43 protein-coding genes and 2 pseudogenes (2 of these 45 running past the window's edge) are annotated in these 57,046 nt (G+C 70.0%); 17 read left to right on the top strand and 28 right to left on the bottom strand.

Going from position 1 to position 57,046, the window contains the following annotated elements; translation table 11 throughout:
- Together KYK13_RS16360 and KYK13_RS16355 are read right to left on the bottom strand one after the other, a co-directional pair.
- A protein-coding gene (locus KYK13_RS16360) for a hypothetical protein (RefSeq protein ID WP_223645404.1) crosses the window boundary here: on the bottom strand, positions 1-1,031 show its 5' portion. 118 nt of this gene lie to the left of the window's left edge; the window shows 1,031 of its 1,149 coding nt (coding positions 1-1,031); the start codon lies at positions 1,029-1,031; its stop codon lies beyond the left edge, outside the window.
- A 265-nt stretch (positions 1,032-1,296) separates the two neighbouring features.
- Complete coding sequence (locus KYK13_RS16355; protein WP_223645403.1) at positions 1,297-3,744, bottom strand: transglycosylase SLT domain-containing protein; 2,448 nt, start codon at positions 3,742-3,744, stop codon at positions 1,297-1,299.
- Between the two features lie 110 nt (positions 3,745-3,854).
- Here KYK13_RS16355 and KYK13_RS16350 point away from each other — a divergent pair, with 110 nt between their 5' ends.
- Together KYK13_RS16350 and KYK13_RS16345 are read left to right on the top strand one after the other, a co-directional pair.
- Entirely contained in the window at positions 3,855-6,098 is a 2,244-nt protein-coding gene (locus KYK13_RS16350; RefSeq protein ID WP_223645402.1) for an ATP-binding protein, read from the top strand.
- 67 nt (positions 6,099-6,165) lie between these two features.
- Positions 6,166-6,855 (top strand): zf-TFIIB domain-containing protein, encoded by a 690-nt coding sequence (locus KYK13_RS16345; RefSeq protein WP_223645401.1) that lies wholly within the window; start codon positions 6,166-6,168, stop codon positions 6,853-6,855.
- 3 nt (positions 6,856-6,858) lie between these two features.
- Here KYK13_RS16345 and KYK13_RS16340 read toward each other — a convergent pair whose 3' ends face one another.
- The gene (locus KYK13_RS16340; RefSeq protein ID WP_223645400.1) at positions 6,859-7,206 is read right to left on the bottom strand and encodes a hypothetical protein; all 348 of its coding nucleotides are present in this window, start codon (positions 7,204-7,206) and stop codon (positions 6,859-6,861) included.
- Positions 7,207-7,816: 610 nt separating this feature from the next.
- Positions 7,817-8,209 (bottom strand): hypothetical protein, encoded by a 393-nt coding sequence (locus tag KYK13_RS16335; protein WP_223645399.1) that lies wholly within the window; start codon positions 8,207-8,209, stop codon positions 7,817-7,819.
- A 245-nt stretch (positions 8,210-8,454) separates the two neighbouring features.
- Here KYK13_RS16335 and gspC point away from each other — a divergent pair, with 245 nt between their 5' ends.
- The gene (gene gspC, locus KYK13_RS16330; protein ID WP_223645397.1) at positions 8,455-9,315 is read left to right on the top strand and encodes a type II secretion system protein GspC; all 861 of its coding nucleotides are present in this window, start codon (positions 8,455-8,457) and stop codon (positions 9,313-9,315) included.
- 2 nt (positions 9,316-9,317) lie between these two features.
- On the opposite strand, the gene KYK13_RS16325 is transcribed toward gspC, so the two are convergent.
- Entirely contained in the window at positions 9,318-11,279 is a 1,962-nt protein-coding gene (locus tag KYK13_RS16325) for an ABC-F family ATP-binding cassette domain-containing protein (protein ID WP_223645395.1), read from the bottom strand.
- Positions 11,280-11,403: 124 nt separating this feature from the next.
- Here KYK13_RS16325 and KYK13_RS16320 point away from each other — a divergent pair, with 124 nt between their 5' ends.
- Positions 11,404-13,158, top strand: a complete 1,755-nt coding sequence (locus KYK13_RS16320; protein ID WP_223645393.1) for a serine/threonine-protein kinase — start codon at positions 11,404-11,406, stop codon at positions 13,156-13,158.
- An 89-nt stretch (positions 13,159-13,247) separates the two neighbouring features.
- Here KYK13_RS16320 and KYK13_RS16315 read toward each other — a convergent pair whose 3' ends face one another.
- Positions 13,248-14,357 carry a hypothetical protein gene (locus KYK13_RS16315; RefSeq protein WP_223646984.1) on the bottom strand — a complete coding sequence of 370 codons (1,110 nt, stop codon included), beginning with the start codon at positions 14,355-14,357 and terminating at the stop codon, positions 13,248-13,250.
- A gap of 66 nt (positions 14,358-14,423) precedes the next feature.
- A pseudogene (locus KYK13_RS39330) lies at positions 14,424-14,579 on the bottom strand (DUF4236 domain-containing protein); the annotation flags it as partial.
- A 271-nt stretch (positions 14,580-14,850) separates the two neighbouring features.
- Between KYK13_RS39330 and KYK13_RS16305 the strand changes: the two are divergent.
- Positions 14,851-15,090 carry a hypothetical protein gene (locus KYK13_RS16305; protein WP_223645391.1) on the top strand — a complete coding sequence of 80 codons (240 nt, stop codon included), beginning with the start codon at positions 14,851-14,853 and terminating at the stop codon, positions 15,088-15,090.
- 59 nt (positions 15,091-15,149) lie between these two features.
- On the opposite strand, the gene KYK13_RS16300 is transcribed toward KYK13_RS16305, so the two are convergent.
- From KYK13_RS16300 to KYK13_RS16290, 3 genes are all read right to left on the bottom strand, one after another.
- Entirely contained in the window at positions 15,150-22,535 is a 7,386-nt protein-coding gene (locus tag KYK13_RS16300; RefSeq protein ID WP_223645389.1) for an amino acid adenylation domain-containing protein, read from the bottom strand.
- Positions 22,536-22,611: 76 nt separating this feature from the next.
- On the bottom strand, positions 22,612-24,438 hold the full coding sequence (locus KYK13_RS16295; RefSeq protein WP_223645387.1) for a hypothetical protein: 1,827 nt from the start codon (positions 24,436-24,438) through the stop codon (positions 22,612-22,614).
- A 7-nt stretch (positions 24,439-24,445) separates the two neighbouring features.
- Positions 24,446-26,257 (bottom strand): DHHA1 domain-containing protein, encoded by a 1,812-nt coding sequence (locus KYK13_RS16290; protein ID WP_223645385.1) that lies wholly within the window; start codon positions 26,255-26,257, stop codon positions 24,446-24,448.
- Between the two features lie 95 nt (positions 26,258-26,352).
- On the opposite strand from KYK13_RS16290, the gene KYK13_RS16285 reads away from it, so the two are divergent.
- Positions 26,353-27,240 carry a DUF4440 domain-containing protein gene (locus KYK13_RS16285; RefSeq protein ID WP_223645383.1) on the top strand — a complete coding sequence of 296 codons (888 nt, stop codon included), beginning with the start codon at positions 26,353-26,355 and terminating at the stop codon, positions 27,238-27,240.
- 956 nt (positions 27,241-28,196) lie between these two features.
- Here KYK13_RS16285 and KYK13_RS16280 read toward each other — a convergent pair.
- Genes KYK13_RS16280 through KYK13_RS16255 form a run of 6 tightly spaced genes read right to left on the bottom strand, consistent with a single transcriptional unit; the run spans position 28,197 to position 33,906 of the window.
- Entirely contained in the window at positions 28,197-28,805 is a 609-nt protein-coding gene (locus tag KYK13_RS16280; RefSeq protein WP_223645381.1) for an iron-containing redox enzyme family protein, read from the bottom strand.
- 1 nt (position 28,806) lies between these two features.
- Positions 28,807-30,036 (bottom strand): CapA family protein, encoded by a 1,230-nt coding sequence (locus KYK13_RS16275; protein ID WP_223645379.1) that lies wholly within the window; start codon positions 30,034-30,036, stop codon positions 28,807-28,809.
- Entirely contained in the window at positions 30,033-31,016 is a 984-nt protein-coding gene (locus KYK13_RS16270; protein WP_223645377.1) for a fatty acid desaturase, read from the bottom strand. Before KYK13_RS16270 ends, KYK13_RS16275 begins: the two co-directional genes overlap by 4 nt.
- Positions 31,017-31,022: 6 nt before the next feature.
- The gene (locus tag KYK13_RS16265; protein ID WP_223645375.1) at positions 31,023-31,634 is read right to left on the bottom strand and encodes an isoprenylcysteine carboxylmethyltransferase family protein; all 612 of its coding nucleotides are present in this window, start codon (positions 31,632-31,634) and stop codon (positions 31,023-31,025) included.
- The gene (locus KYK13_RS16260; protein WP_223645373.1) at positions 31,631-32,905 is read right to left on the bottom strand and encodes a hypothetical protein; all 1,275 of its coding nucleotides are present in this window, start codon (positions 32,903-32,905) and stop codon (positions 31,631-31,633) included. Before KYK13_RS16260 ends, KYK13_RS16265 begins: the two co-directional genes overlap by 4 nt.
- Positions 32,878-33,906 carry a hypothetical protein gene (locus KYK13_RS16255; RefSeq protein ID WP_223645371.1) on the bottom strand — a complete coding sequence of 343 codons (1,029 nt, stop codon included), beginning with the start codon at positions 33,904-33,906 and terminating at the stop codon, positions 32,878-32,880. The genes KYK13_RS16260 and KYK13_RS16255 overlap by 28 nt, the downstream gene beginning before the upstream one ends.
- 408 nt (positions 33,907-34,314) lie before the next feature.
- On the opposite strand from KYK13_RS16255, the gene KYK13_RS16250 reads away from it, so the two are divergent.
- On the top strand, positions 34,315-34,989 hold the full coding sequence (locus tag KYK13_RS16250; RefSeq protein WP_223645369.1) for a hypothetical protein: 675 nt from the start codon (positions 34,315-34,317) through the stop codon (positions 34,987-34,989).
- Here KYK13_RS16250 and KYK13_RS16245 read toward each other — a convergent pair.
- From KYK13_RS16245 to KYK13_RS16225, 5 genes are all read right to left on the bottom strand, one after another.
- On the bottom strand, positions 34,968-35,138 hold the full coding sequence (locus tag KYK13_RS16245; protein ID WP_223645367.1) for a hypothetical protein: 171 nt from the start codon (positions 35,136-35,138) through the stop codon (positions 34,968-34,970). The two genes, KYK13_RS16250 and KYK13_RS16245, sit on opposite strands and share 22 nt — an antisense overlap.
- A 464-nt stretch (positions 35,139-35,602) precedes the next feature.
- Positions 35,603-36,952 (bottom strand): kelch repeat-containing protein, encoded by a 1,350-nt coding sequence (locus KYK13_RS16240; RefSeq protein WP_223645365.1) that lies wholly within the window; start codon positions 36,950-36,952, stop codon positions 35,603-35,605.
- Positions 36,949-37,794, bottom strand: coding sequence for a hypothetical protein (locus KYK13_RS16235; RefSeq protein WP_223645363.1), 846 nt, complete (start codon positions 37,792-37,794; stop codon positions 36,949-36,951). Before KYK13_RS16235 ends, KYK13_RS16240 begins: the two co-directional genes overlap by 4 nt.
- A gap of 102 nt (positions 37,795-37,896) precedes the next feature.
- Positions 37,897-38,796 carry an RNA polymerase subunit sigma-70 gene (locus KYK13_RS16230; RefSeq protein ID WP_223645361.1) on the bottom strand — a complete coding sequence of 300 codons (900 nt, stop codon included), beginning with the start codon at positions 38,794-38,796 and terminating at the stop codon, positions 37,897-37,899.
- Positions 38,793-41,897 carry a serine/threonine-protein kinase gene (locus tag KYK13_RS16225; RefSeq protein ID WP_223645359.1) on the bottom strand — a complete coding sequence of 1,035 codons (3,105 nt, stop codon included), beginning with the start codon at positions 41,895-41,897 and terminating at the stop codon, positions 38,793-38,795. Before KYK13_RS16225 ends, KYK13_RS16230 begins: the two co-directional genes overlap by 4 nt.
- A gap of 328 nt (positions 41,898-42,225) precedes the next feature.
- Here KYK13_RS16225 and KYK13_RS16220 point away from each other — a divergent pair, with 328 nt between their 5' ends.
- Positions 42,226-42,396, top strand: coding sequence for a hypothetical protein (locus KYK13_RS16220; protein WP_223645358.1), 171 nt, complete (start codon positions 42,226-42,228; stop codon positions 42,394-42,396).
- 391 nt (positions 42,397-42,787) lie between these two features.
- Here KYK13_RS16220 and KYK13_RS16215 read toward each other — a convergent pair whose 3' ends face one another.
- Positions 42,788-43,489: a LysM peptidoglycan-binding domain-containing protein gene (locus KYK13_RS16215; protein ID WP_223645357.1), complete on the bottom strand. Its 702-nt coding sequence runs from the start codon at positions 43,487-43,489 to the stop codon at positions 42,788-42,790.
- 525 nt (positions 43,490-44,014) lie between these two features.
- On the opposite strand from KYK13_RS16215, the gene KYK13_RS16210 reads away from it, so the two are divergent.
- Genes KYK13_RS16210 through KYK13_RS16195 form a run of 4 tightly spaced genes read left to right on the top strand, consistent with a single transcriptional unit; the run spans position 44,015 to position 47,395 of the window.
- Positions 44,015-44,566 carry a MauE/DoxX family redox-associated membrane protein gene (locus tag KYK13_RS16210; protein WP_370645374.1) on the top strand — a complete coding sequence of 184 codons (552 nt, stop codon included), beginning with the start codon at positions 44,015-44,017 and terminating at the stop codon, positions 44,564-44,566.
- A gap of 8 nt (positions 44,567-44,574) precedes the next feature.
- The gene (locus KYK13_RS16205) at positions 44,575-45,096 is read left to right on the top strand and encodes a hypothetical protein (protein WP_223645355.1); all 522 of its coding nucleotides are present in this window, start codon (positions 44,575-44,577) and stop codon (positions 45,094-45,096) included.
- A complete protein-coding gene (locus KYK13_RS16200) occupies positions 45,093-46,958 on the top strand; it encodes an ABC transporter ATP-binding protein (RefSeq protein ID WP_223645354.1) in 1,866 nt (621 codons plus the stop codon). Before KYK13_RS16205 ends, KYK13_RS16200 begins: the two co-directional genes overlap by 4 nt.
- A complete protein-coding gene (locus KYK13_RS16195; protein ID WP_223645353.1) occupies positions 46,955-47,395 on the top strand; it encodes a S26 family signal peptidase in 441 nt (146 codons plus the stop codon). The genes KYK13_RS16200 and KYK13_RS16195 overlap by 4 nt, the downstream gene beginning before the upstream one ends.
- A 135-nt stretch (positions 47,396-47,530) precedes the next feature.
- Here KYK13_RS16195 and KYK13_RS16190 read toward each other — a convergent pair whose 3' ends face one another.
- Positions 47,531-47,788 carry a hypothetical protein gene (locus KYK13_RS16190; RefSeq protein WP_223645352.1) on the bottom strand — a complete coding sequence of 86 codons (258 nt, stop codon included), beginning with the start codon at positions 47,786-47,788 and terminating at the stop codon, positions 47,531-47,533.
- 127 nt (positions 47,789-47,915) lie between these two features.
- On the bottom strand, positions 47,916-48,839 hold the full coding sequence (locus tag KYK13_RS16185; protein ID WP_223645351.1) for a hypothetical protein: 924 nt from the start codon (positions 48,837-48,839) through the stop codon (positions 47,916-47,918).
- Between the two features lie 505 nt (positions 48,840-49,344).
- On the opposite strand from KYK13_RS16185, the gene KYK13_RS16180 reads away from it, so the two are divergent.
- Positions 49,345-49,968, top strand: coding sequence for a glutathione S-transferase family protein (locus KYK13_RS16180; RefSeq protein WP_223645350.1), 624 nt, complete (start codon positions 49,345-49,347; stop codon positions 49,966-49,968).
- 293 nt (positions 49,969-50,261) lie between these two features.
- On the top strand, positions 50,262-51,224 hold the full coding sequence (locus KYK13_RS16175; protein ID WP_223645349.1) for a M91 family zinc metallopeptidase: 963 nt from the start codon (positions 50,262-50,264) through the stop codon (positions 51,222-51,224).
- A 37-nt stretch (positions 51,225-51,261) separates the two neighbouring features.
- Here KYK13_RS16175 and KYK13_RS16170 read toward each other — a convergent pair.
- From KYK13_RS16170 to KYK13_RS16155, 4 genes and pseudogenes are all read right to left on the bottom strand, one after another.
- A pseudogene (locus KYK13_RS16170) lies at positions 51,262-51,384 on the bottom strand (TIGR02452 family protein); the annotation flags it as partial.
- 139 nt (positions 51,385-51,523) lie between these two features.
- Positions 51,524-52,036 carry a hypothetical protein gene (locus tag KYK13_RS16165; RefSeq protein ID WP_223645348.1) on the bottom strand — a complete coding sequence of 171 codons (513 nt, stop codon included), beginning with the start codon at positions 52,034-52,036 and terminating at the stop codon, positions 51,524-51,526.
- Between the two features lie 175 nt (positions 52,037-52,211).
- Positions 52,212-53,030, bottom strand: a complete 819-nt coding sequence (locus KYK13_RS16160) for a carbonic anhydrase (protein WP_223645347.1) — start codon at positions 53,028-53,030, stop codon at positions 52,212-52,214.
- Between the two features lie 153 nt (positions 53,031-53,183).
- Entirely contained in the window at positions 53,184-54,008 is an 825-nt protein-coding gene (locus KYK13_RS16155; RefSeq protein WP_223645346.1) for a HEAT repeat domain-containing protein, read from the bottom strand.
- Between the two features lie 544 nt (positions 54,009-54,552).
- Here KYK13_RS16155 and KYK13_RS16150 point away from each other — a divergent pair.
- The 3 genes from KYK13_RS16150 to KYK13_RS16140 form a co-directional block, all read left to right on the top strand.
- Positions 54,553-55,278, top strand: coding sequence for a tol-pal system YbgF family protein (locus tag KYK13_RS16150; protein WP_223645345.1), 726 nt, complete (start codon positions 54,553-54,555; stop codon positions 55,276-55,278).
- 121 nt (positions 55,279-55,399) lie between these two features.
- Positions 55,400-55,855 (top strand): hypothetical protein, encoded by a 456-nt coding sequence (locus KYK13_RS16145; RefSeq protein WP_223645344.1) that lies wholly within the window; start codon positions 55,400-55,402, stop codon positions 55,853-55,855.
- A gap of 34 nt (positions 55,856-55,889) precedes the next feature.
- On the top strand, positions 55,890-57,046 hold the 5' portion of the coding sequence (locus tag KYK13_RS16140) for a carotenoid oxygenase family protein (protein WP_223645343.1). Its footprint extends 271 nt past the window's final position; the window shows 1,157 of its 1,428 coding nt (coding positions 1-1,157); the start codon lies at positions 55,890-55,892; its stop codon lies beyond the right edge, outside the window.

Here is a 57,046-nt window from a genome sequence, read left to right as displayed (position 1 = left end):
ATCTCCGAGGGCTCGCCCTGGCAGAGCATCTCCACCACGTGCTCCAGCGTCCACTTGCCCATGCGGCTCACCTCCAGCCGCTTGCCGTTGAACTTCGCCGTGTCCGACAGCTGCTCGCTCGCGGTGAGCTTCGCCTCCACCGAGTCGCCCAGGTAGCCGCGCGCCAGGTTCAGCACCCGGTCCACTACCGCGTTCCAGGCCTGCAGGTGCGTGCGGTCCTGCGCCTCGTCGATGATGTCCAGGCCCACCTGCAGCCGCTCCATGCGCTCCAGGAACTGCTGCACCAGCTTGCCCCGGATGACGCGGCCGTGCTGCGGGGCGATCATCTCCACCGCGGGCGTCAGCTTCCGGATGGCCGCCACCGCGCGCACCAGCGCCGAGTTCACCGGCATGTAGATCTGATGGAACGCCCGGATGCCCGTCCAGTCGGACTCCTCCGCCCAGAGCCCCTGCGCCTTGCTGTCCGTGAGGCCTCCGAAGAGGTCCCCCGTGAAGAGCACCCGCGTCTGCGGGTCGTAGAGCATCACCGCGCCCCGGAAGTGGCAGAACGGCGACGGCACCGGCAACAGCTTGTGCCCCGTGGGCACGCTCAACCCCGCCGAGAACTTCTCCGTCGGGATGAAGCGGTTTCGCGGCAGGTTGAAGTGGACGATGAGCCGCCAGGTGTCCTCGGAGCACAGGATGCTCGCGCGCGGCGAGTAGCGCGCCGAGATGATGTTCGCGGACGAACCCACGTCCGGATCCTGGTGGTTGATGAAGAGCGCCGACAGGCGATCCATCCCCCCAATCAGCGACACCACCTTCGTGTGGATGGTGGAGAAGTCACTGCTCGACCCGGGGTCGATGAGGAGGTTGAACTCGGCGGGCTTCTTCGTCCGCGCGTCCGTGCCCCGAAAGCGGCGCAGGTACGGGTTGGCGAAGAAGATGCCGCCGGGCTCTCGCTTCCCGACCCAGAAGGTCTCGGGGGCGATTTCGACGGCGGTGCGGTTGAGGTCTATGGGTTGTGGGCTGGGGGCGCTGGGCTGGCTCATGGCGTGTTTCCTTCACGCAAACGAGGGAGTGGATTGACGGCCCCTCCAGCCTACCAACCCGACGCAAGCCCCCGAGCCGCTTCCCGCGCCCAAGGCCAGGACGGCATGAGCGCCGCTTCTCGCTCTGCCCCCATCTGGCAATCAGGACCAATTCAGTACTCGCCAGACGCCTTGCCCGGACGGTCGTCGAAGCGCTGCACCCACCGTCCATCAAACCCGCCGTTCCGCGGCAGGGACCACCCGCACCTGAAGCCTGGACTACATACTAACGCGATGCACTGGGCATCACCGGCACCTTGGGCGCGCGCCCGTAGAGGAGCTGGTAGGTGTTGTACGAGCGCAGCACGCGCTTGATGTAGCCGCGCGTCTCCGCGATGGGGATCTCCTCCACCCACGCGTCCAGCGGCAGGGCCGGGTTGGCCGCGCGCCAGCGGTTCACCGCGCCGGAGCCCGCGTTGTAGCTGCCCACCGCGTAGGGCGTGTGGCCCTTGAACTGCTTGATGAGGCCGCCCAGGTAGTGCGCGCCGAAGCGGATGTTCAGCTCCGGCTGGAGCAGCGAGTCCACGGTGAACTTCTTCACCTTGAGGTCGTGCGCCACGCCCTTCGCCGTGGACGGCATCAGCTGCGTGAGGCCCATGGCGCCGGCCCAGGACAGGGCCTTGGGATCCAACGCGCTCTCCTCGCGCATCAGCGCCTGGAGCAGGTCCGGCTCCACGCCCGCGGGCGCGGTGTGCTTTTCAATCAGGTCGCGGAACGCGTTGGGATAGGCCACCTCCCACACCGGCCGCGTCTGCGCGGTGATGCGCCCGCTCAGGTCCTTGCGCAGCGCGAGCCGCGCGATGGCGTGCGCCGACCGCGCGTCACCGGACTGCGAGAGCACCATCACCAGGAGCCGCATGGACTCCGGCGGCTGGTTCGCGCGGTTCACCAGCATCAGCTCCGACGACACGGAGTCCGCGAAGCCCAGCCTGAGCAGCTCCACGCCCGCGCGGAAGTGCGGATCATCCCCCATGGGGCCCGCGAACATCGGCCAGGGGCTGGCCGCCTCCGGCACTTCGAAGATGGAGGACGACACCGCCTCCAGCCGCTTCGGATCCAGCTCGCCCAGCTTCGTGCGCGCCATCAGGCCGTAGTACGTGGCCGGGTGCTCCACGGCGAGCTTCTCCATCAGCTCCACCGCACCCTGGATGTTGCCGCGCTCCTCCAGCGTGCGGGCCCGCCAGTAGCGCGCTCGCTCCACGTCGTAGGACTCGTCCGCGTTGGCGAACTGCTCCTCGATGCGGTCCAGGAAGGAGAAGCCCCCGTCCTCCGCCTTCGACGTGCGCGCCACCCAGAAGGCCTTGAAGAGCGCCTCGCCCAGGAAGTCGCCCTTGGGGTACAGCCGCGCCACTTCATCCAGGCGCGCCATGGCCTCCTTGGGGCGGTTCGTCTTCACGTACAGGTCCGCCGCGTAGAAGAGCGCGTCGTCCGCGAACGAGTGGTCCGGGAACTCCTTCGCCAGCCGCTCGTAGGTGTCCGTGCCGCGCTGCTGATCCACGATGGAGCGCGACGAGCCCAGCACGTACAGCGCGCGCGCCAGGAGGTCGCGGTCCTTGCACTGCTCCACCACCGGCGTGAGCACCTGGATGGCGACCGTGTGCTGGCGCTCCTTGCGCTGCCCCTTGCCGTAGGCGAAGTGCGCGCGGCACGCGAGCGCGTCCGGCATCTTCAGCGTCTTGAGCATGGGCTCCAGGATGGCCATGCCCTGCTTGTTGCGGTGCGCTTCAATCAGCGCCTCCGCGCGGCCCACCCTGGCCTCCACCGGCGGCGTCTGCCCCTTGAGGCGCTTCTCCACCTGCTTGACGATGGGCGACAGCGGCTGGGACGCCCACAGCTTCCACAGCGCGGCCCGCTCCGCGGCCTTGTCCTTCTTCTCCGCCGCCAGGTCCGCCGTGGCGATGAGCGCCTCCGCGCCCACGTTGCGGCCCCAGCCCGTCATGGCGCGCGCGGTGAGCGGCTCCAGCGCCGCCATGGCGCCGTCGTAGTCCTTCTTCTTGCGCAGCACGCGCGCCAGCCCCAGCCGCGCGTCCACGTACATGCGCGAGCCTTCCGGCACCTGCTTGAAGCTCGCCGCCGCGTCGTCCAGCCGGCCCTGGGACTCCAGCGCCACGCCCGCGTGCGTGAGGCAGCGGTCCTTCAGCGCCGGGTAGTCATTGGCCAGCGCCGCCATCTCCGTCGCCGCTGACTTGTCGTCCCCGGCCCGCACCGCGGACAGCGCGCGCAGGTAGCGCACCGGCGGACTGTTGCCTTCCCCCTCCAGCAGCGCGCGCGCCTTGGTGTACTGGCCCTTGTCGAAGGCGTCCTTCGCTTCCCGCTTCTTGCCGTCCGCGAAGTACGGTGACAGGTCCTCCAGCCCGTAGCGGCGCCCGCGGTGGACCACCGGCGTGGGCGGCACGATGCCGGGGAAGGCCGGGTTGAGCACCTGCACGTAGCCCATGGGCAACGGCACCTTGTCCGCGTCCGGCGGCGGCGTCAGCTGCGCCTCCGACGGAGCGCTGTCCGTGCGCACGGTGGGGGCCAGATCCGTGTCGTCCGTGACGGCGGGGGCCTTGGCGGCTGGAGCCGTGGCGGCCTGCGCCGCCGGGGCGGAGCGGGTGTCAGCGGGGGCGGGAGCCTGCGCGGACAACAGCGCCGCGGAAGCAAGGAGGGCGAGATGCTGGAGGGACACGTTCATTCGCGGGGGCCTCGAGGACCCTGGGTGATGCGCTCGGGCACGCCCGAGGACAACTGGGGATGGTTGGAAAATTTCCAGCCCCGGACAGAGGTTAGACTGTCCGCCTGCACATGGATATCCGCACACAAAGCGCACTGCTCGCTTCCATCATCGGTCTGGCGCTGGGCGTGTCCATGTTGTTGCGGCCCGGACGACCTCGGGTCCTCACGCTGTACTCCGTCTTCACCCTGACGGTCGCCGGCTACTACCTCAGCCTCTTCTTCCACAGCATCTTCCCCGCCCAGGACTACCGCTGGGTGTCCCGCATCGCCCTCGGGGCGACGGTGCTCGCCGTCTCCCTGGTGCCCGGGGCGGCGGTCGCCTTCTTCCTTGAGTTCCTGGGGGTCAGCAAAGGGGCCCACCAGGTCGGCCGGCGGCTCGCCCTCCTGTCTGGCGTGCTGGGGCTCACCGTCGCCGTTACACCGTTGGCGGACAAAGCATGGGCGCGGGTGGCGCTGGGCGCCTGGGTGCTGGGCGCGCTGTCCACTTCGGTGTCCCTGCTGGTGCACCGGGTGCGCACGACGGAGTCGCGCATCGAGCAGTTCCGGCTGGCGTACCTGGCGATTGGGGCGGGCGCGGCGGTGCTGTTCAACGGGTTGGACTTCCTGTCGCGCTTCGACATCCCGTTCCCCACGCTGGGGCCGGTCTTCGCGACGCTCTACCTGTTCTTCCTCGCGCAGACGCTGTTGCGCCTGCGGTTGATGGACCTGCACGAGCTGTTGGGCAAGATCGCCTCGCAGACGGTACTGGCGGTCATCCTGGCCTCGGTCTTCACCGTGCTCACCGCGTGGGTGGACGAGAACACGTCGCTGTTCGTCTTCAACACGGTGGTGGCCGCGTTCGTCATCCTCATCCTGTTGGATCCGCTGCGCACCAAGGTGGAGGAGATGGTGGTGCGCATCTTCTTCCGCGAGCGCTTCGCGCTGCTGGGCACGCTGGGCGCCCTGCGCGTGCGGATGGCGTCCGTCATCGAGATTTCAGAGCTGGCGCGCGTGGTGCTGGACGCGCTGCACGAGACGGGGCGCGTGACGCACGCGTCGGTGTACCTGATGGCGGAGGACCGGCCCGGGTACCGGCTCCTGGACTCGCGAGGCCCCCCGCCGGTGCCGCTCTTGGACACGGCGGCGGCGCGCGGCGTGCTCTTCGCGGTGGCCAGCGGGCAGAAGGCGGTGCTGCTGGAGAACATCGAGCGGCGCATCTCCGTGATGCGGGTGCAGGCGGTGGAGGGCAAGCGCTTCCGGGACGAACTGAAGCGGCTCAACGACACGCGCGCCGCGCTGCTCCAGATGAAGGCCGGCATCAGCGTGCCGCTGATGGGCAACGACCGCGTCATCGGCTTCTTGAACCTGTGGGACGAACGGGTGCCGGAGGCCTACGCGTCGGATGAAATCGCGCTCATCCTGGAGGTCTCCGAGCGGATGGCGACGGTGCTGGAGAACTCCAAGCTGTACGAGAAGATCCGCGAGCGCGACCGCCTGGCGGCGCTGGGCGAGATGGCGGCCGGCCTGGCGCACGAAATCCGCAACCCGCTGGGTGCCATCAAGGGCGCGGCGCAGTGCCTGGATCCCAAGCGGCTGCCGGGGGAGGAAGGCGAGTTCCTGGACGTCATCGTGGAGGAGGTCAACCGCCTCAACGGCGTGGTGACGGCGTTCCTGGACTACTCGCGTCCGCTGAAGCAGAACTTCGGGCCCACCGACCTCAACGAGGTGGTGACGCGCACGATGCGGCTCATCCAGAACGACATGCCGGCCACGGCGGAGCTGGCGGTGGAGCTGGATCTGCGCCTGCCGCGCGCGGAGGCAGACGCGGAGCAGCTCAAGCAGGTGCTGATCAACCTGGTGCAGAACGCGGTGCAGGCGATGGGGCCGCAGCCGGGCCGCATCACGGTGCGCACGGAGAAGCCGGAGCGCTTCGGCGACTTCCGCAGCGCGGGCGGCGAGTTCGTGGAGGTGCGCGTCTCCGACACGGGCCCGGGCATCCCGGCGGATCAGCAGCCGCACATCTTCGTGCCCTTCTTCACGACGAAGCAGAAGGGCACGGGCCTGGGGCTCGCCATCAGCCAGCGCATCGTGAAGAACCACGGCGGCAGCATCAGCGTGCAGAGCAAGATGAGCGAAGGCACCACGTTCATCATCCGCCTGCCGGCGCTGCCCTCCGAGCCGACGGAAGGCGCGCTGCCGGACGGCACGCCCGCGCCGCCCACGCGCCCCTCCCAGCCCGCCCTCCCCGTCCCGGAGGAGCTGCGCGACCCCGCGCCCGCCCCGAAGGCGCCGGAGCCCAAGCCGAAGAAGGAGAAGCGCCGCCGCGCGAGCTGAGCTTCGTGGAAAAGGCGCCCGGCCGGCATCCCGTTTCAGGACAAGACCCGGTAGGCTGCCGGGTGCCATGCAGGCGTGCCCCTTCTGCCAGACGACGATGCGCAGCACCTACTCCCGGGGGCTGGTGCGCGACGAGTGCGAGGCCTGCGGGGCCGCGTGGTTCGAGGAGGAGATGCTGGCGAAGGTCGTCGGCGCGCCCACGCTGGCGGAGGTGTTCGAGCAGGCGAAGGGCAGGCCCGGGCGCTGCAAGGGCTGTGAGGCGTCGCTCCAGTACGTCCCGGGCTGTCCCTCCTGCGGGCGTCAGGCGCCCACCTGTCCCACGTGCGGCAACGCGCCGCTGCCCATGGTGGAGCTGCGGGACGTGGCGGTGGACGTCTGCGGGAAGTGCCGGGGCGTGGCCCTGGACGCGGAGGAGCTGGCCCGGCTCCAGAAGGCCGCGGAGCCGGAGCCACGGCCGCCCGCCGCGGACTTCGAGCACGAGTACGACCCCAAGCAGAGCCTGAACCTGTTGCCCAAGGTGCGCGTGGGGGACGTGCCGGCCTGCGTGGCGTGTGGCCGGCGGATGGACGTGCGCTACGGGTTCGTCTGGGAGGAGCGGCTGTACTGCGGAAGCTGCGCGCCGGAGGGCTCCGCGCCATACACGGACGAGCTGACCAAGGCCCGGCCCAGCGAAGCCTATGGCCGCCGCGCCCGGCACCTGAACACCAGCGCCGCGGAGTCCGCGGTCGTGTGGTTCCTGTCGAAGATCTTCAAGTAACAGTCACCAATAGCCCAGCTCCTTCAACTTCCGCTCGATGGCACTGGGTTGCCGCCCCAGGAGCCGAGCAATGGTTTCGGCATTCATCTGCCGGTTCGCAACCTGCTCGACGGCGTTCTCTTCTTCTTCGGTCCAGGACTCATAGGCACGCGGATGCGAACGACGAGCCTCGATCATCTCGGGTTTGAGGTCCGGCTTCCGGATGCCGAAGTACTGGATCAGGTTGACCTCGGCCTTGGGAGCGGCCTGCGGCGGAGACGAGACCGAAGCGTTGGGGGCCGCCGTCACTGAGATCCTGGCCGATTGCTGACGAAGCGCCAGCACCTGCTCCGTGAATTGCTTGTAGAGCAAAGTCGAATCACTCGCGGAGATCCGGATCGCGCTCTCCCAGCTGCCAAGGGCGCAAAACAATCATAAATGCCAGAACCTTCCCCCGACAAGCCGCAGAAAAATCATACTGGACAAACCAGAAACCAACTCGCCACAAATCCCACAAGGCATCGACAGAACAAAAAACTCAACTCATTTCATCTCCCGAACTCGCACGCCAATCCTTCATAAGCGTTCCATCCTCGCTCCAGCGCTGCTCCGCCTTACAGTTCCCCCGCTCATAGACAGAGTCACGAACAAGCACCCCATCAGCGGTCCAAGACCTGGAATGCCCATGTCTTTGTCCGCCCCAATAGGTCTCTTCTTCGGCGAGACCACCTGCCTCATGCCAAATCCGCTTCACGCCCTGCCTAACGCCATCCACATAACATATCTCACCAGAGACACGCCCATCCCTGAAAGTCTCATACAAGACGCCAGAAAACGGCTCACCCCGAAAAGACACTTCCTCCCCATGCACATCGATCAAATCAAAATGAACACGCTCCACAAGTCACCCAAACATCACTCCAAAGTAAGCCTAGAGTGACGATTCACAAAAAACACCGACACAGGAAAAGACCAGTCACAATTATTGCAATACGGAGACACTCCGACACTTCCTTTTTTTAGCACCCCAAAGCGCGGAGGTCTCCACGAGATTCATGGAGGTCAGAATGGCGCACTTCTCGCTCATGTAGAGCTTCGCATGAAGGCGCTCCACACAGAGCAGCCAAGCTCCGTCCGATACGAATGGCTGGAGGTAAGGAGCGGTCTTGCTTACTTCATCAGCCCGAATGATGAGCGAGACGGGAACGCGAGCCTTCAGCCGCCCACAGATTGCGTTCTGCTGATGATTCCAAGGCTTGAAGTATGGCGTTACCAGCACCAGTTCCTTCTCGGCTCCCTCGATCAGGTCCTGGACGGCCGCTGAGATCTTGGTGGGAGATATGAAGGCAGGGGCTTCCGAACGACCGAAGAACATGAAGGCTCCGGGACAGCGAACGGCCACGATTGCAGCTCAAGCCCCCTGCCCTGTCCAGCCCCCGAAGCCATGTGTCCTTCAGCGGCGGGAAGTGACAGCGTGTCATGACGGCGAGTCACAACCGGCTCGTTCAGGACTGACACGTTGGCCTGCTTCAGCAGACGCCCGTCGTTGCCTCCTCTGCGTGAATGGCTGGCCCCTGGCTTGCTCAAGGCCTCCCTGTTCCAGACAGGGAGGCCTTTTCGATGAACCACGTCATGCAGCACAGGTCCGCTCAGGGCCTGTTCGTCGCGCTTGTCTTTACGTGTGCCCTGACGGCCGCGTTGATCGTGAACCAGGTATTCGCGGTGCTCGTGATGCCTGGTATCCGGGACAGCCAGGCCACAGCGCCGGTGCCATCGAACGCCCTGCCTGCGCCGGTCCTCGATGAGCAGCGGCTGGCGCAACTCACAGGGCTCTCGTTCGTCACCGGTGTGAACGTGCCTCCAGCGCCGCCGGACCTTCGGAGGAGCACGCTGGGCATCCGGCTGCTGGGTACCCTGGTGGCGCAGGATCCTCATTGGTCCATCGCCTCCGTCCACGAGCTTCCCGCCGGCAGTGCGCGCAGCCTGATGGTCAGCGATACCATCCTGGGTGCCCGTGTCTTCGCCATCGAGCGGGAGCGCCTCCTGCTGCTCGTGGAGGGACGGCTCGAATACGTCGACGGCTCCGCGAGCGGGACGCCCGCTCTCGTGAACGTCCAGCCAGGGGCATCCGGTCTGGGCCGTGGCATCCGCGAGACGGGGGCGGACACCTACGCCGTTCCCCGCGAGGACGTCACTGAAGCGCTCACGCACCTGCCCGAGCTGTCGATGCAGGCCCGGGTCGTGCCCGCCTTCAAGGACGGCCGCCCCGTGGGCTTCAAGCTGTTCTCCATCCGGGAGGACTCGTTCTACTCACGGCTGGGACTGCGCAATGGCGACGTGCTCCAGCGCATCAACGGCCTGGACCTGGACAGCCCCGACAAGGCGCTGGAGGCCTTCACGAAGCTGCGGGACGCCCGGCGCATCGAGCTGCAAATCGAACGCGCCGGCGCCCCGGTCCGGAAGGTCTTCGACGTCCAGTAAGCCTACGCCTGGGCCGCCGCCAGCTTCTCCTGCGCGGCCTCCCAGCGGGCATAGAGATCCTCCAACTCCTCCTTGCCCGTGCGGTGCGCGTCCATCAGCGGCTTCGCCCTCGCGAAGTCGTTGTAGAGCACCGGGTCCGCCAGCTGCGCCTCGCGCTCCTTCTGCTCGGCCTCCACCTTCGCGATGCGCTCCTCCAGCTTCGCGATCTCCTTCTTGATGGGGCCCTCCACCACGGAGCGCCGCTGACGCGCCTCCGCCTCCATGCGCTTGCGGTCCTTCTCCGACACCGGACCGCTGGCCGCCGCCCCGCCCTTCCCGCTCGACACGCCCGTGTCCGCGCCCTCCGCCGCCAGGCGCTGCTGCTCCTGGTGGTAGAGGTATTCGTCCAGGTTGCCCGGGTGCGACGTGAGCTTGCCGTCCGCCACCTCCCAGACGTGCGTGCACAGGTTGTTGATGAAGCTGCGGTTGTGGCTCACGAACAGGAGCGTGCCGCCGTACAGCTTCAGCGCCTCAATCAGCATCTCCGACGAGTCCAGGTCCAGGTGGTTCGTCGGCTCGTCCATCAGCAGGAAGTTGGACGGCACCAGCAGCAGCTTCGCCAACGCCACGCGCGCGCGCTCGCCGCCGCTCAGCACGCCGATGGGCTTGTCCACGTCGTCGCCGCTGAAGAGGAACGCGCCCAGCACGCCGCGCACGTAGCTCTGCGGCTTGTCCGCCGCCAGGGGGAGCACCTCCTCGAGGATGGTGTTGCGCCGGTCCAGCTTGTCCGCGTGGTGCTGCGCGTAGTAGCCCACCACCACGTTGTGCCCCAGCGTCACCTTGCCGCTGTCCGGCGCCAGCTCCCCCGCCACCATCTTGAGCAGCGTCGTCTTGCCCGCGCCATTCGCGCCCACGACGGCGATGCGCTGGCCCCGCTCCAGCCGCGCGTCCAGCCCGTCGTACACCGTGAGCGAGCCGTAGCGCTTGGTGATGCCCTCCATCAGCACCACGTCCCGGCCCGAGCGCTCCACTTCCGGGAAGCGGAACTTCATCGTCTGGCGCTCTTCCAGGACCTGGACCTTCTCCAGCTTGGCCAGCATCTTCGCGCGGCTCTGCGCCTGCTTCGCCTTGGTGGCCTTCGCGCCGAACCGGTCGATGAAGCTCTGCAGCTCCGCGCGGCGCTGCTCCACCTTCTCCGCCCGCGCCTGCAGGAGCACCATCTCCTCGGCGCGCTGGCGCTTGTAGTCCTCGTAGTTGCCGGTGTACTCGCGCACGCCCTCCATCTCCAGCGACACCACCCGGTTGATCTGCCGGTTGAGGAAGTCGCGGTCGTGGGAGATGAGCACCATCGCCTTGTTGGAGCGGCGCAGGAACCCGTCGAACCACGCGAGCGTGGGCACGTCCAGGTGGTTCGTGGGCTCGTCCAACAAGAGCAGGTCCGGGTCCTGGAGCAAGAGGCCCGCGAGCGCCGCGCGCATGCGCCAGCCGCCGGACAGCGCCTGGGTGGGCTTGAGCAGGTCCTCTTCCTTGAAGCCCAGGCCCTTGAGGATGCGCTCGGCGTGGTGGCGGCCGTAGCGGTTCTCGAAGTCGTCCAGCTCCGCGTGGAGGTCCGCCAGCGTCTGCGCCAGCTCCAGCTGCTCCTCCTCGTCCGTGGTGCCCCCGAGCGCGGCTTCCGTGTCCTTCAGCCGCGCCTCCAGCGAGTCCCGGCCGGGGACGGTGCTCATGACCGCCTCCACCACCGTCCCCTCCGGCAGGCCGGCGATCTCCTGGGGCAGGTAGCCCGCCCGGGCCCGGCGGCTGTACTGGACGGTGCCCCCGTCCGGCTGGCTCACCCCGGCGATGATCTTCATCAGGGACGACTTGCCCGTCCCGTTGGCCCCCACCAGGCCCACCCGGTCCCTGGGACCGAGGGTGAAATTGTCCTCGTCGAAGAGGACCTTCTTTCCGTAGGCGAGGCTGATGTCCTGGGCGATGACGAGGCTCATGGCGGAGGGGGGAGATAACAGCCGGGAAGCCCTAGAGGAACGGTTCTGATGCCTGCCCGGCTGCCCAGGGAGCACATCTCCCCGGTTGGGCGGAACGCGGGGCTTGCCTATACTCCCGCCACCCATGGCCGCCCCCTGTCCCCACTGCGGTAGTACCGAAGGTCAAGATCACCTGTGCGCGGCGCAGAGCCTCCAGCTCCTGGGCCAGGTGCTGGACGGCCGCTACAAGATTGAGAGCGTCCTGGGCCAGGGCGGCATGGGCATGGTGTTCCGCGCCACGCAGACGTCCGTGCAGCGGCCGGTGGCGGTGAAGACGCTCAACCCGTCGCTCGCCGCGGCGCCCCAGTTCTTCGAGCGCTTCCGCCGCGAGGCGGAGATCGCCAGCCGGCTGCGCCACCCGAACGTCATCACCATCTTCGACTTCGGCCGGGCGGCGGACGGCACCTGCTACTACGTGATGGAGCTCCTCAAGGGGGAGAGCCTCAAGGAGCTGGTGAAGCGCGAAGGGCCCCTGACGCTGCGCCGCGCGGTGAACCTGCTGGAGCAGGCCACGCTGGGGCTGGCGCACGCGCATGAAGAGGGGTGCGTCCACCGCGACCTGAAGCCGCACAACATCATGGTCCAGGCGCTCGACGGGAAGGACTTCGTCAAGGTGCTGGACTTCGGTCTGGTGAAGGCGCTGGAGCAGGACGAGGAGGAGCAGCTGACCTCCACGGGCCAGGTGCTCGGCACGCCGCAGTACATGCCGCCCGAGCAGGCCGGCGGCGAGTCCGTGGACCAGCGCTCCGACCTCTACTCGATGGCGGGCGTGCTCTACTTCTGTCTCACGGGCAGCTCGCCCTACGGCGCGAACACGGTGCGCAAGGCGCTGACGGCGTCGCTGACGCAGCCCGTGCCCCCGGTGAACAGCAAGCGCCAGGGCGCGCCGGTGCCGCCGGAGCTGGACGCCTTCTTCGCCAAGGCGCTCGCGCCGGAGAAAGAGGACCGGTACCAGAACGCGCAGGAGTTCATCGACGCGCTGCTGGACGCGGTGGAGGGCCTGTCCCCGGAGGAGCTGGACGCGCACCCCACGGGCGGTGTCCCCGGCGCCGAGCGCGGGACGGGCAGCCGCAGCCGCGCGGGTTCGGGGAGCCGAGCGGGTTCGGGCAGCCGGCTGGGTTCGGGCAGCCGCGCGGGACGGGCACCGGCCACGGGCAAGACGGGCTCACGCGTGGGCATGGCTCCGCCCCGGGGGACGCCGCCAGCGGGAGCGCAGGCCCCTGCTCCGCGTGGGACGACCAACGCGAACAGCCCGGCGCCGGCGGCCGCGAGCAGGTCTCGTCCGCCCGCGCCCCGCGCTGCCGAGCCAGAGCTTCCGCCGCCGCCCAAGGGCATGTCCGGGGGCGTGAAGGCGGCGATCATCGGCGTGCCGTTGCTGCTGATTGGCGCGGGCGTGGCGTTCGTGATGGCGAAGGGTGGAGGCGAGACGGCGCCGACGCAGCCGGCCCCCGTGGCGATGACGCCTCCGAAGGCGCCGGTGGAAGCGCCGCCCACGCGAGTGCAGGAGCAGCCTGCGACGCCTCCTCCGGCGGCGTTGCCGCAGGATGTGACGGTGGAGTTCATCTCCACTCCCGCGGGCGCGGCCATCTTCGACGGCGACGTGCAGATCGGCACGACTCCCACCAAGCTGCTCATGCCGCGCTCCAAGGTCACCGAGCTGCGCTTCAAGCTCGCCGGGCATCAGGACCAGGAGAAGACGCTGGACTACAGCCGGCTCGCGGACACGGCGGAGCAGCGTGTGAACGTGCGGTTGGAGCCGGTGCGGACCGCGCCGCCGCCCCGGCCCACGAAGCCCACGAAGTCCGGTGGCAGCGACCCGGGCATCGGCGTGTTCGAATAGCAGCAGGTTCGACTCCCGCCGCATCCACTGATGCTCGCGCTTTCGGCGTCGCTGCTGTCGGGCTGCCTTGACCTCGCCAAGGAGGCCGGCTACCCCGCGACTTCAAATCGCCCAGTCGCCGCATCCGCCCAGTCGGGAGGGCGGATCGCTTTCAACTCCTCGTTATCACGCAGGTCACATCGCGCCTTCGCGACCTTGAAGACCTCGAGCGGATCCACCGTCGCTGCCGTCCACCGCGCCGACTCTTTCCTCTCCAGAGCTACTTCGTAGACGTACTCGTCTCGGAGTTCGCCAGTCCCCCGCTGCCTGCGCTGTGTGTATGCAGCGATGTGGATGGTTTGAAGGGTCGGGCCGGCACAAAGCGCGGAGCGCCCAAGCTGAAGCGCGAGCCCGCTCACCAGCGTCAGGTAGTCAGCGTTGCGCTCCTGTCGGGTTCGGCGCACTTCCTTGAGCGTGCCGTTCGCAAGCGCCCTCGACTTCACCTCGGGAATGACGTCCTCGAGTTCCGGCAGGTCGAGCAGGACGTAGGCCCGCCGGCTGTCGCCGACACCGACGCGGGCCTGTGTCTCGAAAGGAAAGTCGATCTCCTCGAGACAGGTTGAAACAGCCTCTTCAATGGCTTCCACCTCGCCATCCATGACACGCTTCGCCAACTCGATCCTCGCCCGCTCCTGCTCGGGCCAGTCCAGCAGAGGCTGTTGCTTCGCCGTGAAGGTACTCTGCACGGCCTGCCAATGTTTGGGCCAATGTTCCTCAAAGCGCTCGGAGATGATTCGTTGAATTTCCAGAGAGCGCTTGAGCCCGAAGGCGACCATGGGCAGCAGTCCCAGCGACAGGCCCAGGACCGCAGCGCCCCATCCCATCGCTTCATTCAATTGACTGTCCACGCCCTTGAAGATCAGGAAGGCCAGTCCCCCCAAGAGGAGGAACGGCCCGCCGTCGCTCCGATCGCATAGGACACGTCGTTGGACCTCCACACGGAACTGGCGCCGCTCCTGGAGCTCGTCAGGTGGCTGGGGGATGGGCCACGCGAAAGGCCGCTCACTCAATGCGGCAAGGTCATCAGCGTCCGTGGGAAGCGCAGGCATCTGGCGCCAGCAATGGACAAGCTCATCATGCTCTCGTGCCTCCTCCATCACCGCCTGCTCCGCCTGGGCCTTGAGCAGTTCACGCTCAGCCTTCCGTTGTCGAGAGGCCACCTCACGGTTGGAGGAGGCACGAGCATATCGGGGCCGGGAGCTTCCTGAACTCGACGTCCAGGATAGTCCTGTCCCTGGGATGCCAACGGTCGTACGAATCCCTTTCGAGGAGAAGTTGCCCCGCGCCCCGCGTCCTCCCACGCTCACGGAGGAACGTCCACGGCCCACGTTGAGTCGGACACCAGGCAACAGCTTCACACTTCGGCGCAACCGGAATCCCATACTCGCGCTCCCCCGGTCATCGATGCCTTGCGCCCCCGCCACGGCCACGTGTACCCGCTGCGGAGCAGCGCGTGAGCGTGCGGCTGGCGCCCGTACGCGCCGCGCCGCCGCATCCACATCCAGGATGCGCAGACGGGTGCGAAGTACCTGTACAACCCCGCGACGCGCAGCTTCACCAACGCGCCCGCTGGGTGAACGAGCTGCTGACGACGGACGCCAGGTTTGCCTCGTCCGTCCAGAAGGGACTGTACTACCTGGGCGAGGTGGCCCCGTGAGGTCGAAGGTGCTGATGCAGGCGTACCTGCGAAACGCCCGGATCCAGGGTGTGCGGCCGGCGGAGGAGCGTTTCACCACCATCCTCGGGTGCAGCAACACCTGCACGCTGCGCTTCCACCTCTCCCGGCCCGGGGAACGGTGGCTGGGGGAGGATCTGGAAAGCTACCCGCGTGACGCCCTCCTGGAACTCGACAACCGGGACGACGTGAGCGGGTGGGCTGCTCACCCATCTTGATGTGCCCTGCCCTGCCCAGCCGCTTTCCCAGGAGGCCGGTCCTCCGGGCCCTGTGCGCCTCAGGGACGCGGGCCCGCCGTGGGGGTGCGCTCCGTACCGGCCTCCGTGGGGCTGGAGGACTCCTCCGGGGGCGACTCCAGCACGCGGGCCAGGGCCCGGCCCAGGACCTCGACCTGCGGCGACTGGAGCACGGAGTAGTGGGTGCCCGGCACGTCCACCACCCGCGGGTCCGGGGTGAGCGCGGCCCAGCCCCGGGTGCGGTCGCCGCCCTCGTCCACGTTGGCCTCGGTGCCGCGCAGCAGCCACACCGGCACCCCGAGCGGCTCGAGGACGTGGCCGGAGAGCGCGGCGAGGCAGGCGTTGAAGACGCGCTGGCGCCGCTGGAGCCACGCGAGCCCCACCTCCGCGCCGAACACGCCCGTGCGCTGTCCGGCCTCCAGCAGGTAGCGCAGCAGGCGGTGTGAGTCGCCTGGCGGCACGTCCGGGGGCAGCGTCTCCGGCAGGCCGGTGGTGTGCGCCAGGTTCACCGTGAAGAGCTGCCCCTGCGTCGTGGGGTCGTCCACGCGCTGGCCCCTCGCGTAGGACGTGGGGCTGGGCTCGATGAAGACAAGCCGCTCCACCTGCTCGCCCTGGCGCAGCAGCTGGCGCGCCATCTCGAAGGCGATGAGGGCGCCCATGGACCAGCCGCCCAGCCGGTAGGGGCCGTGGGGCCGCACCGTGCGCATCGCCTCCACGTAGAGCGCGGCCAGGTCCTCCAGTGAGTCCACCGTCGGCTGTCCGCTCTCCAGGCCCGGCGCCTGGAGGCCGTGGAAGGGCTGGTCCTCGCCCAGCTGCCGCGCCAGCTCCGCGTAGCCCCACACCGTGCCGCCAATGGCGTGCACGCAGAAGAACGGCGGGCGCGTGCCCTGGGGTCGCAGGGGCACCAGCAGCTCCGCGGGGGCGGGGCCCGCCCTCAGGCGGGACAGCGGCGCGTCCGGCGTGAGGACCGCCTGCTCCAGCAGGGCTCGCAGCTGGCCGGCCCAGCGCGTGGCGGTGCCCGGGTCGAAGAGGTCGCGGTTGTACTCCAGCACGCCGGTGAGGCCGGTCTCCGGCTCCTCCCACAGGGCCAGCGTCAGGTCGAACTTGGCGGACTGGCGCTCCACGTCCACGAAGCTCAGCGACAGTCCGGGGCCCATGGGCTGGGACACGGGCGCGTTCTCCAGCACGAAGAGCACCTGGAACAGCGGGGAGCGGCCCGGCTCGCGCGCCGGATGCACCGCCTCCACCACGCGGTCGAACGGGGCGTCCTGGTGCGCGTACGCGCCCAGCATCACCTCGCGCACGCGGGCGAGCAGCGCGCGGAAGCCCTCCCCCGCGTCCAAGCGCGTGCGCAGGGCCAGCGTGTTCACGAAGCACCCGAGCATGTCCTCCAGCTCCGGCGCCGGACGGCCCGCGATGGGCGAGCCCACCACCACCTCCTCCTGGCCGCTCAGCCGCGACAGGAGCGCCTGGAGGCCGGCGAGCAGCACCATGAAGGGCGTGACGCCCTCGCGGTGGCCCAGCGCCTTCACCGACTCCGACAGCGGCAGGCCCAGCCGCACCGGCACGCGCCCGCCCCGGAAGGTCTGCACGGCGGGGCGCGGGTGGTCCGTGGGCAGCTCCAGCGCGGCGGGCGCCCCCGCGAGCTGCCGGCGCCAGTACGCCAGCTGCGACGCGAGGACGTCCTCCGTCAGCCACGCCCGCTGCCAGAGCGCGTAGTCCACGTACTGGAGCGGGAGCGCGGGCAGCGAGGGCGGCTGATCCGCGCTGAAGGCGTGGTAGAGGGACGACAGCTCCCGGGTGAGCACCGCGGAGGACCAGCCGTCGGAGATGATGTGGTGCAGCGTCACCACGAGCAGGTGGTGCCGCGCTCCCAGCCGCACGAGCAGGCCCCGCACCAGCGGCCCCCGGGCCAGGTCAAAGGGCACCTCCGCCTGGGCCGCCGCGAGCGCCAACGCCTCGCGCTCCCGCTCCGCCTCCGGCACGCCGCCCAGGTCCACGAAGCCCAGCGCCGGTGGCAGCTCCGGCAGGATGACCTGCAGCGGGCCCTGCGCGTCCTCGCGGAACACGGTGCGCAGGCTCTCATGGCGCTGGTGCAGCGCGTGGAAGCTCCTCACCAGCGCCCGGGTGTGCAACGGCCCGGTGAGGCGCAGCGCCGCGAGGATGGTGTACGCGCTGCTCCCAGGCTCCAGCCGGTCCAGCAGCCACAGCCGCTGCTGCGCGAAGGACAGCGGCAGCCGGCCCGTCCGCGGCATCGGCAGCAGCGGCGGCACGGCGGAGGAAGCGTCCCCTGCTTCGCGCGCGGCGTCCACCCGCGCGGCGAGCGCCTGGAGCGTGGGCGCGTGGAAGAAGGCCTCCAGCGGCAGCTCCACGCGCAGCGATGCGCGCAGCCGCGACACCACCTGCGTCGCGAGCAGCGAGTGGCCCCCCAGCTCGAAGAAGTGGTCGGTGAGCCCCACGCGCTCCACGCCCAGCAGCTGCCGCCAGAGGCCCGCGAGCAGTTGCTGCGTGGGCGTGTGGGGGGCTTCGTAGGGACGGGGGCTCGCGCGCTCCAGGACGGGGACTGGCAGCGCCTTGCGGTCCACCTTGCCGTTGGAGTTGAGCGGCAGCGCGTCCAGCACCACGAAGGCCGTGGGCACCATGTACTCCGGCAGCGTGCGGCGCAGCCCGTCCTTGAGCGCCGCCGCGTCCAGCGTCTGCCCGTCCCGGGCGACGGCGTAGGCGACCAGTCGCTTGTCGCCGGGCACGTCCTCGCGCGCCAGCACCACGGCCTCGCGCACGCCGGGGGCGGCCTGCACGGCGGCCTCCACCTCCCCCAGTTCGATGCGGAAGCCACGCACCTTCACCTGGAAGTCGTCGCGGCCCAGGTACTCCAGCGCGCCGTCGGGGCGGTAGCGCACGCGGTCCCCCGTCTTGTACATGCGCGAGCCCGGCGGACCGAAGGGCTCCGGCAGGAAGCGCTCCGCGGTGAGGTCCGGCCGGTGGAGGTAGCCGCGCGACTGGCCCTCGCCCGCGAGGTACAGCGCCCCGGGCTGGCCCACGGGCACCGGCCGAAGGTCCGCGTCCAGCACGTAGGCGCGGGTGTTGGACAGCGGCCTGCCGATGGGCGGCACCTCTCCCGGGCGCACGCGCGCGAAGGTGGAGTAGGTGGTGTCCTCCGACGGGCCATAGAGGTTGTAGAGCCGCTGCACCGTGGGCGTGTCGAACACCTGCCGCGCGAGCGACGCGGGCAGCGCCTCGCCCGCCAGGTTGATGGTGCGCACCGAGGGCGGCAGCGCCCCCAGCCGCAACAGCTGCGCCATGGCGGAGGGCACGGTGTTGACGAGCGTCACCTCCGACGCCTGGGGCAGCTCCGCCAGGTGCAGCGCGTTGCGCGCGAGGATGACGCGGCCTCCCCGGGTGAGCGGAGCGAAGACCTCGAAGACGGAGAGGTCGAAGTTGAGCGACGTGCACGCGAGCACGCCCTGGAGCTCCTCCGCGGAGAACACGCCGTGCACCCAGGTGAGGAAGGCCACCGCCGCGCGGTGCGGGATGGCCACGCCCTTGGGCCGCCCGGTGCTGCCCGACGTGTAGATGAGGTAGGCCAGGTTCTCCGGCAGGGGCGACAGCGTGAGCGACGCGTCCGGGGACGCCTGGCCCAGTGGCTCCGCGTCGTCCTCCAGGCACACCACCTGGCAGCCGTGCGCGGGCAGCGCGGGCACCAGGTGCGCGTGCGCCACGAGCGCGGGGCCGCGGGCGTCCTCCAGCAGGAAGGCCAGCCGCTCCCGCGGGTACGTGGGGTCGAGCGGCACGTACGCCCCACCCGCCTTGAGGATGCCCAGCATGCCCACGACCATGTCGGCGTTGCGCTCCACGCACAGGCCCACGCGGACCTCCGGGCCCACGCCCAGGGCCCGCAGCCGCCGCGCCAGGCTCCCGGCGCGCTGCTCCATCTCGCGGTAGGTGAGCCGCACCGGGCCGGCGACCACAGCCACCGCGTCCGGCGTGCGCCGTGCCTGGGCCTCCACCAGGTGGTGCAGGCACGCGTCGCGAGGGAAGTCCTTCGCGGTGTCGTTCCAGGTCACCAGCACGCGGTGCCGCTCCTCGGCGGAGAGGACGGGGGCCTCGGGATTGAGCGCGGGCGGGCCGCCGGTGTCCTCCGGCGCGGTGTCCTCGGTGAGCGGGAGCACCGGGTGGCGCTCCTGGACCGGGGCGGCGCGCTCCACCGGGGCCGCGGCGCCCGCGCGCGCGTCGTCCACGCACCGCGCGAGCTGCCGCACGGTGGGGTGCTGGAAGAGGACGCGCAGCGGCAGCTCCACGCCGAAGCGCGCGCGCAGCCGGGCGAGCACGCGCGTGGCCAGCAGCGAGTTGCCGCCCAGCCGGAACAGGTCGTCCCGCGCGCCCACGTCCGCGACCCCCAGCAGCTCCCCGAACAGCGCGGCGATGACCTCCTCCGTGGGCGTCTGGGGCGGGACGCGCGCTTCCTGCGCCGCGCGCTCCAGCGTAGGCGCGGGCAGCGCATTGCGATCCACCTTGCCGTTGGGGCTGAGCGGCAGCGCGTCCAGCACCACGAAGGCCGTGGGCACCATGTACTCCGGCAGCCTCGCCTGGAGCGACGCCTTGAGCCCGTCCACGTCCAGCGTCTGCCCGGCCCGGCCCGCGACGTAGGCCACCAGCCGCTTGTCGCCGGGCACGTCCTCGCGGGCCAGCACCACCGCCTGGCGCACGGTGGGGTGCTGCTCCAGCGCGGTTTCTATCTCCCCCAGCTCGATGCGCAGGCCGCGCACCTTCACCTGGAAGTCGGCGCGGCCCAGGTACTCCACCTCGCCGTCCGGCAGCCAGCGCGCCACGTCCCCCGTGCGGTACAGCCGCGCGCCAGGCAGGGCGCTGAACGGATCCGGGAGGAAGCGCTCCGCGGTGAGGTCCGGCCGGGACTGGTAGCCGCGCCCCACCTGCACGCCGCCGATGTACAGCTCCCCGGCCACGCCCACCGGCACCGGCTGGAACACCGGGTCCAGGATGAGGATGGACGTGTTCGCCACCGCCCGGCCAATGGGCACCGAGCGCCGGCCGTCGCCGGGCGTGCACGCGAAGTACGTCACGTCCACGGCCGCCTCCGTGGGGCCGTAGAGGTTGTGCAGGCCCGCGTGCGGCAGCACCTGGAGACAGCGCTCCTTGAGCTCCAGGGGCAGCGCTTCGCCGCTGCACACCACGCGGCGCAGCGACGCACAGCCGCGCGCCTCCGGCTCCTCCAGGAACACCTGGAGCATGGACGGCACGAAGTGCAGCGTGGTGACGCCCGCCTCGCGGATGAGCCGCGCGAGGTACGCGGGCTCCTGGTGACCGCCAGGCCGGGCGATCACCAGCCGCGCGCCCGTCATCAGCGGCCAGAAGAACTCCCATACCGACACGTCGAAGCTGAAGGGCGTCTTCTGGAGCACCCCATCGTCCGCGCCCAGGCGGTACTCCGTCTGCATCCAGCGCAAGCGGTTGCACACGCCCCGGTGCGCGTTCATCGCCCCCTTGGGGCGGCCCGTGCTGCCGGAGGTGAAGATGATGTACGCGAGCGCGTCCGGCAGCGTCTGACGCGCGGGCGCATGCGCGGGCAGGCGCGACAGCACCTCCGCCTCCGCGTCCACGCACACCACGCGCGCCCCGTGGGGCGGCAGCCCGGGCACCAGGTGCTCCTGCGCCAGCAGCACCGTGGGGCGCGCGTCCTGGAACATCCACGTCAGGCGCTGCGCCGGGTAGCCCGGGTCGAAGGGCACGTAGGCCCCGCCCGCCTTGAGCACCGCCAGCAGTGACACCACCAGCTCCAGCGAGCGCTCCAGGCACACGCCCACGCGCGACTCCGGCCCCACGCCCCACTCCCGCAGCCGGTGCGCCAGCTGGTTGGCCCGCGCATCCAGCTGCGCGTAGGTGAGCGTGGCGTCCCCGAACGCGAGCGCCACCCGGTCCGGTGTGCGCGCCACCTGCGCCTCGACGAGCGACGCCAGGTCCTCCTGCTCCGGGTACACCTGCCGCGCGCCGTGCCAGTCCACCAGGAGCTGCCGGCGCTCCTCTTCGGAGAGCAGGGGCAAATCGCGCAGGGCGGTGTCCGGCGCGGCCAGCGCGCCCACCAGCACCGTGCGCAGGTGCGCGAGCAGCCGTGCCAGGGTGGGCGCCTCGAACAGGTCGGTGCTGTACTCGGCGGACAGGCGCAGGCCCTGGGGCAGCTCCGTGGCGTAGAGGGTGAGGTCGTGCTTCGTCGTGTCGGTGGTGACGGGCAGCACCTCCAGCGTGAGGCCCTCCTGCTGGAGCACCGCGCCGGGCGCGTTCTGGTGGATGACCATCACCTGGAACAGCGGCAGGTGGCTGGAGCTGCGCTCGGGCTTGAGCGTCTCCACCAGCTTCTCGAACGGGACGCCCTGGTGCGCCTGGGCCTCTGACACCGTGTCGCCCACCCGGGCCATCAGCTCGCGGAAGCGCAGCCCGCCGGACAGCGGCGTGCGCAGCACCAGGGTGTTGATGAACAGGCCGATGAGCCCCTCCAGCTCCGCGCGGTCCCGGCCCGACACCAGCGTGCCCAGCGCCACGTCCTCCTGCCCCGTGTAGCGGTACACCAGCGACAGGAATGCGGACACCCACACCACGAAGAGCGTGGTGCCGTGGCGCTGGCTGAAGTCCCGCAGCGTCTGGGTGAGTTCCCGCGACAGCGTGAGGAACTGCCGGGCGCCCGCCGAGCCCAGCGTCGCCGGCCGCGCCTTGTCCGCCGGCAGCTCCAGGCGCGCGTCGGGATCCAGCTTCCCGCGCCACCAGGACAGCTGGGACTCCAGCGCCTCGCCCTGGAGCGTCGCGCGCTGCCACGCCGCGAAGTCCGCGTACTGCAACGGCAGCGCCTCCAGCCTGGCGCTCGTGCCCGCCCGCGCCGCGGCGTAGACGGCCGCCAACTCACGCACCAGCACGCCCATGGACCAGCCGTCCGCGATGGCGTGGTGGAGGTTGAGCAGCAGCAGGTGCTCCTCTTCCGCCAGCGCGTAGAGCGTGGCGCGCACCAGCGGTCCCTCGGACAGGACGAAGGGGCGCTGGGCGTCGCGGGTGACGGCCCTCCACGCGTGCGCTTCGCGCCCCGCCTCCGGCACGCCACGCAGGTCCTCGCGCTCCAGCTTCAGCACGAGCGACGGGGCGATGACCTGGACGGGCCGCCCCTCCTCCTCGCGCAGCGTGGTGCGCAGGGGCTCATGGCGCTCCACCAGGGACTGGAGGCCCCGTCCCAGTGCGTCCGGGTCCAGCGCGCCCGTGAGGCGCACCACCGCGGGCATGTTGAAGAGCGCGCTGCCGGGGCTCCACTGCTCCAGGAACCACATCCGCTCCTGGGAGAAGGACGCGGGGGCCCTGCGCGCCACCCGGGCCTTCTCCGCCAGCAGCCGGGCCAGCTTCGCGCGCTTCTCTTCCGGGGTCATCGGCATGGGAACGCACCTCGCTGCGGGCGCCGGGGATGCCGGTCGCTCAAGGGGTCTGGCTGTTGTCGCGAAAGGACTGCGGCTACGTCGGAATGGACAGCCGGGTATGAAGGACCGTGCGGGCCCGCTCCAGGACCGCGCGCACGTCGTCATCGGGGAGGACCGCCTCCGCCCAGGCCAGTTCCGCCCCCCCTTCCCCACTGGCAACCCCCGCGGGGACCATCTGTTCCAGCAGCCGCCGTGCTTCCAGGCCGCGCGCCACCAGCGGCGGCGCCAGCGCGGTGACCAGCTCCAGGGTGCCCTCCCGCGTGGACGTCAGCGCCACCGCGATGGAGCCGGTCCCCTTGCGCAGCTGCTCCGCCAGGGTGCGCGGCTGGAAGTCCAGCCCGTCCCCCAGGTGGTGACACACCACGGTCGTGTCCCCCACGGTGGTCGCGGTCTCCAGCAGGCGCCGCGCCAGCTCCGCGCGCGCGGCCCGCTGCGCCTTGCGCTTCTCCTTCTTGTCGGCCTGGGGCGCTTGCGACAGGTGCTCCCAGCGCTCCAGCAGGGGCGCGACTCGCGCGGGCGGCAGCTGCTCGTCCTCCAGGCGCTTGCGCAGCGCGCCCAGGTGCCGCACGCGCTCGTTGCCGGCCAGGGCCTCCGTCCGTGCCAGCTGCTGCTCCAGCTCCGTCAGCTCCTGCGCCTGCCGCGCCGTGGCCTCGCGGGGCGTGGGGAGGGTGGGCGCGAAGACCTCCGGGACGCGGTCGAAGCCCACGACGTTCGCCTCGCCGTCCACGGCATGCAGGCGCTTGCGGCTGAAGGGCAGCAGCTGCTCGTTGCCCACCTTCATCGCCAGCCGCCACGGGGTGTGTCGCCAGGCCGGCAGGTGGCGCAGGTACACGGCGTTGTAGCGCGGCACCGGCCGGTCCCCGCGCAGCGTCTTGAAGGGGTCCGCGCCGCCACCGGTCTCCAGCGTCACACCCCGCGCCTGTGCGTCGCGCATCAGCAGGTTGTTGATCAACCGGTACAGGCCCACCTCCTGCGGCAGCGACGTGTCGTAGCCGGAGACGGGCGAGAACATGACGCCGTTGGCCACGTGCGTGGCGTAGAACATGTCCACGCGGCCGTCCTTCACCAGCGCGCGCACGTCCAGCAGCGAGCCCGCCAGCATCTCCTCCATGTACGTGACGCTGATGGGCGGATTGGTGGTGTACTTCTCCCGGTGCAGCCGCCGGTACAGCTCCGCCAGCCGGGGCGCGCACCCGGGGAGCTCCCGGGCGTCCACCAAGCGGTAGCCGGACGGCTCCAGCAGCCGCGCGTCGCGCCGCCGGTTCTCCCGGGCGCGCCGCTCCAGCTCCGGCTCGAAGGGGAGCAGCATCCGTGTGTGCGTCATGTACGCGAAGTCGTAGCCCTGCGCCCTGAGGTGGTTGAGCAGGGCCGCGTGCGTGACGGGGTTCACCGCGAGGAAGTAGGGGGCGTGGTCCGGGAAGCGCGTGGTGAGGAACTCCGTCAGCCGCCGCGCCTGGTCCGCCGTGAGGTTCGCGCCCGCGTTGCGCAGGCTGGGCCAGCAGTCCACCTGGACGGCCTTGTCCAGGCGCAGGGTCTTCATCACCGTGCCCACGCCCCAGAGCGCGCTGCTGGCGGCGAAGCCGGCCAGGGGCTTCCAGTTTCCGGTCCGGATGGCCTTGCGCTGGCTGCCGATGAAGCGCTCATACACCGAATGCAGCACCGAGTTGCCGAAGGTGCCGTCGGTGACGGACAGCGGGATGAGCAGGTCGTCCAGCCCCAGCACGAACATCCGCGCGCGGTCCTCGAACCACGGCCCGGGGCCGTGCTGGACCAACGGGACGAGGAAGCGCTTCAGGCCGCGCCCCTCCGCCGTGTCGGGGAAGGGAGCTGTGTGGATGGTCGTCGCGTCGTAGAGGATCATGGTCGGCTCAGGACTCGATACCCAGGTGCGTGCGCACGCGGCCGCGCGCCGCGTCCAGCGCCGCGTCCACGCCGTCCGCGCGCGAGCCCCCGCCCCAGGCCACGTCCGGCGACCCGCCCCCCTTGCCGTCCACGCACGGCGCCGCCGCAGCCATGAGCTGCCCCGCGTCCAGGCCCAGGCCGCGCAGCGCCGCGCTCGCCGCCGTCACCAGCACCACCTTGTCGCCGCGCGTGGCGGTGAGCACCACGCCCACGCTGCCGGCCGCGCCCCGCAGGGCCTCCACCAGCGCCTTGAGGTGCGGCGCGGTCGCTTCGCCCAGGTGCGCGGCGACCAGCGCGGTGTCGCCCCAGCGCGTGGCGGACTCCAGCAACCGCCGCGCGTGCTCCGCCGGGGTGGGACCCTGGGGCTCGGCGGGCTTGCGGCGCGCCTCGTGCTCCAGCTTCGTCAGCCGCTCGCGCAGCGCGACCACGCGCGACATGGGCTGGGGCCAGTTGTGCAGCGTCTGTGACAGCGGGGACAGGGCCTGGAGCCGCGCCTCGCCGGGGAGCCTCGCCGCCGCGTCCAGCGCCGCCTCCAGCGCGTCCAGCTGCTCGCGCACCTTGCGCGCCGCCTCCAGCGGCGTCTGCCCCAGGGGCGATACCAGGGGCGTCCGGGGCGGCCCGAAGCCCACCACCGCGTCGCCGTCCACCTTGCGCAGCATGGCCACCGTGGGCGGCCGCACGGCGTCGTTGGCGTAGCGCTGGAGCGCGCGCCAGGCGAGGCGGCGCGGGCCGGCCAGGTGCTCCGTGTAGACGGCGCTCCAGCGGGGCACCGGCACGGAGCCGCGCATGCTCTTGAACGGATCCGCGCCCGGCCCCAGCTCGATGGTGAGGCCCACGTCCAGCGCGTCGTTCATCAGCTGGAACACCAGCCCCCGGTACAGCCCCAGCTCCTGCGGCAGCGCCAGGTCGTAGCCGAACAGCGGGGAGAAGAGGACGCCCTGGCTGACGTGGTGGGCATAGAAGCCGTCCACCCGCCCGTCCTTCACCGCCAGCTTGTAGGTGAGCAGGCCCTGACGCAGCGTCCAGCGGTACCACTCCTGGGTGAACTGGAGGTTGGTGTGGTACTTGCCGCCGTTGAGCGCGCGGTAGAGCTCCTCCAGCCGGGGCTCGCAGTCCGGCACCTCGCGCCCGTCCACCACGTGGTAGCCGGCCGCCTCCAGCAGCCGCGCGTCGCGCCGCCGGTTCTCCCGCACCTGCTTGCTGACCTCCTGCAGGGGCAGCGTCATGCGCGTGTGCGCTGCGTAGAGCAGCCCGTAGCCCCGCTCCACCAGCGTGTTGAGCAGCGGCGCGTAGCCGGCCGGGTTGAGCGCGCAGAAGACGATGGCGTGGTGCGGGAACCGCTCCGTCAGGAACGCGGTGATGCGATCCACCTGCTCACCGGTGGGCTGCGAGTGGAGGTTGCGCAGCACCAGCCAGTGGTCCACCAGCACCACCTTGTTGATGCCCGCCGCCTTGAGCAGCGCCCCCACCGAGTGCATGGCGCCGCGCATCACCGCCGCGCGCGCCGCACCGAACGCCTCCGCCGTCACCCCCGTCATCTGCAGTGTGATGTAGCGCGAGAAGGTGGAGTGCAGCGCGGAGTTCTCATACTCCGCGTCATTGACGGCCAGCGGCAGGCGCAGCCCGTCCAGCGCCAGCACCTGGAAGGTGGTCCGGTCGGTGACGTACGCCGTGCTGCCGTGTTTCACCAGCGGCACGATGAAGTCCCGGGCCATCCGGCCCTCGGGCGTGTCCGGCCAGGTGCACGAATCGACAGTCTGCGCGTCATAGAGACTCATGAATGAGTCACGATTGCGTGTATCCCAGAGCGAATCAAGGTAGTCATACAGAGCGTGATTAACCCAGTCTTCACGACTGGAAAGGGAATGGAGCCATGAACCGGATGTTCGCGGGTGCGCCGGCCACGGCGTCGGACGCGCGCGCGCGGCTGCGGCAGGCGGAGCAGGCGATGTCGGAGGCGAGCGCGAAGGCCGGCTCGGCGACGGGCTTCGCGGACTTCCTGGCGGAGGACGCGGTGCTGCTGGTGGAGGGTGAGTACGCGCTGAAGGGAAGGCAGGCCATCCAGACGTGGCTGACCGCGCACCCGCCGGAGCAGGACGGCACGCCGCGGTGGGAGTCGGTGCGCTGGGACGTGAGCGCGGACGGGACGCTGGGCTATTCGGTGGGGACCGTGACGGTGGACGCGGAAGGGGCGCCGCGGAAGGTGGTGGGGCGCTACATCTGCGCGTGGAGACAGCAGGCGGATGGCCAGTGGCGCGTGGCCGCCACGGTGCGCAACGCCGCCAAGGCGCCCATGACGCCGCCCGAGGGCTTCTCCGCGGCGAACACGGAGCCCGGGGCCGCGGCGCGCACGCTGTCGAAGGACGCGGTGCTGGAAGAGGCGAAGGCGGCGGACCGCGCCTTCTCCGCGCAGTCCGTGCGGGAGGGCATGGGCAAGGCGTTCACGGCCTGCGCGGCGCGGGACGCGGTGATGCTGATGGGCGACGCGGGCCTGTACGGCCAGGACGCTATCGCCAGGGCCTACGCGCCGTTCACGCTGGAGCAGACCGACCTGCGCTGGGAGCCGGTGCTGGGCGACGCGGCGGCGTCCGGGGACCTGGCGTACACGGTGGGCCGCGCCATCTCGACGGGCAGGGACGCGCAGGGCCAGCCGCGCAAGGACTTCGTGAAGTACCTCACCGTGTGGCGCCGCCAGGCGGATGGCCAGTGGCGCTACGTCACCGACGGCGGCAACTCCAGCCCCGGCCCCCAGGGGCCCTGAAAGAAAATCGCCCCAGGTCCTCCACCGCCCTGTCCGACGCCATCGCCTTCCATGACGACCTGCTCCAGTAGTGCGACCTGGCGCCTGAGGGATCCCCTCATGTAGCGAGTTGATCAGCATGCGTTCGTCCGGTCGCTGCGTGCGACGGTGCTGGCGCCCGGGCAGAGAGACGGGCCACCCTGACGCGCAAGGTGGCCATCGACGAAATGCAGGTGCGGGCGTTCTTGACGGAGGTGTTCGAGGACGAGCTGCACGTCAAACGAATCCTGTCCCTCTCGCACGCGACGCCGGGCGCGGTGCAGGCCACCAGCCTGTCGGAGGCAGCCATCGGCAAGGCGATGGCGTGGGCGCGGGGGGAGGACATCAGCTCCAAGCACGCGGTGAAGCAGGTGGACCGGCTGCTCTCCAATGAAGGCTTCGACAGCTGGAAGCTTTTCGGCGCATGGGTGCCCTTCGTACTGGCCGAGCGCACCGAGGCCGTCATTGCCCTGGACCGGACGGACTTCGAGAAGGACGACCAGGAGTCGCTCGTGGCAAGCCTCATCACTCGCCATGGCCGCGCGACCCCCTTGCTGTGGATGACGCTGGTGAAGTCGGCCTCTGCCGGCAACCGACAGCTCGCCGAGGACTCGGTGCTCCAGCGGCTGCGGGAGCTCATTCCCGCGCAGGTGCAGGTGACCGTCCTGGCGGACCGAGGCTTCGCGGACGCGAAGTTCCATGCGCTCTTGGAGCAGCTCGACTTCGAGTACGTGGTGCGCTTCCGCCCGGACGTGCTCGTCACGTCCGACGGCGGAGAGACGAAGCCTGCGAGCCAGTGGGTACCAGCGGGTGGCAGGGCGAAGCTGTTGAAGGGTGCGCGCGTCACCTCGGCAGGTGCCCCGGTGGGGGCGGTGGTGCGCGTGAAACGGAAGGGAATGAAGGAGCCCTGGGGCCCTGACAGCCTGCGGGGGCCCGGCCTATGTCTCCGCGAGCGCCCGGCGATGGATGGCCCCCCAGAAGTCCGCCGCCTGGCGCGCGCCGTCCAGCAGGGGCTCGGGGCCGTGCGCACCGAGCGACTCGCAGAGCGCCTGGGCCCGCGCGCCGTGCTCCACGTCCACGTCCAGGTGCACGAGCAGGAAGCGCGCCCGCGTCCTGTCCAGGCCGAGCCGCCCCAACCCCTGGCGTGTGTCGCCCCCGAGGTGCCGCGCCACTCCCTCCAGCACATACAGCGCGCCGAGGAACGAGAGCTGGCGCTCCGCCGGGATGCCTTCCCAGAAGGCGTGGAACGCGGAGACCTCGCGGGGCGTGGCGTCCGACGGCGTGCGCCCGAAGGCCGCGAGGTCCGCCTTCGCGAGCTGGTAGTGGGACTGCTCGTCCGCCGCGAGCTCCGCGAAGAAGGCCTTCAGCTCGGGGAGCGTGGCGCGCTCGGCCGCGAGCCGCAGCCGGTCTCCACTGCGCAGCGTGTAGTGGTACATCATGTCCAGGAAGGCCACGTACCGCTCGGGCGTCACGGCCGGCAGCCAGCCCGCGACCTGCCGGGCCATGCCCACGGTGAGTGCCTCCAACTGCTCCCGCATCGACACCATCTCAGTCCCTCCGGGTTGAAATCAGTCCGCCCAGGGTGCGCCGCGCGTGCGCGAGGTGCGGCGCCGCGCGCTCGGGGCCCAGCTCGTCCACCGCCATGACGCCCGCGTCCAGGAAGCCCTCGCCGCCCAGGCCCCGCCCGCACGCCGTGGGCACCGCGCGCACGTCCACGGGGCGCAGGGGGCCCCCCGCGTCCCGCGCGAGCGCGAGCTTCAGCACCGCGCCCGTCTGGCACGCCCGCGTGGGCATGATGCTCAGGAAGTTGCCGAGCGAGTACGCGATGAGCCCCACTCGCGGCGGCCCTCCCCGGCGCACCTGCGCGGGGCACGTGGAGTCCCCGCCGTCGATGGAGACCAGCTCCACGGGCTGCAGCACGTGCGGCGAGGAGCCCAGGAGGATGTCCGCCCCGCGCTCGATGAGGCGGTAGGCGTGCTCGCGCTGGAGGGACTCGGGCCAGTACTCGTACTCGAAGCCCCAGTGCGGCATGAGCACCACGAGGTCCGGTCCCACCGCGCGCGCCGCGTCAATGAGGGCGCCCAGCCGCTCCCAGTCGGGCTCATACCGAGGGCTGCCCAGGCGCGTCACCGGAATGCCCTCGGTCGGCACCCCCGCGAGGTGGTTGATGTCATACGTCACCGCGGCAATGCCCAGGCGCACCCCGGCCACCTCCAGGCCCGCCACCGCGTCCTGTGCCCGAGGGCCTCCGACGCAGCGGTGCTCCGGGCGGGCCAGCACGCTCTGGCGCGTGCGCTCCAGCCCTTGCGCGCCCTGGTCCAGCGCGTGGTTGTTGCACAGCGAGAACACGCGGTGGCGCGCGGTGCCCTCCCACGCGTCCAGGTAGCCCGGCGGCGCGTTGTAGTGGAGCGTCTCGTAGACGAGCCGGGGCACGGGCCGCGCCGGGTCCACGGGCGTCTCCAGGTTGGCGAAGGCCACGTGCGCGTCCGCCATCAGCGCGCGCACGCCCGGGGAGAGGGCCTCGCGGAAGCCGCTGCGAATCCACATCACATCGCCCACGGCGCACAGGTTGAGCGCCGCTGGCGCGTCGGACTTCCAGCTCCCGGAGGCGAGGTGCCGGGCGACGCGCGCGAAGTGCTCGGCGTCCTCGGTGCGGCGTGGCTCGGGGACGTGGAGGAGGCTCTTGGCGATGTAGCGCAGGTTGAGGTCCCAGCGGGACAGCGGCCAGCGGCCGTCCTCGTAGCGGATGTCCGCGTACAACTGGCGCAGGGCGTTCATGGGCGCTTTCGTTCCAGGGTGACGAGCCGCACGGCCTCGTCCACGACGGTGGGCCCGGCGAGCAGCGCGCGTCCCATGACGTCGAGGTAGCTGTCGAAGACGGGGGCGCCGCGCGCGAGCAGCCCGGGGCGCAGATGGGTGTGCAGCTTCGCGAGGTTGTAGCCGGGCACGCGCGGATAGAGGTGGTGGTCCAGGTGGTAGTTGAGCCCGTTCCAGAGGAAGGTGACCAGCCGCGTGCCGCGCACCGTCGTCGCGGTGTGGAAGCGGTCCCCGCGCCACGTGTTGGCGTAGTGGTCCGCGATGGACTTGAGGCCGTTGAGGGGGCTGGCGAAGAGCACCGGCAGCAGCCAGCACTCCACCGCGCCGGGGACGAGCCCGTGCCGTGACAGCAGCCAGAAGAGCCCCGCGTAGAATCCCGCGTAGCAGAGCAGCACCGCGCCATGGCGGCGCAATCGCGCGCGGGAGAAGTGCTGCAGCGGATAGAGGACGTTGAAGTAGATGAGGCTCAGCGGGATGCCGAACAGCACGGTGGCGTAGAAGAGCGCGCACAGCCCGAGCGAGCGGCGGCCCGCGTTGTAGGCGTCGGGGTCCTTCTCCGTGCGGTTCCAGCGGTGGTGCGCGAGGTGGTCATGGCGCATGGGCTCGTAGGCGATGCCCACGAGCAGGCTGAGCGCGTTACCGAAGAGGCGGTTCTGCCACGGCCTCGGGAAGAGGTTGTCGTGCCACGCGTCGTGGTCCAACTGGATGAGCCCCATCACCGCCCCACCCGCCAGCATCCACAGCGGCAGCTTCACCCAGAGGCTGCCCGCGCGGGCAATGGCCACGGCCGCCGCGACCCAGACACCCAGGTGCAGCGCCGCCATGCCCACCGCGCGCAGAGGACGGATGCGGAGCATCTCCACCCACTCGGCGCGGGAGAGGCCGGACTCCGGGGGCGCGGCACCGGGCGAATCAGCGGGACTCACGAGGGCTGGCTGCATGGCGCGTCAGAAGTAGCGCGGGACGCGCTGGCAATAGCGCGCGTAGGGCTCACCGAGGCGGTCCGCGAGGAACCGCTCCTCCTGGAGCACCAGTTGATGGAAGAGCCCCCCGAGCGCCGCACAGGCGCCCAGCGTCACCACGGACGGAGCCCAGAGCGAAGCCCCGACGAGGTACAGGTAGGAGAACACGTAGATGGGGTTGCGCGAGCAGCGGTGGAGTCCCCCCTCGCGCAGCTCGGGCCGGGCTTCCCCCGCGTCCACGCCGATGCGGAACGCCGGGCCCATTCCATACTGGGCCCACAGCATGCCCATGAGCCCCACGACACCGAGCACCCAACCCGCGAACGGAGGAATGGGCAGCAGCGGCCGTCCCCAGGGCATGACGGACCACGCGGGCCAGAACGCGGTCGCGAGCACGGAGCCGGCCCAGAGCAGCGAGACGCCACTGATGCGCCGCGTGACGCGCGTGTGCGCGGAATCCGCCGCAGCGCTCCGGTACGCCAGCGGGCTGCGCCCGAAGCGCAGGCGGTAGACGAGGCTTGTGCCCAGGTGCCCCGCGAGCACGTGCAGGCAGATGAAGCCCAGGTACACCCCGGGCGCCTCGCGCAGCCCCATCATGGCGCGAGCACCTCCGCCCGCAGGCCGAAGCCCGAGGACGCCCACCCGGCGACGCGCTCCGTGAAGTCGCGCAACTCCTCGCGCGTCCAGAGTCCCTCGAAGGCCGCCGTGTTGATGTTGAGCGTGTCCGCGAACGACAGGCCCGTGGCGCCCCAGGTGGCCGTGTGGCTGCGCATGGAGCGGATGCGGAACGGCGCCTCCGTGAAGTGCTTGTCCATCCGTCCCAGGTAGGTGACGACGAGCGTGTTCGTCCGGGGCTCGGCGATGAGCCCGGGACGCGCGTTCTTGCGCAGCACCCGCGCAGGTGCGAGCCGGGCCACCGCCATGCACTCCAGCGCCGTCGTCCAGTGCACGCCCTCATCGAGCACCCGCTGCACCTCGGAGCGGAGGAAGCGGGCCAGCTCGCGCGGGGCCTCCAGCCGGGCGCGGACCTCCTTCAGGGAGATCTCAATCGGCACCGCGGAGCAGCCATTGCCCAGCGTCCGCCCGAGCCCCAGCATCCGCCGCAGGTCTACCGGCATGCGCAGGCGGATGAGTCCGTCCGCCGGGGACTCTCGCAGCGCCACGCCCGCGAGCAGCGCGGACAAGAAGACCTCCGACGCCTGGAGGTCCGTGTCGCCCTGGGGAAGCGTGAGCCGCGCCGTGGCCGATAGCGCGTGTCCGGCGGTGTCCCCACTGCGGCGCAGCCCCATTCCCCGCTGCGCCAGGAGCCGCCGGCGCGGACTCGTGAGCCCCAGCACCAGGCCAGGCTGGCGCAGCGCCGCGAGCAGCACCTTGCCATCCGTGAGCGTCGAGGGCTCCAGCGGGCGCGACTCCGACCCGCGTCCCGCGCAGAGCAACCACAGCCGCTCCAGCAGGTGCGCCAGCGCCTTCGCGTCCCCGATGGCGTGATGCAACTGGATGCCCAGCAGCGAGGGACCGTGGGCCGCGTCCACCATGGGATGCAGGTGCAGCCGTAGCGGCACGTCGCGCGCGAGGTCCACCCGCGTGTTGATGATTCGCGCCACGGCGTCGGGCTCGGACAGGGGCTCCGCGCCGTCCACCAGGGCCGCGTCCACCTCCGCGACCCCGCGCACCGCGGGCACCCATGCGCGGCGCGCGTCATTCCAGGCCACGTTGAGGCGCTCGCTCTCCCGCACCAGCGCGCGCAGCCCCCGGCGCAGGAGCGCCACATCGGGCCTGTCCTCCAGCCGCAGCAGCACCGTGGCCCAGATGGTGGCGACCTCGCCGTCCAGCCGAGCCATCACCGTGTCCACGAAGTTCGCGCGCATTGCTCCATCCATCCCGCGAAGAGTTCCCGGGCCCGCGCGCCGTCCAGCCGGGCGCGGCTCACGACCTCGCACGCGGCCCTCGGGTCCGGTACGTGCTGGAAGACGAGTTCATCCGGCTCGTGCTGGTGGAGGCGGATGCCCGTCGGAAGAAAGCCGGCCGCGAGGAGCACCGGCGTCCCCTCGGCCACCCACCGGGGCTCGCCCATGGGCAGGTGGATGAGGTCCACGCGCGCCCGCTCCGACGTGAGCGCCGGGGTGCCCTCCGCGCTGAAGCCCACGAGGACCCGCCGCTCCAGACGCAGCGACGCGTTCCAGTCGAGCGGACGCAGCACGGCGCCCTCCCTGCATGCCCGGCGCTCCAGCGGCGTGAAGGCCACCGACTCCGCGAGCCCCACCCCGGCCAGGATGGACGCGAGCCACTCTCCCCACGGGCCCTCGGGCAGGTAGCGCCGGCGCGGCGGCGGGGGAGTGAGCACCGTCGTCATCGCCAGTGCCTGCATGGGCACGCCCGAGCCCTCCTCCACGCCAATCACCGTCTCGCCCCGCGTGTAGTTGACGACGAGGCCCGTGGGCCTCGCCCGCATGAAGCGCGAGGCGTAGCGCTGCGCCATGACGTGCAGCGTGGAGGTGTTCTGGTGCAGGAAGCCCACCCAGCGCCCGAGCCGCGCCAGCAGCGAGCCCCACAACGCCTCGTGCTCGGCGCGGCCCATGAGGGTGCGGCGGCTCGGCAGCGCCACGGAGAGCCCCGAGTCCAGCGAGTCCCGCCCCGGCTTGTTCCACAGGCCCGTGTGCCACAGCAGCGCCCCCCGCGCGTCGAACTCGCCGAGGCTCAGCAGCGCCCCGTCCCTCCAGAGCCGCACGGCGCCGCCGGGCTCGTAGAGGAACGGATAGGAGTACGTCTCCGCGTAGCGTGCATGGAGCAGCTCGCGGAAGGCCGGCTCATCGGGCTCGGCCAGCCAGCGCGTGTGCTCGCTGGGGTTGGCGGCGCGAAGGTCGTCCATCAGGGAAACAGCTCGGTCCCGGCACATGCGCGCCAGCAATGCATCCTTGAGGCCAGCCGGGATGGCCCCGCTCCCGCCCGGACGCAACCTCGCTCGCGCAGCCCTCCGTGCAGCGCCTGGCACACGGGTGTGAAGCCCCCTGCACACGCAGCAGTCGCTCCACCTCTGCTTGCGTGGACGGAGGCAACGGCTCGAAGCACACGCCGCCCTCCCGAGGCACGAAGACGCCGTCCGGCACCCGCGAGCGGAGGTGTCACGCCCTTCTCATGTTTCTTCGCCGGCGCGGTCTCGATGTCGCAGTTCTCGCAGCGAGTCTTGCATTCATTCATGAACAGCGCGGAGGTCTACCGGGCGAGGGCGGCAATCCCTTGGACAGCGCGGGGCTGCACGTGCCGTAATGCCACGCGCATGCGAACCTCTCTCTCTTTTTCTCTGATCATCGCGGCATGGACGTTGCCGTCGCTGGCCCTGGCGCAGCCCTCCGCGGAGTGCGGCCCGTATGACTTCGACGCCCAGGCGAAGGCCCAGGTCTTCACCATCAAGGCCCCCACGCCCAAACAGCCGGTGAGCTTCCAGTCCGAGGCCAAGGCTTGCCCGGCCCAGGGCGAGTGCGGTTGGAAGCAGCGCAGCTACCTCATTCCGGGGGACACAGTGCTGGCAGGCCCGGAGCAGGGCGGCTTCCGGTGCGCCTACTACGTCACCGCCAAGGGCAAGCCCCTGGCGGGCTTCCTTCCCGCCGCGAACCTGGAGCCCGCCAAGGGGGAGAAAGGGCTCGACGCGGCGGTCCTCGCGGGGACATGGGTGTACGCGGAGAATGAGATCGTCTTCACCTCCAAGGCGGGCGGGCTGCTGCACGCCGAAGGCAACGCCACCGCCGTGGTGAACGGCACGGCCAATACCGGTGGCTTCGCCGAGGACGTGAAGCCCGGAGGCGAGGAGCTGCGCATCGGTGACCCCAAGGAAGAGGACGAGTGCCTCGTCACCGTCCAGCGCCGGGGCCCTTATCTGCTCGTGTCCGACAACCTCCAGTGTGGAGGCCTCAACGTGAGCTTCAAGGGCCTCTACATCCGCAAGAAGAAGTAGCCGCTCCACGGGGGGCGGCTCATGCCGCCTGGGAGGCGGAGGCCCGGCGGCGCTCGACGCGCCGCCATTCCGCCCACGGCCGTGCTCACCTGCTCGCCGCTGGTGCGCGGCATCGCCACCCTCATCAACTGGTTCACCCCCAAGGCCATGCGCGCCTTCCCTCCGGAGGACCTGGAGGCCGCGGTCCGGCACCTGACCGCGCAGGACATACGCGCTGAACTCGGTGGGGTGCTCCAGCATCGGGAAGCGCCGGGCCTGTCGTTGGAAGAGCCTCCATTCCAGACAGGAGGTGGGGCCCACCGTCCCGGCGCCACCATCCAGAACGCGCGTGCTGTTCTCCGCCTCGCGTCCCAGAGGCGGCGCCAGGGCCGCGAACAGCTTGCGCGACCGCGCCAGCAGCGCACGCGCCTCCACGCTTCCAGCTGGGGCGTCCTGCATGCAGCCATCCCCAGGAGAAGTGCGGTCAACGAGAGCCGGACAGCAGGAAGGGGCATGGGAGGCCAGCGTACACGTGCCGTCGCGGCAAAGGAGGGGCTCTCCTCCCCTCCTCCAACCCCGTCCCTTGCCTGGGCCCGTCACGCTCCCCCAATGCCTCGCGGAGCCCGGGCGACGCTCAGGGGACGTACCGCTCGGCGGTGTTCAGCACCACGCCGCCGTCGGTGCCTCCGATGATGAGCACACTCCCCGATTTCAGCCACGTCGCGGTGTGAGCGGCGCGCGCTGAGGACATGGGGGCGGCAATGGGCTCCCAGCCGCCATCCAGCCGGAGTATCTCCGCGGAGGCAAGCGGGCTCGCGTAGGGGGCGGAATACCCACCTGTCACCAGCACCTCGCCCGAAGGCAGCGCGGTGGCCGTGTGGAGGAAGCGGGCTTCCTTCATGTCCTCCTGGAGCATCCACGAAGTGCCGTCTGGTTCGAAGAGGTCCACGTACGGGAGGACCTTTTCAGGTAGATCCCATGATTTATCGTAGGTGCCGGTGACCAGGACTCCTCCAGAGGGCAGCAGCGTCGCCGCGTGCCCGTAGCGCCCGCAGTCCATCTCCTGCGAAACGCGCCACCGTCCTCCATCCGGTGCGTTCGAGTCGTAGACCTCGGCGGTCGCCTCCGTTCGGTTGATATTGAAGCCACCGATGGCCAGGGCATTGCCACCGTCCAGCAGGGTGAGCGTCAGCATGTTGCGTCTGACGTTCAGGTTCCCCGCCCTCGTCCAGGAGTCGCTGACTGGATCATAGAGTTCGGCGGTCCTCAGCCCATCGTCCGCCGAGATTCCGCCACCCGCCACCAGCACCTTCCCCGAGGGCAGCAAGACGGCGGCATGGCCGGCACGTCCTCCGTAGGGCATGGGGCTCACCGTGGTCCATTTATTCGCACCGACGTCATAGATTTCAGCACTGGCCAGCGCGCTACCCGTGGGGCCTATACCGCCGACCACCAAGACCTTGCCTTTCCCCAGCCAGGTGGCGGTGTGGTCCATGCGAGCCGTCGCCAGGCGCTCCCCGGGGCTCCAGCTGTTGGATGAAACGTTGTAGAGCTCCGTCGTGTTCGTCAGGCCCCCCCCCGAGGTGCCGACCGTGCTGGTTCCGCCAACAACGAGCACCCGGCCGTCTTCCAGGAGGGTGGCCGTATGCCCCGTGCGCCGCACCGTCATCGAGGTCACGGATTTCCATCCCGGCGGTTCGCGCTCGTCATCGGGAAGGCCCCCGTCAGGTCCTGCATCCTGCCCCGCGTCCCCGCCGTCCTGCCCCGCGTCCCCGCCGTCCTGCCCCGCGTCCCCGCCGTCCGGTCCACCGCCATCATCCAGGATGTCATTGCCATCAGGCCCCGCATCCGACCCGCCGTTCTCGCAGCGGAGAGGGTGCTTGTCGCAGAACTCGCCCACCACCGCGTCGACGTCGAGACACGCGGTGATCTGCACGCCAAGCAGAAGCAAGCCAATGGCTGTCGAGCGAAGCAGCGTCTTCATGGCCACCTCCCAGCCACGAACACGGACGTCCCATCCAGCCCGAACTGCACGGGCACCGGCTGCTTCGGCGACCCCAGCAGATACATCCCAGCGGAGGCGCCCAGTCCCACCAGGCCTCCCACCAGCAGCCCCACCGAGGCCGTCTGCAGCCGACGCGTGCCGTGGGCCACGTTCCTGGCATCGGGCTCCGAGGGGATGTCCTTCGCATCGCCATCCAGCTTCGACTTCCGCCCCTCCGCCACCCCCCAGAAGACACCCGCCGCGACGACGAGGGCCCCTCCCGCCACGGCGGGAATCATCGCCCGGTCTCGCAAGGAGGGAGGCGCTCCGGACATGTCCTGTATGGGAGCGGAGGACGGCGTCGCGAGGCCCGTGGCTACGGTGAGCGGCTCTCGTGGCGCCTGGGCCTCCTGCGCGTCCAGGGAGGCCTCCTGCTTCAGGGGCTCTCGGACCGCCCCCCGCGCTGCCACTTCGCGCAGGACCCCCTTGTGCACCGCTTCGAAGTGCCGCCTCACCTTGGGCGAGACCGTCAGCGGCAGCTTCGCATCGGGGTTCATGCGCAGGGCGGCCTTGAAGGCGGCTTCGGCGTCGCGCAACCGCCCGCTCAGCTCCGCCAGGATGACGCCCTGGTAGAGCGACAGCACCACCTCATCCTCGAGCCCGTTCGACGCCTCCTTGCAGCGGGCCACCTGGTCCAGGGCGCGCTCGTACTCGAGGTCCTCGAACAGCAGAGAGATGGACTCCGCGCAGCCGCGGACGCCCGGGGAGACGTCGCCTCGGGCAAACCCTGGGAGGAGGCAGAGCCAGAGAAACAATCCACCGACTGCGTTCACTCCTGTCATGGGGCCGCTCTCCTTGATGGGGGCGGGTCGAGGAATGGCCGCCCGGGCCATCAATTGGGAAGAGGGAGTGGGCCCAGGGGCGTCCCAAGAAATCCCCGGGCCTCAGTCCAGCAGGCCCTGGAGGCTGAGATCCAACCGGCTGCTGACCAGCCCCAACAGGCTCTCCAGCGTGAGCCGGTCCTGCTTCAGCCGGGGCGTGAGCTCCATGCGAACGCGCTCGAGCAACTGCTCGCGGGCCTCCGCGATCCTTCGCGCGATGCCGGAGCGCGAGCCGCCGTACATGAGCGTCAGCCGGTCCATGGTGAACCCATGGAAATGGTGCAGGCGCAGCAGGGTCCGCTCCTGCTCGGGGAGCACCGCCACCGCCTGGCGGAGCGACTCGATGAGGAGCCTGCGCGCATCCTCGCGCAGCAGCGCGTACTCGGGGTCGCTCGGGGCCAGGAGCCGCACGAGCTCCTCGGGAGGCTCCGCGACGAGCTCATGGCGCGCGTCCCGGCCCACCAGCTCCCCGGCGATTCGGGCGGCGACGATGCCCACCCAGTTCAGCAGGGGCCCGCGTCCGCCATAGCTCGAAATCCTCGGGGGCGTGTCGCCGCTGCCCACCAGCAACCGCTCGCGCAGCACCTGGAGCACCTCGTCCACCATGCTCGGCGACACCCTCCCGAGCCGGGCGGGGATGTACCGGCGGATGTCCTGCTCGAAGGCCCGGAGGGCCGAGGGCTCCCCACGAGCGCAGGCGTATGCGAGGTACAGGTCGGCGCCGTGGAGGATGCGCATCACCTCCAAGGTCCTTCCCGCGGGCAGGTGCCGGGCCAGGTGCCGCACGAAGGACTCCGCCGGGAGTGGCGCCGTGGCTTTGGCCCACCCGCTCCGGGTCGCCTCGACGTATGGGTTCAGCAGTGCCTCCCATCCCGGCACTGCGTCCAGCTCCGCGCGCTGCTCCCGGGGCAGGTGCTCCCGCAGCAGCGCCGCCAGGGAGCCTGTCGTCCATTGCTCGCTCATCGCTTCGCCTCCCGCTGTTGCCAGGCCAGCACCCGCTGGAGCTCCGGCCGGCCCCGGACTCCCACGGACTCCAGCCGCGTCCGAGCCTCCTCGGCCAGTTCAAACGCTCGCGTCCGGTCCGGGGCGGGGCGCGTTTCGAGCAGCGCCTGGGCCAGCAGGAACGAGGTCCTCCCGGCCGCCTCCGCGTCACCGGGCGGGCCCCAGCGGGTCTGGATGCGACGGGCGCGCTCGAGCAGCGGTGTGGCCCGCGCCGCCGCGCCCAGTGCCAGATGCGCCTTGCCGGCGCAGGTCAGCGCGCTGGCCCCGTCCTGGGACTCCGCGCTACCGGCCTTCTCGGTGAGGGTCACCGCCCGCTCGCAGTACGCGAGCGCCTCCTTCGGGGAATGGGTCGCCAGAGCCAGCTCGGCCAGCTGCCGCAGCACGGCCACCATCTTCCCCGCCGCCAGGCCCGAGTCCCGCTCCAGCCGCGTCAGCGCGTCCAGCAGGTCGCGCCGTGCCTCGGGGTAGCGACCCGCCTTCAGGTGCACCTGCCCCCGGACGGTCAGCGGTTGGGCGGCGCGCGGCGAGTCCGGGCCCAGCGAACGCTGGACGCGCTCCACCGCCTCGGTGGCGAAGGCCAGCGCCTCGGCGCCCTGCCCCGCATCGAGGGCGAGGACCGCCTGCTCCGTGAGCGCGAAGACGACGGTGATGTGATTGGGGCCCCGGCCCCGCTCGAAGATGGAGCGTGCCCGCTCGACCTGGGAGCGCGCCTCTTCCATCCGGCCTTCGAGGCGCGAGACCCCGGCCAGGTTCAGCAGCACCGACCCCAACGGGTAGGTCTCCGGGCTGGAGGACGCCTCCTGGAGGGCCAGGGCCCTGTGCCAGGCCTTGACGGCCTCCGCGTGCTGGCCCACCTCCAGCGCGGCCGTGGCGACCCGGTTGTAGGACGTCACGAGGGCCGGGTTGTCGGGGCCCAGCAGACGCTCGCGCAGCGCCAGGGCCTCGCGGTGAAGCTTCAGCGCCTCCTCATGGCGGCCCTGGCCGAAGCGGATGCGTCCCAGCTGGTGGAGGAGGTTGGGCGTGCGCAGGCTGTCAGGGCCATTCCTCCTGCGGGAGAACTCCAGGCCCTGGAGCGCCTCCTGCTCCGCCTCGGCGAGCTGGCCGTGCGCCTCTCGCAGCGCCGACAGGCGCGAGTGCAGGTCCGTCGTGATGTCCGGGAAGCGCTCCCGTCCCAGCCGCTCGACGGCGGCCCGGGCGTGCAGGATGAGCTTCTCCGCTTCGTCGGAGCGGGACTGCTCTTCGCCCACCGCCCAGATGAGCTCCACCCAGGCCCGGGCCACCGTCTCGTCGTCACGCGCGGCCTCGCCCGCCCACAGCGCCTGGTAGAGGAACTGCTCCGCTTCCTTCGGTTTGTTGAGGCCCCCGAGGAGCACGCCGTGGGCCAGGAGCACCTCCGCCCGCAGCGGTTTGTAGTCCAGGTCCTTCAGGTCCTCGATGAGGGCTGTCGTCACCGCGAGCCCCTCGGTGAACCGGTGCGACACGAGGTGGGCGCGGGCCTGCGCCAGCTTGTGCCGTGCCGCCTCCACCGGGGCCCGGAGGTGCTCGGGCGGTTGCGGCCGGGCGGAGAGGCCGGGCGCGTCCCGGCAGCTGGCGAGCCCCTCGAGGGAGGTCGTCAGCGGGCGCGCGTTCTGCACCGTCAGCACATCCGCCTTCTCCAGGACCTCGGTCACGGCGGCGAACTGCCAGAGCCGCGCGTCGAGGCACGCGGCCGTCTGCCAGGCGACGGCCGCCGTGTCACTGTCAGCGGACATGCAGGCCTCGGTGCGAAGCGTCCGCCATTGGGCGGCGTAGGCGTCCAGCGCCGACGCGAGCTGCTCCCAGGCTGGAGCGGCGTAGGACTCGCCCGTGGACAGGAAGGCCGTGCGGATCCGTTCGCGTCGCGCGGGGCTCCAGGCCGCGGTGAGCTTCTCCACCTCCTGCTCGCAGTGCGCCCCCTCGCGATGCGTCACCCCGTAGGCCACGAGGGTGCCCAGGACGCCGGCCACGGCCGCCGCGGCCGTCATCCGCGCAAGCCACCGGATGGGCCGTGGAGCGAGGGCCGCCAGGAGGGACTCCATGGACGGGAAGCGCTCCTGGGGGTTGGCGCTGAGCCCCCGCAGGACCGCGCGCCGGATGCGGGCTGGGACCTTCACCTCGCGCTTCGGGGGGCTGATGTTTCCCTGCCGTGCGGCCTGGGCCAGCTGCTCGAGTGTCGCCCCTTGGAAAGGGCGCACGCCAAAGAGGGCCTCGTACAGCGCGACGCAGAAGCTGAACTCGTCGGAGTGCGCGTCCGCGCGCTGGCCCGCCATGAGCTCCGGGGCCATGTAGGCGGGCGTGCCCAGAAGCTGGCCCGTCCGGGTGAGGTGCTTCATGGATGCGACCGGGGCCTTGTCGGGGTCCTGGAGCGGAGCGCCCTCGTCGTGATGGATGGGGCCGGCGATGCCGAAGTCCGTCACGAAGACGCGGCCCTCCTTGCTCAGCAGGGTGTTGGCGGGCTTGAAGTCACGGTGCACCAGGCCCGCGGCGTGCGCGGCGGCGAGTCCCCTGCCGGCTTCGAGGAAGAGCCGGAGCACCTCCTTCCAGGGACGTGGCTCCCGCATCCACTCCGCCAGCGTGGTGCCCTCCACCAGCTCCATGGCGAGGAAGACGCAGTCCCCATGGGTGCCCACGTCGTAGAGGGTGACGACATTGGGATGAGCGAGCCGGGCGAGCGCCTGCGCCTCGCGCAGCAGCCGCTGCCGCAATTCTTCGCGTTGGCGTCCCTCGGGGCGCAGCATCTTGAGGGCCACCCGGCGTCCCAGTTCGGGGTCGTCCGCCGCGTACACGACGCCCATCGCGCCAGCGCCGATGCGCTCTCGCACCACGTAGCGGGAGAGTCTGTCGCCCGGCAGCAGTGGCTGGGAAGACGCCTGCGCGGAGGCCGTCGGAGAGACGGCCAGGACCTGGGTGCCATTGCCTGCCGCCAGGGCCCAACGGCAGTCCGTACAGCCTCCCACGTGCGCCAGGACAGCGGTCCGGTGCTCTTCGGAGAGCAGCCCGGACAGGAAGTCCGCCAGCGTCCCTTCCTGAGGACATGAATGCATGTGCGCGCACTCCGTGTCGCGTTCCGGTCCGCCAGACAAAGCAGCCGGAGGGTTGAGTCAAGCGTAGGGAACTTTGGGACGCGGGTGGGCCCATTCCCTCTCTCCCCTCGAGCGCATCTCTTCCTCCCGAGGTTGCCTATGGCGGGTGTTTCCCTTGCCGCGGATGTTTCCGCCCGGACGACGCCCCCAGAAGAGTCCTACTCCACAAGCCCCAATCCCAGCAGCCATCCGCCACGAATTCGAGGGCAACAGGCTATCGCAAGAAGGACTCTTTTCAGTCTGCAACAACCCCGACTTCAACCAGGAGCTGTACGCGAACCTGTGGGCAATGGACAGCAAGGAGCTGTGCGCGGCGGCTTCCGCCCAGGTCGCCAATGTTCAGAGGGGGCGTTACAAGACAGACGCCGCGCAGAAGTTCGGGGACGTGGGCTCTTCCAACCGCACGCTGCTCAAGGAGTCTGATGCTTTCAAGACCAAGGGCTTCGCTGGCCACGCATGATGACGCGACCCGCGCGGCAGCCTTCTTGAACCGGCAACAGGAGCTGGGCTGAGCGCTTACCGGGCACGCCGGGCGCTGCATGAACGACGCATGCCCGGCACACCTTCCAAGCCGAGTCGTTCAGCGCGGGCCCTCTGTCGTCCCCGGGCACGATGAGCATCCCGCGCTGAACGCACGGTGACCGGACCGCCGGGGCCCGGATAAAGAGGGGGCCTGCCCGGGCCTGATGCCCGGGCAAGCCCCCCGTCTCCGCTCGCACCTCAATCGAGTGTTTCCGGAATCTCCGCGAGGTCGGAGGTGCCCTGAACCTTCACCCGCTTGCGGCGAGCCGCATCCCGCGCAGCGTGGAACCCGAGCCCGTCACGCGGCGGGGCCAGGTCGCCGTCCTCCCTCAGCCCACGTAGTGGTGGACGGACAGGACAGGGGCGTTCGACATGGTCATGGTGATCCGCTGCGTGCGGTCGGGGTTCCGGTTGTTCGAGCCGATGAACTCCGCCTTCCCATTCTTCCAACCCGCGAAGATCACCACGTGGCGGTCATCGACACCGGGGCCCGTCTTCAAGCTGACCACGTCGCCGGGCTTCGCATCCTTCAAGGACACGCGCTTGAAGTTCTTGTCCTTGTCCAGGTTGTTCTGGAGGCCGCGCACCAGGTTGCTGTGCTGGCTGTTCTTGATCTGCCCGGCCTGCTCCAGGCACGCGGAGACGAAGTTGGCGCAGTTGACCTTGTTGCCGACGTTGTCGTCCATGTCGGCGCCCACCCCCTTCTTCTCCAGCTTCAGTGACCCGGCGTTCTTGTTCAGGTGTTTCTTCGCGATGTCCAACGGGTTGCCCTTGACGCCCTTCGCGCCGCCAGAGTCCGCGCCCGACGTGGCGCTCTTGGCGTCGGGCCGCGCCGACGGCCTGGAGGACCTGGCCCGCGTGGGCTTGTCATCGAACCCATCCCTCTTGCCAGGGATGTTCAGGGACTTGCCCGCCTGGATGACGTTCGCGTCCTTGATGCTCTTGTTGGCCTTCATCAATGCGCTGACGCTCGTGTGGTGGGTCTTCGCGATCTGGGACAGCGTGTCACCTGATTTGATGCGGTAGTCCATGGACGCCTCTTGGGTGGGGCGAGGGATTGGAAAGCGAGCTGCCATGGGAAAGGAGGGACCGAGCCGTCCCCCGTCCCAGAAAACCTCCGAGTGCCCGCGCGAGCGCGTCCATGGGGGCGATTGGCCTGGGAGAACCCGCTGCGCCGCCTCCGCGTCCACGACGAGCACAGGGATGACGCGCCATCCCATAAAAGCCAGAATTACGAGAAACCCCCCTTTCATAACATTCGCATCAGGAGGTAGTCTCCAGACCGCGCCGGGGGAACGGTTCCCCTCGGCGCAGACCGAAAGGGAGACACCATGAAGATCCTCAAGGCGTTGAGTGACCGCTTCTTGAAGTTGTTCCTGTCCGAGCTTCCCGCAGGTGCCTGTGTTCCGAACCACGGCGAGTGCTGTACCGCCAAGGGGCTGTCCCACAGCTGCACCGGGCCCTGCGTCAAGTCCACTGTCTGCTGATTCCTGCTTCATGACCACGGCTGGATGTGAGCCATTCACGTCCAGTCGCGGTTTTCACGAGGGCTTCCGTTGAACGCGGTCAATCTAGGCTGTCGACTGATGCTGGCCATCGTGTTCGCGCTCGCCGCGTTGGGAAAGGCGCGCGGGCGCAAACCCTTTGAAGATTTCATCCAGACACTGGAGAACTTTGGCCTTCCGCGCTTTCTGGCCGGGGCGCCGCTGGCGGCCACGTTGATCCTGGCGGAAGCCGCCTCCGCGCTGCTGCTCCTGGTGGGCATGGGGGCGGGGTACCTGCTGGCGCTGCTGCTGCTGGCGGGCTTCACGCTGGGGCTCGCGTGGGTGATTCGCCGGGGAAAGAAGGTCGCGTGCCGGTGCTTCGGCGCCAGCAACGCTCCCGTCAGCGCGGCGCACCTGGTTCGCAATGGGCTGTTGCTGGCCATCACGGCCATCGGAGCGGTGAGCCATCCGGCCGCCTCGGGTGGGCTGGCGGTGGGAATGGGCGTCATCGCGGGGACGGTCGGCGCCCTGGCGGGGCTCTTCGTCACGCGCTGGGATGATCTGGTGTTCTTGTTTCAAGGACCGCAGTCGCTGGCTGCGTTGTCGCGAACCCGACGAGACTGAGGCAGCCGATGGTCGAAACGCTTGTCGTGGGGGGTGTCGTCCTCGCCGTGCTGGTGGTGGCCAACCTGTTGCTGACCCTCGCGCTCGTCGGTCGGCTGCGCACGCTTCAGGAGATGGTGGCCAACCAGGTCGTCCTGCGCGACCCGGCGTTGCCCCAGAAGGGGGAGACGGTCGGCCGCTTCGAGGCCACCACCGTGGAGGGCGAGGCCTTTACGGATGCCGCCCTGCGGGAGGGAAGGACGCTGGTCGGCTTCTTCGCCGCGGGCTGCCGGCCTTGCGCCTCGGTGCGCAAGCAGCTGCTCGAGTCACCTCCCGGAATACCGCTCATGGCGTTCATCGAAGGAGACCCTGGCGACCCGGACACGGTGGCACTGGGTGCGTCATTGAAGCACCTGGCCCGGGTGGCATTGCTGTCCGAGGGCGACTCCGTCACGCGGGCCATCAAACAGGCGGGCTATCCCACGCTCGTCCTCGTCGACAAGGGCGTGGTCGCGGCCTCGGGGCACTACCTCCACGAAGTCCTGACATGAGCCAGCCGCACGGGGAGCGGGGGCTCCTGCGCGAGGTGTCGCGCACGGTGGGCGCGGCCGTGACGCTCCAGTGGCGCGCGGCGCCGCTGGCGTCCGGGTTCGCCTTCCTCCTCACGGTGTGCACCGGGTCCGTGGCCGCCGTGGGCGGCTGGCTCACCAAGGCGTTGCTGGATGAGCTGGGCCGCGGGGCCCTCGCCGACCCGCAGCGGGCGCTCACGCTGGCGGTGGGCGCCGCCGCGGTGGCCGGCGGCTCCATGGCCATCCTCAACGTCTCCGAGTACCTGTCCGGAGTGATTCGCTGGGGCGTCACCCTCGAGGTCGAGCGCTCCCTCTTCGCGAAGGTGGCGGCCCTGGAGGGCCTGCACCACTTCGAGGATCCCGCCTTCCATGGCCGCTTGCGGCTCGCGGAGGAGGCCGCCCGGGACGCGCCCCAGCAGCTCATCGAGTTCGTCAGGGCCATCCTTCGCATGCTGGTGTCGGTGGGGACGCTGAGCGCCGTGGTCCTGGCGGTGTCGCCCCCCATGGCGCTGTTGCTGGTGGTGGCGGGGGGCGTGGCTCTCATGGCCCAGCTCGTGCGCAGCCGGTGGCTGGTGGAGCTGTCAGCGGCACTGGTGCCGACATATCGCTGGCGCGACTTCTACCATTCGCTGCTGGTGGACGTGCGGGCGGCAAAAGAGAGCCGGCTGTTCGGACTGGGGGAACTGCTGCTGGAGCGGATGGTGGCATCGCTGCGCAAGGCGGCGGACCGCGAAATGGCCGTGACCCGCAAGGGGCTGGCCGTGCAGGCGGCGCTGTCGGTGCTCACCGCCGGAGTGGCGGCGGCCGGGGCCTTCATCGTCGCCCGGGGCGCGCTCCAGGGGCGGCTCCAGATTGGAGATGTCTCGCTCTTCCTCGCGGCCGTGGCGGGCATCCAGGGCGCCTTCAACGGGCTCCTCTCGCAGGTCGAGTTCGCGAGCCGCAGCGTCCAGACCTTCAAGAACTACCTCGACATCATCGACCTGCCGGTCCGCGCGCCGGAGGCGTCGCGCCCGGTGGCGCGGCTGCGGCACGGCGTGGAGCTGCGCGACGTCTGGTTCCGCTACGACGCCGGCGGTCCATGGGTGCTGCGGGGGGTGAGCCTCTTCATTCCAGCGGGGGGCTCGGTAGGGCTCGTTGGCGTCAACGGTGCCGGCAAGAGCACGCTGGTGAAGCTGCTGTGCCGCCTCCATGACGCGGAGCGCGGCCAGGTCCTCTGGGACGGAGTGGACGTCCGCGAGCTGGATGCCAGAGCGCTGCGGCGGCGGATGACGGCGACCTTCCAGGACTTCATGACGTATGACTTCACCGCGGCGGAGAACATCGGCCTGGGGGACCTGGACCGGCTGAAGGACGCGGCGCGAATCCGCGACGTGGCGCGGCTGGCGGAGATCGACGAAAAGCTCGCCTCGCTCCCCTCGGGTTACGACACGCTGCTGAGCCGCGTGCTCGAAGGGGAGGACGAGGACATGCCGGTGGGCGTCTCGCTTTCCGGAGGCCAGTGGCAGCGACTGGCGCTGGCGCGGGCCCTGATGCGCGAGGACGTCGACCTGCTGGTGCTGGACGAGCCCAGCTCCGGCCTGGACGCCGCCGCCGAGTTCCACATCCACCGGACCCTCGCGCGACACGGGGAGGGGCGGGCACGGCTGCTCATCTCCCACCGGATGAGCGCGCTGCGAAGCGCGGACACCCTCTTCGTCCTCTCCGAGGGCCAGATCATCGAGCAGGGCTCGCATGACGCCTTGATGGCGATGGGCGGCGAGTACGCGCGCCTGTTCACGCTCCAGGCGAGCGGCTATCAGGACGCGCGCGTCGCATCACGGGCGAGCCCGAAGGAGGTCGCATGATGCTCATGGCGATGGGCCTGGGGGCCGCGCTTCTCGTGGCGGGGGCCGGGGTCGCGTCCTGGGCGCGACGCCGCTGGATGGTCGTCGCGGTGCAAGGCAACAGCATGTCGCCCACGCTGCATGACGGGCAGCGGCTCGTCGCGAGGCGGCTGGACCGTTCAAACGGCCATGCGCGTTCAGATATCGTCGTCTTCCGGATGCCCGCGGCGCAGCGCGCGACGCTGGGCGACGAAGCGCTCCCCTATCTCGTCAAGCGGGTGGCTGCCGTGGCGGGAGACCCGGTGCCGGACTGGGCCCGGGCAGCCCTCGGCGCAGACAGCCAGACGCGCGTCCCTCCCGGCAAGGTGGTGGTGTCGGGAGACAATGCAGTGAGCCAGGACTCACGGCAGTTGGGCTACATCGACGCGGAGACCCTCATCGCCGTCGTGCGGCTCTGACGCGCTGGGGCGATTGAGAGACATCGAGCGCCACCGCGACGTTCTCCGTCGCGGCCCTATCGCAGCCCTCGCCGCCGACAGCGACGAGAGCCTGTCCGCGGGGTCCAGCTCCCGCAGGTTCCCGCGACAGACCGCCTAGCAGTCCAGATTGGGTTCGGAGAAGGCCGACGTCCTGCCCCAGGTGGACCACGAGCCGCAGTAGCACCCCTTGATCCCGATCAGGGTCGTATGGGCTGCATCGCTGTAGTAATTGATTGCGTCGTGATAGCCGGAGCAGTCAGGAATCGGAGACTCCTGCGTGCCCAACTGGGGTTCCTCTTCCTGCTCCACGGGTGCGCCACAACCCACCATCAGCGCCGTCGCCACCAGACCACAGACAATGCTTGCTCGCATGCGTCCTCCGTCGGGGTGATTCTCAAATCCTAGCAGAGTTTGTCTTGCTTTGGAATGACGGTGCCGCAGCCCGAATCGCTCACCCATCAGCGCGGGTGCAGTTTTCCTCGCATTGCGCTTTCGTCGCCTACACGCGTGACCGCCAGGCGATGAAGGGGGCGGAGTGTGCCAGCGTGCGCGCGAAGGGCAGCCCATGTGCATGCAGCCACTGGCGTGTCGCGTCACGCAGCCCGGCCTGTTCGAGCAGCTCCCCCACGGTGTGCCGTGACAGGTCCTCCAGGACGGCGTGGAGCTCGGCCTTCAATCCCTCGCGCACCTCGGGGCGCGCGACGTTGTGCGCAATCACCTGGGGCACCAGGGCGTCGAGGTGCTCGTGGGGGACCTGGTTCAGCGCCTGCGCGGCCTCGGCCTCCGTCTTCTCCAGGGTGGAGAGGAAGATCTTCTGGCGCCGGGCCCCCAGGGCGCGGGCGGTCTCCTCGCTGGCGAGCCGCTCGGCGATCCGCCGCTGCACCATGGCCATGGAGCCATCGATGACCTCGCGCACCCGGTCCTGCAAGCTGCCGCCCAGGCCTCCCAGGATCCCCTTTCCCGCCGAGGCCGCCGCTCGCGCGCCCCAGCTCAGCGCGTCCCGCAGCCCGCCGCCGCCCACTCCCGGAGCGCCCGAGATGACCTTGCTCACCAGGGACGACAGGGTCTCCTGGAGCGTGGTGCGCACGGTCTCCCGCACCTGCTCGGACGCCACCATCTCGTCGATGGCCTTGCGGGGCAGGCGCACCGGCTGGCCCAGGAGCGCCGTCAGGGACGCGGTGGCCTCGGCGGGGAGCCACGCGCCCAGCTTGATGCGGCTCTTCGCCGCGCGTTCGAGCAGGCGCGTGCGCAGGGGGACCGCCAGACGGGAGTGCCAGGCCGTCACCCGCTCGGGCGTCAGGGCGAGGTCGACCGCGGCGAGAACCCGGTCGGGGTCCACCCAATCCGAGACGCGGGTTGCACAGAGCGCGTCGAACGTCAGGTCCAGCAGTTCCAAGAGCGAGGAGTCGTCGAGTTTGGACATCGGAGGAGGGTTCCTACTACGGACCGGAGCCGGAAGAGCGGGGACAACGTCCTCCCATGGCGATCCGTTCACAGAACCCCCCGCAAATGATGCGGGTTGAACGCCTCCGCGATAAACCCCGCGCCGCGTGGGCCGCGATGAGTGGGTGGCCTCAGTGGCCGCAGCTACATTCCCCGTAGATGCACGTGGCGCTGCTCAACCTTCCCTCCACGAAAAGGCAGCTCATGTCGCACTTGAGAGAATCACAGGGGTAGTAATGGGGTTCTCGCAGCCCATAACCCAGGAGCGCCACAACCGCGAGGGCTGCCCCACCCACCAACAGAGCAATCACCAGGGCATTGACGCGCCCCACCCTCTTCTTCCGACCGGTTTGCTCCATGCGCGTCTCCCAGGCTGAAGCTCGCTCGCCATAGCCCCTGACAGCGGGTGGGAGACAAGCACGCCACCGGGTGAAGCGTAAAGCGTCGTCAACGCGGGGGCTCTCATGGGGGTAGGCTCACCGCCCATGATCAAGCTCTACCAGTTCAACCCCTCTGGGAATTGCTACAAGGTCCGCCTGCTGCTGCATCAGCTCGCGATCCCGTTCGAGACGCGGGAGGTGGATCTCTCCGCGGGAGAGACGCGCACGCCGGAGTTCAAGGCGATGAACCCCATTGCCCGGACGCCCACCGTGGAGCTGGAGCCCGGGGTCTTCCTCGCCGAGTCCAATGCCATCCTCTGGTACTTCGCCGAGGGCACGCCCTTCATTCCCGCCGACCGGCTGGAGCGGGCGCGGATGCTCCAGTGGATGTTCTTCGAGCAGTACAGCCACGAGCCCTACATCGCCGTCGCCCGGGCGTGGCTCACCTTCTTTGGTGTCCCTGCCGGCAAGGAGAAGGAGCTGGAGGAGCGCATCCAGAAGGGCTACGCCGCGCTCGACGTCATGGAGGGCGAGCTGCGCAAGCGCCCCTTCTTCGCGGGCGAGCACTACAGCCTCGCGGACATCGCGCTCTATGCGTACACACACGTGGCGGAGGAGGGCCGGTTCGACCTGGGCCGCTACCCCGCCATCCGCGCCTGGTTCGAACGGGTGCAGGCCCAGCCCCGCCACCTGCGCATCACCGAGGTCCTCAAAGCGCCATCGCCTTGACCGATATCATTGTCAATTTCACACCAGGCCTCGTGCTGCCACGGAAGTAGCGCGAGCCCGACGCAGAGCTGCGATGGTCCCATGGGGTCGCTGTCACGAGCGTTTCGGGGCCTGATGTCTCCAGCCATCAGGCCCCCGACGCCAGTCACCAGGGCCGCCTCCGGAAAGCGGTCCTGCTTCGACGTAACCCCCTGAAACCAGGCAGGGCCTCTGGGCTCCAGGGCCGCGAGATGGTGGGCACGCGGGGTGCAGTAGGGGTGGTCCGTCGCTGCACTCCACTTCCGAGGCCTCCCATGAAGCTGCGCTCCTCTTCGTTCTCCAAGCCCTCTTCCTTGTCCGGCACGCCCTCCACCTCCCGCCCCCGCAGCGACAGCCTGCCGGCCCGGCCCGAGACCGCGAAGCCGAAGCCCCCCGTCACGCCCGCGCAGCTTCAGTCGGGCAAGAACAACCTCAAGCCCGCCGACTACGGCGTGGTGGACCCCAAGCTCCAGGGCATCCGGACCCGCCGTGACAGCGGGCAGACGGGCGCGCAGTTCGCGGACTTCACGCAGGACGTGCGCAACTCCACCAACCGCCTCACGAGCAAGCCCGTGGGCAACCAGATGCTGAATGACATCAACGGCCGCACCCAGGCCGTGAACCCCGGCGCCACGGGCACGCTGCGCCAGCCGCTGACGGCGATGGACGTCTACTCGGGCCGCAACTCGGCGCTGCCCAACTCGCATGTGCCCCGCAACGACGGCACGCTGTCGTCCACCCGCCCGGCGTACCGCTTCGACGGCCAGCCCGGCGCCGGCACGGCCAGCGACGTCAAGTACAACGAGAACGGCGGTGGTCAGCGCTTCAACAGCCTGGGCCACGAGTCGGTCCACGCCTGGCGCGCGTCCAATGGCCTCCAGGTGAGCCCCCTGGCCGCCAGCAAGCACTCCGACGCGGCCGTCTTCAAGCAGTACCCGTCGCACTCGGCCGACATGAAGGAGACCGTCGACGACCGCCTGCGCCTGCGGGAGGAGTTCGAGACCATCGGCCTGCGCCCCACCCCGCACACGAAGAACAACCCGACCGAGAACGCCATCCGCGCCGAGCATGGCCTCCCGGCCCGCACGGACTACTCGGGCCTGAAGCCTGACGGGAAGAACAGCAACGACGTGGCCTTCCAGAACTACGACGAGGGCACCGACGCCCGGAACTTCTTCCAGAAGCTGTCCGGCCAGCCGTCGCCCTTCCAGAAGATCGTCGGCGACCTGGAGAAGTGATGCCGTGGGGGCCACGGCCCTGGCCCCCGACCGCGAGTCAGGCGAACCGTTCGCGGAAGGCCCGCAGGTTGGGACCGTCCCCTCCCCGCTCCCACACCGCGAACACCACGCGCTCGAAGCTTCCTGGATAAGCATCCAGGGCGCGGGCGAAGGCATCCGCTCCTGGGCAATCCCCTTCAGCGGCATGTGCCTCTCCCGATGGGCTGATTCCGGGACCCGCCCGGCAGTCTTCGTGTGCGCAGAACATGAAGTCCCGAGCGGGGTCCTGACAGGTTCCGCGACCCCTCCCCCTGGACTCCTCACAAGTGGAAGAAGGGTACTTTCTCTCCGCGGCCCAACCGCATGGGCATCTTGAGGCTGAGGACGACAGCCCCTTCCACGCCATACCGGGGCCGGGACTCCTCCGCGGCGTACAGCGGGATGCCCAGGCGGAAGCCCACCGAGCCATAGATGAAGGAGAAATAGGGCGCGATGTGGAGTCCTGTCGTGGCCGCGTGTGCCCGGTTCGCCGTTTCGTGCATCACGCCCAGCTCCAACCCCAGCAGCGTGAGGTTGCCCTGGAGCCCCACGCTCAGCCGGGTGTGCTCATCCTCCAGCCTTTGCGCCTGGCCAAAGACACCCATCGCGTAGAAATCATTCACGAAGTTGAGGGAGGCCTCCAACCCCACTCCCGTCCCTGAATCACGCGCCGAGTTGCTGAAGAGCGGCCCCACCATGAGCCAGGTCTCTTCCTTGGGCAGTCCGAGATCGGCGCGGGCCTCGGACGCGGTGAGAACACAGAAGAGGAGCAGGAGCAGTGGACGAATGGACATGCCGCCCCTTGAGAGCAACTGTCATGCCCCAGGCCCTGCCCCTGGGGGCCGGTGCATTCCGTGTGCAGGGAGCTGCACGGTGTGCAGCGGATGGTACGACCTCGACACCTCAGGAGCCCGAATCCGGCGCGAAGGGCGACTCGCGGCCCTTCGCGTCGGTGCGGAGCGGGGCCTTTCAGCGGCCGGTGTGCACGCTGACGGTGCGACCGTTCAGCGGCTGCAGGGGGCGGTTGTTCGGGTTCAGGTGCGGGAGCCGTTCGAACGCGGCGATCTGCGCGTCGGACATCTGGATGGGCTCCTTCATCACGTACCACTGCAGCCCCTGGGTGCACGGGGGCGTGGTGAGCGAACCCGCGTACTGGAAGAACGTCTTGTCGTGCGGCAGCAGCGCGCTCGCGTTGATGGACGCCCCCACGGGGAGGCTCTCCTCCCCCATGTGCCGGGGCAGGTTGCGGAAGGCCGTGAGCAGCGCCGCGTTCACCCCACCCTGCTCGATGAGGACACCGACGACCAGCGCGGGCGTTCCATTCGCGTCCGTGTGCACCAGGTGCAGCTCCAGCGGGTACTCCACGCCGTCCTTCGTGTGCTCGCTGGGCGTGTGGAAGTGGAACTGCGCCAGCTTGTACTCGTTGGCCCCCACCCGCACGGTGCTGCCGGCGTCGTAGGTGAACTGCACCGTGTGCCCGGTGTTGAGCATGCGCACGCGGCTATTACCGTAGCGGAAGGCGGGGACGTCCAGATGCGGGCGGGCCGAGGTCGCGGTCACCAGCGCGATGGGTGACTGCGCCGTGCCCTGCGCGCAGACGGCGTCACCCGGCAGCTCGCCCCAGTGCTCGGGGCTCACGGTCTGCTCGTAGCCCCAGTGCGCCTCGTCACTGCTCGTCGTGACGGCGGCGGGGGTTGCGTCGGCGGCGAAGGCGCTCGAGGCAAGCAACAGAGACGACAGCAGCGCGCCCCGGAAGGCACGCACGGAGTCAGTGCGGAAGTGAGACATGGGTGTGGGGTCCTTTGTCGCGGGCGTCAAACGCGGTGGCCCTCGGGACGGGCCTGACGAACGCGACTTGCCATGTATCGCGAAAATTCCTCAAAAAACAAATTTCTATTTATTTCCAATTAATCAAATTTGTAACAAAAATGTGACAGCGGCTCACCGCGAGAGGGACTCCAGTGCGTGGATGGCCTCGAAGAGGATCGCGAGGAACTCGTGGTCTTCCTCGTCGCAGTCCTCCCGGTGGAGCAGCAGCAGCGGGAGCAGTGAGACATCCTCCAGCGCCTGGGCCGCCTCCACGTCCAGCGTGGTGATCTGGGGCCCTTCCAGCACGCGCCTGAGCGGTTCCAGCACACGCGCGTCCTTGCGCAGGGCCAATCCCAGGAGCGCCTCGCCGCGAATCTTCGGGTGCGTTTCGGAGAGCCGGTCCACCAGCGCCTCGCGCAGCTCCGGCGTGTCCACCTCCCGCGCCTGACTGCCGAGCGTGAACGTGGCCCACTCGCGCACGATCTCATCGGGGTCGCGGGAGAGGTGAATCAATGCCTTTAGTGCCTGCGCGTCCCGGTGCTGAGACAGCCCCATGACGACGCCGAAGCGGACATGCGCGTCCGGGTGGTTTTGAAGGGGGAGGAGCGCGGGCACCGCGCGGGAATCCCCCAGGTGGCCCAGCGCGGCGGCCATCGCCTCCAGCACGGCGACGTCCTGCTCCTTCGCGAGCGCTGGCAGCAGGGCGTCCGCGAAGCGCGCGACGCGCTCCGGGGTCCGATTCCGGAACTCCAGTTGGGACAGGACGTTCGCGCCGCGTCCCCGCTCCTTGGGTGAAGACGACTGGAGCCAGGCGGCGGCCCGCTGGAAGACGTCCTCTCCGCCCCGGTGTTGCAATTGCCAGATGGCGCGCCATGCGCCTTCGTCGTCCTCATCCCCCTGGAGCGTGCGGGCGAAGAGTTCGTCGGTGGAAAGGCCTGTCTCGGGCGGGAAATCCATGCCGTGTAGCGTAGCGCCGTCTCCGGTGTTCGTCGCGGACGCGTATAGACAGCACCGCGCAAATCCAGACACAACATTCCGGCGCGGCAATGGATGTCGGACTCAAGGCTGCCTTCCTTCACGGCCTCCACCAGGGCGCCGAAAGGAAAGGCCGGCGCGCGAGCGTGGGCGCGGTCGGAAACGGCCAGCGTCCCCATGCGTTGCCGCGCCGCCTGGGGGCGCTGGGGTCGGCCTTCCAGCCGCGTCCCTCCACGAGCGCGCCGGGGAGCGGCGTCCGCGGGCCGCGCTCATCCGAAAGCCAGATGCAGGAGCTGACGTCATCCAGTGGAGGTCCAGGTCGGTGGAGCAAGGTGTTCATGGCCCGTCGAAGCCTCCTCGTAGGCTTTCAAGTCCCGTGAACGCACTTCCCCTGCCGAAAGAGTCCCACCTCAAACCCTTTCCGTTCCTCTCCACGCAACGGCTCATTGCATGGGCCTTCGATGTGGGGATCTTCATCGTCGCCTACAATCATTTCAGCCAGACGGGTCGTGCGGTTGGGGAGACCATGGGCCCCCAGCAGCTCGTCCCATTGCTCATCGCGGTCTTCCTGGTGCTGTTCGCCTTCTTCTACTGGCGGATCCGCCGCTGGGTGGCGGCCTACAACCAGGGCGTCACCTTCTTCAGCACGGGCGATGAGCTGGAGGCCTCCCGGCGATTCGAGGTCGCAGCCCGCCGCGCCACCCAGGGGGTCCAGCGGGCGGTGGCGGTCGCCACCCTGGGCCAGTGCCTGTTGGCGCTGGGAGACGCAGGGCGCGCGCTGGAGCTCTTCGGCTCGGCGGAGCGCTCCGGCAAGCTGCGCGACGCCGTCCCGGTGATGCACAGGTCCATGCCGGCCCTGATCGCCAAGGCGTACTTCGCCCTGGGAGACCTGGCCTCCGCTCATGCCTGGCTGGAGGAGGGACGCAAGCGCAACGGCACCCTGCCCCCCATGTACGCGCTGTTGCCGGAGGTCGCGCTCCTCTGCCGCGAAGGCAACCCCGCCGCAGCCGTGGCCGAGCTGGATGCGCGCGCGGGCGAGGCGGATGCGCTGGTGGGCCGGGATCCCCGCCGGATCAAGCTCCTGAGGGCCTTCGCCCTGGATGCCCTGGATCCGGCACACCACGCGGCCGCGATTGATGCCGCGCTGGCGTCCCTACAGCCCGCGTGCCCGGGCGACTTCGAATTCCTCTCCGCCCGGTGGCCGGAGTTGCAAGCCTTCATGCAGCGGCGGGGGCTGTCACGCGCGGCGTAGCGACGGAGCCGCTCTCAGTGGAGGAGCGGATCCACTGCTCCGGCGGCCCCCCGGTGCGCGGGACCCGGGACTTCCATTAGGCTCCAGGACCCGCCGCACGCCTGCCCCTGGAGCCTCCCCCATGAAGCTGTTCGCCCCGACGGTGTTCCCGAAGCTGTCCACGCTGAGCCACGCGGGACGGTCCATGTACATCTGGGTCTATTACACGATCCCCCTGGCCTTCACGCTGCTGCTGGTGCCCGGGCTGTTCCTCCAGGTGATGGGCATCGCGCCTGGGGCGGCGGACGGGAACCTGTTCTTCATGCGGCTGGCGGGCGCGCTGCTCGTGTCCATGTCGTTCATGTCCCATCAGGCGGCCATCCTGGACATGCGCCAGTTCTTCGTCTGGGCGGTGATGGGGCGCACCTTCATCGTGCTGGTGCTCATCATCTGCACGGCCATGGGCCTGTGCGAGCCCATCGTCACGTTCTTCGGCTGCATCGACTTCAGCGGCGCCATGTGGACGCTCGTGGGCATCCGGCGCGATGAGGCCGAGGCGCGCGGACAGCAGGCCGTCCTCGCCCAGCCCACGCCCTGATTCCTCGCGCCCTTTCGTCCTCCCCGGATCCGCCATGACGACCGCGACGCCGCTGCCGGCCGCCCCTCCCCTTCCGGCCTGGAAGCGGGCCTTCCGCAACATCTCCCGCCAGCACGCCTTCCAACCCCTGCGGGTGGAAGGCGCTATCCCCGAGGGCCTTCGCGGCACGCTGTTCCGCCTGGGCGCGTGGACGTTCGACGTGCACGGCACGCCGCTGCAACACTGGTTCGACGGTGACGGCGGCGTGATGGGCGTGCGCTTCGGGCCGGACGGCGTCCAGGGCGCGGCCCGGCTCGTGGACTCGCGCACCATGGTCACGGAGCGTCAAGCGGGCCGGCAGCTCTACGGCAGCTACGCCATGCCCGTGCCGCTGCGCAACAAGCTGCTCAACCCGCAGAAGAACAACGCGAACACGGCGCTCCTGCCGTGGAACGGCCGGCTGTACGCGCTGCACGAGCCAAACCTCCCCGTGGAGCTGTCGCTGGACGACCTGTCCACGCTGGGCGAGACGAACCTCGACGGCGTCGTGCTGAAGGCGTTCTCCGCGCACCCGCGCCGGGTGGAGTCGCGCCAGACGACGTACAACTTCGGCCAGCACCACGGCCGGGTGAACACGCTGGAGCTGTATGCCCTGCCGGATGGCGGCAAGGCGCGGCACGTGGGCTCCGTGAAGCTGCCCGGCGCCACCATGGTCCACGACTACGTGGCCACGGACCGCTACCTCATCTTCTTCCTGCCGGGGATGCGCATCGACGTGCTGAAGATGCTGCTGCGCATCGGCGCGTTCGCGCACAACGTCTCCTTCCGCGCGAGCGACGCGGCGGAGGTGCTGGTGGTGCCCATCGACGACGTGGCGCGCCCCATCCGCATCCCCGCGGACAACTTCTTCAACTGGCACTTCTCCAACGCCTACGAGGACGGCGACACCCTGGTGGTGGACTACGTGCGCTACCCGGACTTCGCCTCGAACCAGTGGCTGGGAGAGCTGGCGCACGGCGTCCCGTCCACGGACGCCGACGGCATGTTCCACCGCGCCAGGCTCGACCTGAAGGCGCGCACGTTCCGCAGCGAGCCGCTCCTGGACCTGAGCTGCGAGTTCCCCCGCGTCGCCCCCAGCGTGGCGTGCCGGCCGTACCAGACGGTCTACCTGGGCGCGCATGGCACCCAGGAGGCACGGCGCGGACTCTACGA

This window comes from Corallococcus sp. EGB (genome assembly GCF_019968905.1).
GTDB lineage: Bacteria > Myxococcota > Myxococcia > Myxococcales > Myxococcaceae > Corallococcus.
Note: the sequence above shows the minus strand (reverse complement) of the source record. Positions and strands in the feature narration are given on the sequence as shown.

Excerpts from the sequence above, each read along its gene's own strand:
- KYK13_RS16225 (WP_223645359.1), bottom strand. The coding sequence starts at position 41,897 with ATGCATTCATGTCCTCAGGAAGGGACGCTGGCGGACTTCCTGTCCGGG.
- KYK13_RS16190 (WP_223645352.1), bottom strand. The coding sequence starts at position 47,788 with ATGCGAGCAAGCATTGTCTGTGGTCTGGTGGCGACGGCGCTGATGGTG.
- KYK13_RS16285 (WP_223645383.1), top strand. The coding sequence starts at position 26,353 with ATGAACCGGATGTTCGCGGGTGCGCCGGCCACGGCGTCGGACGCGCGC.
- KYK13_RS16345 (WP_223645401.1), top strand. The coding sequence starts at position 6,166 with ATGCAGGCGTGCCCCTTCTGCCAGACGACGATGCGCAGCACCTACTCC.
- KYK13_RS16175 (WP_223645349.1), top strand. The coding sequence starts at position 50,262 with ATGAAGCTGCGCTCCTCTTCGTTCTCCAAGCCCTCTTCCTTGTCCGGC.
- KYK13_RS16195 (WP_223645353.1), top strand. The coding sequence starts at position 46,955 with ATGATGCTCATGGCGATGGGCCTGGGGGCCGCGCTTCTCGTGGCGGGG.
- KYK13_RS16150 (WP_223645345.1), top strand. The coding sequence starts at position 54,553 with ATGGGCCCCCAGCAGCTCGTCCCATTGCTCATCGCGGTCTTCCTGGTG.
- KYK13_RS16300 (WP_223645389.1), bottom strand. The coding sequence starts at position 22,535 with ATGCCGATGACCCCGGAAGAGAAGCGCGCGAAGCTGGCCCGGCTGCTG.
- KYK13_RS16205 (WP_223645355.1), top strand. The coding sequence starts at position 44,575 with ATGGTCGAAACGCTTGTCGTGGGGGGTGTCGTCCTCGCCGTGCTGGTG.
- KYK13_RS16240 (WP_223645365.1), bottom strand. The coding sequence starts at position 36,952 with ATGAAGACGCTGCTTCGCTCGACAGCCATTGGCTTGCTTCTGCTTGGC.
- KYK13_RS16185 (WP_223645351.1), bottom strand. The coding sequence starts at position 48,839 with ATGTCCAAACTCGACGACTCCTCGCTCTTGGAACTGCTGGACCTGACG.
- KYK13_RS16290 (WP_223645385.1), bottom strand. The coding sequence starts at position 26,257 with ATGAGTCTCTATGACGCGCAGACTGTCGATTCGTGCACCTGGCCGGAC.
- KYK13_RS16155 (WP_223645346.1), bottom strand. The coding sequence starts at position 54,008 with ATGGATTTCCCGCCCGAGACAGGCCTTTCCACCGACGAACTCTTCGCC.
- KYK13_RS16295 (WP_223645387.1), bottom strand. The coding sequence starts at position 24,438 with ATGATCCTCTACGACGCGACGACCATCCACACAGCTCCCTTCCCCGAC.
- KYK13_RS16350 (WP_223645402.1), top strand. The coding sequence starts at position 3,855 with ATGGATATCCGCACACAAAGCGCACTGCTCGCTTCCATCATCGGTCTG.
- KYK13_RS16220 (WP_223645358.1), top strand. The coding sequence starts at position 42,226 with ATGGACAGCAAGGAGCTGTGCGCGGCGGCTTCCGCCCAGGTCGCCAAT.
- KYK13_RS16335 (WP_223645399.1), bottom strand. The coding sequence starts at position 8,209 with ATGTTCTTCGGTCGTTCGGAAGCCCCTGCCTTCATATCTCCCACCAAG.
- KYK13_RS16235 (WP_223645363.1), bottom strand. The coding sequence starts at position 37,794 with ATGACAGGAGTGAACGCAGTCGGTGGATTGTTTCTCTGGCTCTGCCTC.
- KYK13_RS16200 (WP_223645354.1), top strand. The coding sequence starts at position 45,093 with ATGAGCCAGCCGCACGGGGAGCGGGGGCTCCTGCGCGAGGTGTCGCGC.
- KYK13_RS16325 (WP_223645395.1), bottom strand. The coding sequence starts at position 11,279 with ATGAGCCTCGTCATCGCCCAGGACATCAGCCTCGCCTACGGAAAGAAG.
- KYK13_RS16260 (WP_223645373.1), bottom strand. The coding sequence starts at position 32,905 with ATGCGCGCGAACTTCGTGGACACGGTGATGGCTCGGCTGGACGGCGAG.
- KYK13_RS16255 (WP_223645371.1), bottom strand. The coding sequence starts at position 33,906 with ATGGACGACCTTCGCGCCGCCAACCCCAGCGAGCACACGCGCTGGCTG.
- KYK13_RS16165 (WP_223645348.1), bottom strand. The coding sequence starts at position 52,036 with ATGTCCATTCGTCCACTGCTCCTGCTCCTCTTCTGTGTTCTCACCGCG.
- KYK13_RS16320 (WP_223645393.1), top strand. The coding sequence starts at position 11,404 with ATGGCCGCCCCCTGTCCCCACTGCGGTAGTACCGAAGGTCAAGATCAC.
- KYK13_RS16180 (WP_223645350.1), top strand. The coding sequence starts at position 49,345 with ATGATCAAGCTCTACCAGTTCAACCCCTCTGGGAATTGCTACAAGGTC.
- KYK13_RS16145 (WP_223645344.1), top strand. The coding sequence starts at position 55,400 with ATGAAGCTGTTCGCCCCGACGGTGTTCCCGAAGCTGTCCACGCTGAGC.
- KYK13_RS16160 (WP_223645347.1), bottom strand. The coding sequence starts at position 53,030 with ATGTCTCACTTCCGCACTGACTCCGTGCGTGCCTTCCGGGGCGCGCTG.
- KYK13_RS16245 (WP_223645367.1), bottom strand. The coding sequence starts at position 35,138 with ATGGCCTTGGGGGTGAACCAGTTGATGAGGGTGGCGATGCCGCGCACC.
- KYK13_RS16270 (WP_223645377.1), bottom strand. The coding sequence starts at position 31,016 with ATGCAGCCAGCCCTCGTGAGTCCCGCTGATTCGCCCGGTGCCGCGCCC.
- KYK13_RS16280 (WP_223645381.1), bottom strand. The coding sequence starts at position 28,805 with ATGGTGTCGATGCGGGAGCAGTTGGAGGCACTCACCGTGGGCATGGCC.
- KYK13_RS16265 (WP_223645375.1), bottom strand. The coding sequence starts at position 31,634 with ATGATGGGGCTGCGCGAGGCGCCCGGGGTGTACCTGGGCTTCATCTGC.
- KYK13_RS16355 (WP_223645403.1), bottom strand. The coding sequence starts at position 3,744 with ATGAACGTGTCCCTCCAGCATCTCGCCCTCCTTGCTTCCGCGGCGCTG.
- KYK13_RS16250 (WP_223645369.1), top strand. The coding sequence starts at position 34,315 with ATGCGAACCTCTCTCTCTTTTTCTCTGATCATCGCGGCATGGACGTTG.
- KYK13_RS16215 (WP_223645357.1), bottom strand. The coding sequence starts at position 43,489 with ATGGACTACCGCATCAAATCAGGTGACACGCTGTCCCAGATCGCGAAG.
- gspC (WP_223645397.1), top strand. The coding sequence starts at position 8,455 with ATGAACCACGTCATGCAGCACAGGTCCGCTCAGGGCCTGTTCGTCGCG.
- KYK13_RS16275 (WP_223645379.1), bottom strand. The coding sequence starts at position 30,036 with ATGAACGCCCTGCGCCAGTTGTACGCGGACATCCGCTACGAGGACGGC.
- KYK13_RS16230 (WP_223645361.1), bottom strand. The coding sequence starts at position 38,796 with ATGAGCGAGCAATGGACGACAGGCTCCCTGGCGGCGCTGCTGCGGGAG.